Annotated in this window: 48 protein-coding genes, 2 pseudogenes and 1 riboswitch; of the genes and pseudogenes, 38 read left to right on the plus strand and 12 right to left on the minus strand. The window is 71.9% G+C overall.

Annotation, left to right across the window (positions count from 1 at the left end; all coding sequences use genetic code 11):
* From AQJ58_RS41855 to gcvT, 3 genes and pseudogenes are all read right to left on the minus strand, one after another.
* Window positions 1–138 (minus strand): annotated as a pseudogene (locus tag AQJ58_RS41855) (serine hydroxymethyltransferase); the annotation flags it as partial.
* Between the two features lie 14 nt (window positions 139–152).
* Window positions 153–530 carry a glycine cleavage system protein GcvH gene (gcvH, locus tag AQJ58_RS33965; protein WP_067257171.1) on the minus strand — a complete coding sequence of 126 codons (378 nt, stop codon included), beginning with the start codon at window positions 528–530 and terminating at the stop codon, window positions 153–155.
* 109 nt (window positions 531–639) lie between these two features.
* Window positions 640–1,758, minus strand: coding sequence for a glycine cleavage system aminomethyltransferase GcvT (gene gcvT, locus AQJ58_RS33970; RefSeq protein ID WP_067257174.1), 1,119 nt, complete (start codon window positions 1,756–1,758; stop codon window positions 640–642).
* A 161-nt stretch (window positions 1,759–1,919) separates the two neighbouring features.
* Window positions 1,920–2,020: riboswitch (glycine riboswitch) on the minus strand.
* A gap of 186 nt (window positions 2,021–2,206) precedes the next feature.
* Between gcvT and AQJ58_RS33975 the strand changes: the two genes are divergently transcribed.
* From AQJ58_RS33975 to AQJ58_RS34020, 10 genes and pseudogenes are all read left to right on the plus strand, one after another.
* Window positions 2,207–2,878 carry an AAA family ATPase gene (locus AQJ58_RS33975; protein WP_067257684.1) on the plus strand — a complete coding sequence of 224 codons (672 nt, stop codon included), beginning with the start codon at window positions 2,207–2,209 and terminating at the stop codon, window positions 2,876–2,878.
* A gap of 90 nt (window positions 2,879–2,968) precedes the next feature.
* Entirely contained in the window at window positions 2,969–3,769 is an 801-nt protein-coding gene (locus tag AQJ58_RS33980; protein WP_067257177.1) for an enhanced serine sensitivity protein SseB, read from the plus strand.
* 156 nt (window positions 3,770–3,925) lie between these two features.
* The gene (locus AQJ58_RS33985) at window positions 3,926–4,720 is read left to right on the plus strand and encodes an enhanced serine sensitivity protein SseB C-terminal domain-containing protein (protein WP_067257180.1); all 795 of its coding nucleotides are present in this window, start codon (window positions 3,926–3,928) and stop codon (window positions 4,718–4,720) included.
* A gap of 321 nt (window positions 4,721–5,041) precedes the next feature.
* Entirely contained in the window at window positions 5,042–6,049 is a 1,008-nt protein-coding gene (locus AQJ58_RS33990; RefSeq protein WP_067257182.1) for an ABC transporter permease, read from the plus strand.
* Window positions 6,050–6,170: 121 nt separating this feature from the next.
* Complete coding sequence (locus tag AQJ58_RS33995; RefSeq protein WP_067257185.1) at window positions 6,171–7,973, plus strand: ABC transporter substrate-binding protein; 1,803 nt, start codon at window positions 6,171–6,173, stop codon at window positions 7,971–7,973.
* 108 nt (window positions 7,974–8,081) lie between these two features.
* Window positions 8,082–9,080, plus strand: a complete 999-nt coding sequence (locus AQJ58_RS34000) for an ABC transporter permease (protein ID WP_067257188.1) — start codon at window positions 8,082–8,084, stop codon at window positions 9,078–9,080.
* Window positions 9,077–10,174 (plus strand): ABC transporter ATP-binding protein, encoded by a 1,098-nt coding sequence (locus AQJ58_RS34005; protein WP_067257191.1) that lies wholly within the window; start codon window positions 9,077–9,079, stop codon window positions 10,172–10,174. The genes AQJ58_RS34000 and AQJ58_RS34005 overlap by 4 nt, the downstream gene beginning before the upstream one ends.
* Window positions 10,175–10,188: 14 nt before the next feature.
* Window positions 10,189–11,340, plus strand: a pseudogene (locus AQJ58_RS34010) (ABC transporter ATP-binding protein); the annotation flags it as partial.
* Between the two features lie 714 nt (window positions 11,341–12,054).
* Window positions 12,055–13,446, plus strand: coding sequence for a M1 family metallopeptidase (locus AQJ58_RS34015; RefSeq protein WP_067257193.1), 1,392 nt, complete (start codon window positions 12,055–12,057; stop codon window positions 13,444–13,446).
* Window positions 13,447–13,502: 56 nt separating this feature from the next.
* Window positions 13,503–14,159 carry a trimeric intracellular cation channel family protein gene (locus tag AQJ58_RS34020; RefSeq protein WP_067257196.1) on the plus strand — a complete coding sequence of 219 codons (657 nt, stop codon included), beginning with the start codon at window positions 13,503–13,505 and terminating at the stop codon, window positions 14,157–14,159.
* On the opposite strand, the gene AQJ58_RS34025 is transcribed toward AQJ58_RS34020, so the two are convergent.
* Window positions 14,068–15,327, minus strand: a complete 1,260-nt coding sequence (locus AQJ58_RS34025) for an alpha/beta hydrolase (protein WP_067257198.1) — start codon at window positions 15,325–15,327, stop codon at window positions 14,068–14,070. The genes AQJ58_RS34020 and AQJ58_RS34025 overlap by 92 nt on opposite strands.
* 126 nt (window positions 15,328–15,453) lie before the next feature.
* Between AQJ58_RS34025 and AQJ58_RS34030 the strand changes: the two genes are divergently transcribed.
* Window positions 15,454–16,314 carry a thioesterase family protein gene (locus AQJ58_RS34030; RefSeq protein ID WP_067257200.1) on the plus strand — a complete coding sequence of 287 codons (861 nt, stop codon included), beginning with the start codon at window positions 15,454–15,456 and terminating at the stop codon, window positions 16,312–16,314.
* Window positions 16,315–16,456: 142 nt separating this feature from the next.
* Here the strand turns inward: AQJ58_RS34030 and AQJ58_RS34035 are convergent, their stop codons facing one another.
* Entirely contained in the window at window positions 16,457–17,038 is a 582-nt protein-coding gene (locus tag AQJ58_RS34035) for a TIGR03086 family metal-binding protein (protein WP_067257202.1), read from the minus strand.
* A gap of 114 nt (window positions 17,039–17,152) precedes the next feature.
* Here AQJ58_RS34035 and AQJ58_RS34040 point away from each other — a divergent pair, with 114 nt between their 5' ends.
* Window positions 17,153–18,160, plus strand: coding sequence for a helix-turn-helix transcriptional regulator (locus AQJ58_RS34040; protein ID WP_067257204.1), 1,008 nt, complete (start codon window positions 17,153–17,155; stop codon window positions 18,158–18,160).
* Between the two features lie 116 nt (window positions 18,161–18,276).
* Window positions 18,277–18,609, plus strand: a complete 333-nt coding sequence (locus AQJ58_RS34045) for a hypothetical protein (RefSeq protein WP_067257207.1) — start codon at window positions 18,277–18,279, stop codon at window positions 18,607–18,609.
* Window positions 18,610–18,674: 65 nt separating this feature from the next.
* Here the strand turns inward: AQJ58_RS34045 and AQJ58_RS34050 are convergent, their stop codons facing one another.
* On the minus strand, window positions 18,675–19,301 hold the full coding sequence (locus tag AQJ58_RS34050) for a TetR family transcriptional regulator (RefSeq protein ID WP_067257210.1): 627 nt from the start codon (window positions 19,299–19,301) through the stop codon (window positions 18,675–18,677).
* Between the two features lie 133 nt (window positions 19,302–19,434).
* Here AQJ58_RS34050 and AQJ58_RS44020 point away from each other — a divergent pair, with 133 nt between their 5' ends.
* From AQJ58_RS44020 to AQJ58_RS34060, 3 genes are all read left to right on the plus strand, one after another.
* A complete protein-coding gene (locus AQJ58_RS44020) occupies window positions 19,435–19,599 on the plus strand; it encodes a hypothetical protein (RefSeq protein WP_199844754.1) in 165 nt (54 codons plus the stop codon).
* A gap of 31 nt (window positions 19,600–19,630) precedes the next feature.
* Window positions 19,631–19,909: a DUF4190 domain-containing protein gene (locus AQJ58_RS34055; protein ID WP_067257213.1), complete on the plus strand. Its 279-nt coding sequence runs from the start codon at window positions 19,631–19,633 to the stop codon at window positions 19,907–19,909.
* 79 nt (window positions 19,910–19,988) lie between these two features.
* Window positions 19,989–21,158 (plus strand): cysteine desulfurase family protein, encoded by a 1,170-nt coding sequence (locus AQJ58_RS34060; RefSeq protein ID WP_067257685.1) that lies wholly within the window; start codon window positions 19,989–19,991, stop codon window positions 21,156–21,158.
* Between the two features lie 63 nt (window positions 21,159–21,221).
* On the opposite strand, the gene AQJ58_RS34065 is transcribed toward AQJ58_RS34060, so the two are convergent.
* A complete protein-coding gene (locus tag AQJ58_RS34065; RefSeq protein WP_067257216.1) occupies window positions 21,222–21,881 on the minus strand; it encodes an N-acetylmuramoyl-L-alanine amidase in 660 nt (219 codons plus the stop codon).
* Between the two features lie 82 nt (window positions 21,882–21,963).
* On the opposite strand from AQJ58_RS34065, the gene mnmA reads away from it, so the two are divergent.
* Window positions 21,964–23,097: a tRNA 2-thiouridine(34) synthase MnmA gene (gene mnmA, locus AQJ58_RS34070; RefSeq protein ID WP_067257219.1), complete on the plus strand. Its 1,134-nt coding sequence runs from the start codon at window positions 21,964–21,966 to the stop codon at window positions 23,095–23,097.
* Window positions 23,098–23,117: 20 nt separating this feature from the next.
* On the opposite strand, the gene AQJ58_RS34075 is transcribed toward mnmA, so the two are convergent.
* Both AQJ58_RS34075 and AQJ58_RS34080 read right to left on the minus strand, forming a co-directional pair.
* Complete coding sequence (locus tag AQJ58_RS34075; protein ID WP_067257222.1) at window positions 23,118–23,897, minus strand: alpha/beta fold hydrolase; 780 nt, start codon at window positions 23,895–23,897, stop codon at window positions 23,118–23,120.
* A gap of 38 nt (window positions 23,898–23,935) precedes the next feature.
* Window positions 23,936–24,259: a DUF427 domain-containing protein gene (locus tag AQJ58_RS34080; protein ID WP_067257225.1), complete on the minus strand. Its 324-nt coding sequence runs from the start codon at window positions 24,257–24,259 to the stop codon at window positions 23,936–23,938.
* 50 nt (window positions 24,260–24,309) lie between these two features.
* Between AQJ58_RS34080 and AQJ58_RS34085 the strand changes: the two genes are divergently transcribed.
* The 15 genes from AQJ58_RS34085 to AQJ58_RS34155 all read left to right on the plus strand — a co-directional run bounded on the left by AQJ58_RS34085 (window position 24,310) and on the right by AQJ58_RS34155 (window position 43,578).
* Window positions 24,310–24,849 carry an LOG family protein gene (locus AQJ58_RS34085; protein ID WP_055636686.1) on the plus strand — a complete coding sequence of 180 codons (540 nt, stop codon included), beginning with the start codon at window positions 24,310–24,312 and terminating at the stop codon, window positions 24,847–24,849.
* A gap of 17 nt (window positions 24,850–24,866) precedes the next feature.
* On the plus strand, window positions 24,867–25,565 hold the full coding sequence (locus AQJ58_RS34090) for an SDR family oxidoreductase (RefSeq protein ID WP_079079404.1): 699 nt from the start codon (window positions 24,867–24,869) through the stop codon (window positions 25,563–25,565).
* Window positions 25,566–25,585: 20 nt separating this feature from the next.
* Window positions 25,586–26,587, plus strand: a complete 1,002-nt coding sequence (locus AQJ58_RS34095) for a methionine synthase (RefSeq protein WP_067257231.1) — start codon at window positions 25,586–25,588, stop codon at window positions 26,585–26,587.
* 15 nt (window positions 26,588–26,602) lie between these two features.
* The gene (ligA, locus tag AQJ58_RS34100) at window positions 26,603–28,807 is read left to right on the plus strand and encodes an NAD-dependent DNA ligase LigA (RefSeq protein ID WP_067257233.1); all 2,205 of its coding nucleotides are present in this window, start codon (window positions 26,603–26,605) and stop codon (window positions 28,805–28,807) included.
* 269 nt (window positions 28,808–29,076) lie between these two features.
* Complete coding sequence (locus AQJ58_RS34105; RefSeq protein WP_067257236.1) at window positions 29,077–31,506, plus strand: putative bifunctional diguanylate cyclase/phosphodiesterase; 2,430 nt, start codon at window positions 29,077–29,079, stop codon at window positions 31,504–31,506.
* A gap of 712 nt (window positions 31,507–32,218) precedes the next feature.
* Window positions 32,219–32,515 carry an Asp-tRNA(Asn)/Glu-tRNA(Gln) amidotransferase subunit GatC gene (gene gatC / locus AQJ58_RS34110; protein ID WP_018531282.1) on the plus strand — a complete coding sequence of 99 codons (297 nt, stop codon included), beginning with the start codon at window positions 32,219–32,221 and terminating at the stop codon, window positions 32,513–32,515.
* Window positions 32,516–32,520: 5 nt separating this feature from the next.
* Window positions 32,521–34,023: an Asp-tRNA(Asn)/Glu-tRNA(Gln) amidotransferase subunit GatA gene (gene gatA / locus AQJ58_RS34115; protein ID WP_067257239.1), complete on the plus strand. Its 1,503-nt coding sequence runs from the start codon at window positions 32,521–32,523 to the stop codon at window positions 34,021–34,023.
* A complete protein-coding gene (locus AQJ58_RS34120) occupies window positions 34,020–34,259 on the plus strand; it encodes a hypothetical protein (protein WP_067008367.1) in 240 nt (79 codons plus the stop codon). Before gatA ends, AQJ58_RS34120 begins: the two co-directional genes overlap by 4 nt.
* Before the next feature lie 15 nt (window positions 34,260–34,274).
* On the plus strand, window positions 34,275–35,789 hold the full coding sequence (gene gatB / locus AQJ58_RS34125) for an Asp-tRNA(Asn)/Glu-tRNA(Gln) amidotransferase subunit GatB (RefSeq protein ID WP_067257242.1): 1,515 nt from the start codon (window positions 34,275–34,277) through the stop codon (window positions 35,787–35,789).
* An 85-nt stretch (window positions 35,790–35,874) separates the two neighbouring features.
* Window positions 35,875–36,417, plus strand: coding sequence for a hypothetical protein (locus tag AQJ58_RS34130; RefSeq protein ID WP_420712201.1), 543 nt, complete (start codon window positions 35,875–35,877; stop codon window positions 36,415–36,417).
* 176 nt (window positions 36,418–36,593) lie between these two features.
* Window positions 36,594–38,858, plus strand: coding sequence for an MMPL family transporter (locus tag AQJ58_RS34135; protein ID WP_067257245.1), 2,265 nt, complete (start codon window positions 36,594–36,596; stop codon window positions 38,856–38,858).
* On the plus strand, window positions 38,836–39,411 hold the full coding sequence (locus tag AQJ58_RS34140) for a GNAT family N-acetyltransferase (RefSeq protein ID WP_067257248.1): 576 nt from the start codon (window positions 38,836–38,838) through the stop codon (window positions 39,409–39,411). Before AQJ58_RS34135 ends, AQJ58_RS34140 begins: the two co-directional genes overlap by 23 nt.
* A 36-nt stretch (window positions 39,412–39,447) precedes the next feature.
* Window positions 39,448–40,005, plus strand: coding sequence for a hypothetical protein (locus AQJ58_RS34145; RefSeq protein ID WP_067257251.1), 558 nt, complete (start codon window positions 39,448–39,450; stop codon window positions 40,003–40,005).
* A 199-nt stretch (window positions 40,006–40,204) separates the two neighbouring features.
* Window positions 40,205–40,459 (plus strand): hypothetical protein, encoded by a 255-nt coding sequence (locus tag AQJ58_RS34150; protein ID WP_067257254.1) that lies wholly within the window; start codon window positions 40,205–40,207, stop codon window positions 40,457–40,459.
* 122 nt (window positions 40,460–40,581) lie between these two features.
* Window positions 40,582–43,578, plus strand: coding sequence for a helix-turn-helix transcriptional regulator (locus AQJ58_RS34155; protein WP_067257691.1), 2,997 nt, complete (start codon window positions 40,582–40,584; stop codon window positions 43,576–43,578).
* Window positions 43,579–43,597: 19 nt separating this feature from the next.
* Here the strand turns inward: AQJ58_RS34155 and AQJ58_RS34160 are convergent, their stop codons facing one another.
* Both AQJ58_RS34160 and AQJ58_RS34165 read right to left on the minus strand, forming a co-directional pair.
* Window positions 43,598–44,758: a PQQ-dependent sugar dehydrogenase gene (locus tag AQJ58_RS34160; protein ID WP_234360381.1), complete on the minus strand. Its 1,161-nt coding sequence runs from the start codon at window positions 44,756–44,758 to the stop codon at window positions 43,598–43,600.
* A gap of 126 nt (window positions 44,759–44,884) precedes the next feature.
* On the minus strand, window positions 44,885–45,883 hold the full coding sequence (locus AQJ58_RS34165) for an aldo/keto reductase (RefSeq protein WP_199844755.1): 999 nt from the start codon (window positions 45,881–45,883) through the stop codon (window positions 44,885–44,887).
* 75 nt (window positions 45,884–45,958) lie between these two features.
* Here AQJ58_RS34165 and AQJ58_RS34170 point away from each other — a divergent pair, with 75 nt between their 5' ends.
* The 6 genes from AQJ58_RS34170 (at window position 45,959) to serA (ending at window position 55,916) form a co-directional block, all read left to right on the plus strand.
* Window positions 45,959–46,933 carry a 2-hydroxyacid dehydrogenase gene (locus tag AQJ58_RS34170; RefSeq protein WP_067257261.1) on the plus strand — a complete coding sequence of 325 codons (975 nt, stop codon included), beginning with the start codon at window positions 45,959–45,961 and terminating at the stop codon, window positions 46,931–46,933.
* 365 nt (window positions 46,934–47,298) lie between these two features.
* Entirely contained in the window at window positions 47,299–50,355 is a 3,057-nt protein-coding gene (locus tag AQJ58_RS34175; protein WP_067257264.1) for a putative bifunctional diguanylate cyclase/phosphodiesterase, read from the plus strand.
* Window positions 50,356–50,576: 221 nt separating this feature from the next.
* Window positions 50,577–52,421, plus strand: a complete 1,845-nt coding sequence (locus AQJ58_RS34180) for an acetolactate synthase large subunit (RefSeq protein WP_199844756.1) — start codon at window positions 50,577–50,579, stop codon at window positions 52,419–52,421.
* A gap of 32 nt (window positions 52,422–52,453) precedes the next feature.
* Window positions 52,454–52,978, plus strand: coding sequence for an acetolactate synthase small subunit (gene ilvN, locus AQJ58_RS34185; RefSeq protein ID WP_055635625.1), 525 nt, complete (start codon window positions 52,454–52,456; stop codon window positions 52,976–52,978).
* Between the two features lie 118 nt (window positions 52,979–53,096).
* A complete protein-coding gene (gene ilvC, locus AQJ58_RS34190) occupies window positions 53,097–54,095 on the plus strand; it encodes a ketol-acid reductoisomerase (protein ID WP_067257268.1) in 999 nt (332 codons plus the stop codon).
* A 231-nt stretch (window positions 54,096–54,326) separates the two neighbouring features.
* Window positions 54,327–55,916, plus strand: a complete 1,590-nt coding sequence (gene serA, locus AQJ58_RS34195) for a phosphoglycerate dehydrogenase (RefSeq protein WP_067257271.1) — start codon at window positions 54,327–54,329, stop codon at window positions 55,914–55,916.
* 154 nt (window positions 55,917–56,070) lie between these two features.
* On the opposite strand, the gene AQJ58_RS34200 is transcribed toward serA, so the two are convergent.
* On the minus strand, window positions 56,071–57,579 hold the full coding sequence (locus AQJ58_RS34200) for an MFS transporter (protein WP_067257272.1): 1,509 nt from the start codon (window positions 57,577–57,579) through the stop codon (window positions 56,071–56,073).
* Window positions 57,580–57,671 lie beyond the last annotated feature (92 nt).

A 57,671-nucleotide genomic window follows, 5' to 3' on the forward strand; every position in this document is an offset into this window, starting at 1 on the left:
TGCCTCCATGACCGCGAGCGGAGCGAAGTTCTCCGACGCGATCATCTCGAGCGTGGACTGCTGACGGTGCAGCTCGGCGTCGACCGCGGCCGCGATCTCCGGGTCGAGCTCGTGCAGGGGGGTGTTCAGAACAGTCATCTGGACGGTCATCCTCAGCCGGCGGTGTAGGCGGTGTACTCGTCGGCGGACAGCAGCTCCTCCTGCTCACCCGCGACGCGTACCTTGAACAGCCACCCGCCCTCGAAGGGGGCGGAGTTCACCAGCGACGGGTCGTCGACGACGTCCTGGTTGACCTCGACGATCTCGCCGTCGACCGGCGAGTACAGCTCGCTGACCGACTTGGTCGACTCCAGCTCACCGCAGGACTCGCCCGCGGTCACCGTGGCCCCGACCTCCGGGAGCTGCACGAAGACGACATCGCCGAGCGCGTTGGCCGCGTGCTCGGTGATGCCCACCGTCGAGACGCCGTCCTCGGCGGCCGACAGCCACTCGTGCTCCTTGCTGTAGCGCAGCTGCTGGGGGTTGCTCATGGCCTGAATTCTCCTGTACGCGAGGGGGTGCTGATGAATGGGGGACCGCTCAGAGCGGGCGTGAGCTGCGCGCATGTGCGCAGGGTCACGTGCCGGGCGGGGTCGGTGGTTACTTCTGGCGCTTGTAGAAGGGCAGGGCCACGACCTCGTACGGCTCGTGGCTGCCCCGGATGTCCACACCGACGCCCTCGGTGCCGGGCGCGGCGTGCGCGGCGTCGACGTAGGCCATCGCGATGGGCTTGCCCAGGGTGGGGGAGGGGGCGCCGGAGGTGACCTCGCCGATCACCTCGCCGCCGGAGACGACGGGGTACCCGGCGCGCGGGATCCGCCGGCCCTCGGCGACCAGGCCGACCAGGACCCGCGGAGGGGCCGACGCCGCACGTTCGGCCGCCGCCTCCAGGGCCGTACGCCCCACGAAGTCGCCCTCCTTCGCGAACTTCACGACCCGGCCGAGTCCGGCGTCGAACGGCGTCAGCGACGTGCTCAGCTCATGCCCGTACAGCGGCATGCCCGCCTCCAGGCGCAGGGTGTCCCGGCAGGACAGACCGCAGGGGACCAGCCCGACGTCCCGGCCGGCCTCGGTCAGCGCCTGCCACAGCCCGACCGCGTGCTCCGGCCGCACGAACAGCTCGAAGCCGTCCTCGCCGGTGTACCCGGTGCGCGCGATCAGCGCGGGGACCCCGGCGACGGTGCCGGGCAGGCCCGCGTAGTACTTCAGGCCGTCGAGGTCGGCGTCGGTGAGCGACTTCAGGATGCCCGGCGACTCCGGTCCCTGGACGGCGATCAGCGCGTAGGCGTCCCGGTCGTCGCGCACCTCGGCGTCGAACCCGGCGGACCGCTCCACCAGCGCGTCCAGCACCACCTGGGCGTTGGAGGCGTTGGCGACGACCAGGTACTCGGTCCCGGCGAGCCGGTACACGATCAGGTCGTCGAGGATGCCGCCGTCCTCCCGGCAGATCATGGTGTAGCGGGCGCGGCCCACGCCGACGGAGGCGATGTCGCCCACCAGCGCGTGGTTCAGCAACTCGGCGGCCTGCGGCCCGGTCACCGCGATCTCGCCCATGTGCGAGAGGTCGAAGAGTCCGGCCCTGGTCCGCACGGCCAGGTGCTCGTCGCGCTCGGAGCCGTAGCGCAGCGGCATGTCCCAGCCGGCGAAGTCGGTCATGGTCGCGCCGAGCGAACGGTGCAGGGCATCGAGCGCGGTACGACGGGGTGGGTTACTGCTCATCGGACGGTCGTCTCCCAAGGCATGACGGGCGAGGTCGTTCCTGCCCGTTCCTCCCCATCTGTCATCGGAACCTGAGAGGTTCGCCATGACCCGCGGACGGGGGCACGGCTTGCACCTTGGGTGGGACCACCGGAACACGGCGGCCCGCTTTTCAGATGTGCCTCGCCCGCGCGGTAACGGGGCCTGAGAGATTCAAGGGAGGGACTTGCTCCTTCGGCGCCCCGGTGAGCACAGCTGCCGGGGACTCTCCCGCGCGGATTCAAACGGCCGGTATGCAGTTGGCGCGCACATCATTGCACGCCCGCACCCGATCGCGGCAGGCCGCATCTGTAACCGGCTTGTTGCTGTACGCGCACGAAATGAGGAGACCTCGCGCATTACCTTCTCTTTACGCTCGATGGGGAGGAGGGACTTACCCGAACCCCAGGGGAGGACGATCACGGTGGACATGACCACGGCGAGGACCACGGCACTCGCGACCACCTCGGCGCTCACGCTGCCCGCACAGCCCACGGGCCGGGCCCGGGAGGCCTGCGGCCCGCGGACCGTCCCCGTCGTCCGCGATCTGCGCGAGCGCGCCGGCCACAGCCCGCACGGACTGCTCTTCGGCCCCCGCGACCTGGTCGTCGTCACCGGACTCCCCGGCAGCGGCAAGTCCACGCTGATGCGGCGCGCCGTGCGGGGCGCGGCGATCGACTCCCAGGACACCCGCGACCGCTGGGACGCCCGCGCCCCCCTCCTGCCCTACGCCGTGTACCGCCCGCTGGTCCGCCTCGCCCACTTCGCCGGACTGCGCCGCGCCCTGCGCTCCGGCGAGGGCGTCGTCGTGCACGACTGCGGGACCCAGACCTGGGTGCGCGACTGGCTGGCCCGGGAGGCCCGCCGCCGCGGCGGCACCCTGCACCTGCTTCTCCTCGACGTCACCCCGGACACCGCGATCGAGGGCCAGCGCGAGCGCGGCCGCGGTGTCTCGCGGTACGCCTTCCTGCGGCACCGCAGAGCCGCCGCCCGCCTGGTCCGCGCCGTGGAGCGGGGCCGGCTGCCCGCCGGGGTCGGCTCGGCGGTGCTGCTCGACCGGGACTCGGCGGACGCCCTGCAGCGGATCGGGTTCGCCGCATGAGCGCCCCGGACCGTCCGCGGACGGGGGAAAGTCCCCTCGTACCCGCTAGCCTTTCAGCCACGACAGCGGTTCCCAGCAGGCGGTAGGCAGATGGACTTCCCCCCGGCCGACTTCCCGGTCTCCCCGGGCTTCCCGGCGCAGGCGCACCCCCATCCGCACGGCGGATGGCCCGGCAACGAACTGGAGGAGGTGCTCTCCGTCTCCCTCGGCGTGCCCGGCGCGGGTGCGCGGATCGTGGAGGTGCTCGGGCGCAGCTTCCTCTGGGTGCCCCTGCCCAACGGCGGCGGCCCGCACAGCGGCCCCCTCGACCTGCCCACACTGGAGCTGGAGGGCCAGGTCTACGTGCCGGTGTTCAGCTCCGAGGAGCAGTTCCACCAGGCCGCCGGTTCGCACATGTCGTACACGATCGCCCCGGCGGTCGAGTTCGCCCGCGGACTGCCCCCGCAGGCCGGGCTGCTCATCAACCCGGACGGCACGGTCGGCGTCCCGCTGCCCCCGGCGGCCGTGGCAGAGCTGTGCCGCGGCGGCCGCACGGTGCTGGACGGACCCGCGAGCGGCGGCCGGGTCCGCCTCTTCGAGCCCGACTGGCAGGAGGACCCGATGGAGTTCCTCGCGAAGGCGTCCGCCGAGTTCGAGGCCACCGGCGTGGTCCTCACGGCCCGCCGCTGCCTCGCCGCCGTCGAGACGGCCGACCCGGTCATGTTCGTGGGCGTCGAACTCGCCCACCTGGACCCCGAGGTCCGCGAGGTCCCGCTGGACGCCCTGGGGCGCGCGATGGGCGCGGCCCCGGTGACATGGCCGGTCAACCTGATCCTCCTGGACGTGGCCCAGGACCCGGTGGCCGACTGGATGCGCGAGCGCATACGGCCGTTCTACACGCGGGGCCACTGAGCCGACCGGCGCGGGGCCGTACCGGTGCACGGCTTTGCCGCGGGCCGCGAGGAGCGACCACGCGCCCGTACTCGCCCACGCACCACGGGCCCGGGGGCGGCGGGCGCTTAAGCTGTTCACAGACGCGGGGAAACAAAGAAGAAGGGGCGGTAAACGGTGAGCGCCAGCGGCATCGCGACCGGACAGGTCGAGCACATGCTGCGCCAGGTCACGCCCGGGCGCTACGACGCCTACGAGGCCCTCCTGCGCGCGCTCGCGACCCCCGCCTCCGGCCAGGTGTGGATGCTCCTGTGGCACGGCCAGGCCGGCTCCCCGGACGCCCAGTACGGGAACATGGAGGTCGACGGCCACGGCTACGCCCCCTGTGTCACCTCCGCCCAGGAGCTCTCGGCGAGCGGCTGGAACCGCGGCTACGAGGTGGTCGACGTGGTCGACGTGGCCCGCACCCTCTACCCCGACCACTACGGCCTCTGGCTGAACCCGCACGCGCCGGGCGGCGGCGTCGGCCTCCCCTGGCTGGACCTGCGCCGGATCGCCACCGGACTGGACCGCCAGCCCGCCGGCCCCCTGCGGCTGTCCGAACCCGGCATCGAGATCCCCCAGTTCTACGCCCTCCTCGCGCAGAACGCCCACCGCACCCCCGCGGTCCGCGCGCTGCGCCGCGCCTGGGTGCAGCCGGCGCTGGGCGCCCCCTACCTGGCCATCGGGCTCGACGTGTACGACACCTCCCCGCCGGCCGTGGACGCCGTACGGGCGATGATGCAGCAGTCGATCGGGGCCGTACCGGACGGGCTGCCGGTGTCGACGGTCGCCATGACCGACGAGCACGACCCGGTGGTGATGTGGATGCGAGCCGGGGCACGCCCGTTCTACGACCGTGAGGCCCACGTTCCGGCCGCCCCCGCGCAGGCTCCCGCGGGCGGTTACGGCTACCCGCCCGCCCGGTACTGAGAAGTGTGGTGAACCCTGTGTGTTCCTGTGGACGGACGGCCGTTGATCTTCGCGCGTAGATGGCGGCGATTCACCCCGCTTATGTCCGGTGTGACCCACTAAGTCGACGTCCGGCCCCCGTTACCCAGCGTCCGGATAACGGAACCTCCATGGTCGCATCACGTTTACGCATCCTTTCGCCGCCAACTCTGGCTACAGATCGCCAAAGCGTTGAAGACTCCCGGTCCAGGGGACTTCGTCCCTGTGTACGACGGACTGAATGTGCCGCTACAAGCGGCAAGTGCGCGCCGGTCACCGCCGGTTGAGAGGGGTCCCTGCCAGATGACGGCACCATTGCACGAGCCGACCGCGGAAGCGGCCCCGAGCGCGGCTGAAGAAGCGGCGGTCGCCACCGGCGGCGCCAAGGCCGTACAGGGCCGTTCCCTGGGGCGGATCGCCTGGGAGCGCCTGAAGCGGGACAAACTCGCCCTGACCGGTGGCATCGTGGTGCTTCTGCTCGTCGTGGTCTCGCTGCTCGCCCCGGTCATCACCGGCCTGCTCGACCAGGACCCGAACGAGTATCACGAGAACCTCATCGACCCGCTGTTCGGCACCCCGACCGGGTCCCTCGGCGGCATCAGCGGCGAGCACCTGCTCGGCGTCGAGCCGGTCAACGGCCGTGACATCTTCGCCCGCATCCTCTTCGGCGCCCGGATCTCGCTCCTGGTCGGCTTCGCCTCCGCGGTCGTCGCCGTCGTCCTCGGCACGGTCCTCGGCATCCTCGCCGGCTTCTTCGGCGGCTGGATCGACTCCGTCATCAGCCGTGTGATGGACGGTCTGCTCGCCTTCCCCCAACTGCTGTTCATCATCGCGCTGGTCTCCGTCATGCCCAACGACCTGCTGGGCCTGACCGGTTCCAGCGTGCGTGTGTTCGTGATGATCCTGGTCATCGGATTCTTCGGCTGGCCGTACATCGGACGTGTGGTCCGCGGTCAGACACTCTCCCTGCGCGAGCGCGAGTACGTCGAGGCGGCCCGGTCCCTGGGCGCCGGGCGGCTGTACATCCTGTTCAAGGAGCTGCTGCCCAACCTCGTCGCGCCCATCGTCGTCTACACGACGATGATGATCCCCACCAACATCCTCACCGAGGCGGCCCTGAGCTTCCTGGGCGTCGGCGTCAAGCCGCCCACCGCCTCCTGGGGACAGATGCTCTCGAGCGCGATCGACTACTACGAGTCGGACCCCATGTACATGGTGGTCCCGGGTGTGGCGATCTTCATCACCGTGCTGGCCTTCAACCTCTTCGGCGACGGCGTCCGGGACGCGCTGGACCCGAAGGCGTCCCGCTGAACCGCACATCCCCCCGAACCGCCGCAGTACAGCTCGCAGCACAGCCCGCACGACTGCCGCACCCCCAAACGTCCCGTGGCACCGACACGGGGTCTCTCATCAATCCGGAGGATCCGAGATCGTGACTACCCAACGCACCTCAGGGCGGCGGAAGCAGGCGTTTGCCGCTGCCGCCGCGGTCGCCGCGCTGCTGACCACGGCGGCGTGCGGCGGTGGCGGAAGCGACGACAGCGGCAAGGGTTCGAGCACCGGTGCCGCCGGCTTCGACGCCGCGAACAACAAGGTCGCCCAGGCCTCCCTGGCCAAGAAGGGCGGCACGCTGAAGTTCGGTGGCGCCCAGGACGCCGACTCGTGGGACACCACGCGCGGTTACTACGGCTTCATGTGGAACTTCGCGCGCTACTACAGCCGTCAGCTGGTCACGGGCAAGACGGAGCCGGGCAAGGCGGGCGCCACCCTCACCCCGGACCTGGCCACCGGCCTGGCCAAGGTCACGGACGGCGGCAAGACCTACACGTACACCCTGCGTGACGGCGTCACGTGGGAGGACGGCAAGCCGATCACGTCCAAGGACGTGAAGTACGGCATCGAGCGCGTGTGGGCCCAGGACGTGCTGTCCGGCGGTCCCGTGTACCTGAAGGACGTCCTCGACCCCAAGGGCGCGTACAAGGGCCCCTACAAGGACACCTCCAAGGACAAGCTCGGTCTGAAGGCGATCGACACGCCGGACGACAAGACCATCGTCTTCCACCTGCCCGAGGCCAACTCGGACTTCGAGGAGATCCTGGGCCTGGTCTCGGCGTCCCCGGTCCGCCAGGACATGGACACCAAGTCCAAGTACGGTCTCCACCCGTTCTCCTCCGGCCCGTACAAGTTCGCCTCGTACAGCCCGGGCAAGGAACTGACGCTGGTCCGCAACGACAAGTGGAACCAGGCCTCGGACCCGATCCGCAAGGCCAACCCGGACAAGATCACCGTCACGTTCTTCTCGGACGCCAACCAGCTCGACCAGCGTCTGCTCAACGGTGACCTCGACCTGGACATCAACCAGACCGGCATGTCCCCGCAGGGCCGCACCACCGCCCTGAAGGAGCACAAGGCCAACCTGGACAACCCGGTCTCCGGCTACATCCGTTACGCGGTCTTCCCGCAGAGCGTGAAGCCGTTCGACAACATCGAGTGCCGCAAGGCCGTCATCTACGGCGCCGACCACGTGTCGCTGCAGACCGCGCGCGGTGGCCCGGTGGCCGGTGGCGACATCGGCACCAACATGCTCCCGCCGTCCGTCCCGGGCGCCGAGGGCCAGAAGTACGACCCGTACGAGATCGCCGGTGCCAACAAGAGCGGCAACGAGGCCAAGGCCAAGGAGGCCCTGAAGGCCTGCGGTCAGCCGAACGGCTTCAAGACCACCATCGCGGTCCGCAACAACAAGCCGGTCGAGGTGGCCACCGCCCAGTCGCTCCAGGCGTCGCTGAAGAAGATCGGCATCGACGCGCAGATCGACCAGTACGACGGTTCGCAGACCACCGGCATCATCGGCAGCCCCGCCAACGTGGCGAAGAAGGGCTACGGCATCATCATCATGGGCTGGGGTCCGGACTTCCCGACCGTCCAGGGCTTCGGTCTGCCCCTGTGGGACAGCAAGTACATCCTCGACAGCGGTAACTCCAACTACGCGCTGATCAAGGACAAGACGATCGACGGTCTCTTCGACTCCTACGTCACCACGCTCGACAACGCGGGCAAGGAGAAGATCGCCACGGAGATCAACCACAAGGTCATGGAGGGCGCGTACTACCTGCCCTTCGTCTTCGAGAAGTTCATCAACTGGCGCTCGGACAACCTCGCGAACGTCTACACGACCGACAACTACAGCGGTATGTACGACTTCGTGAACCTCGGTCTGAAGAACCCCAAGAAGTAACCCGGCCACCCGCCGAACGGCACGAAAGGCAGGTGAAGGCCGGCGCGGCGTGATCGCGGGCCACCGGACGACCTCCGGTGGCCCGCGGTCCGCGGCGGGCCGAGAGCTGTGCTCGCTTACCTCATCAGGCGGCTGTTCGCCGCCGCAGTGATGCTCGTGGTCATCATCATGGTGGTCTTCGGCATCTTCTTCCTCGTCCCCAAGTGGGCGGGCGTGGACATCGCCACGAGCTTCGTGGGCAAGCAGGCCGACCCGGCCGCCGTCGAGGGCGTGCGGCAGAAGCTGGGCCTGGACACCCCGATCTACGCGCAGGTCTGGGAGTTCTTCAAGGGCATCTTCGTCGGCCGGACCTACTCGGGCGGCGGGGACACCATTCACTGCGCCGCGCCGTGCTTCGGCTACTCCTTCCGCAGCGAGCAGGCCGTCTGGCCGGTGCTCACCGACCGCTTCCCGGTGACCCTGGGGCTGGCGCTCGGTGCCGCCGTCCTGTGGCTGGTCTTCGGTGTCGCCGCGGGTGTGCTCTCCGCGCTCAAGCGGGGCACCCTGTGGGACCGCGGCGCGATGGTCGTCGCCCTCGCGGGCGTCTCCCTGCCCATCTACTTCACCGGCATGCTGAGCCTCGCGATCTTCGCGTTCGGGCTGCACTGGATCGACGCCCAGTACGTGCCGCTGGAGGACAGCTTCACCGGCTGGCTCGGCGCCATGATCCTGCCCTGGATCACCCTCGCGTTCCTGTACGCGGCGATGTACGCCCGGATCACCCGCGCCACCATGCTGGAGATCCTCGGTGAGGACTACATCCGCACCGCCCGCGCGAAGGGTCTCAAGGAGCAGACCGTCATCGGCAAGCACGCCATGCGCTCGACGATGACCCCGATCCTCACCATGCTCGGCATGGACCTCGGCGCCCTCATCGGCGGCGCGATCCTCACCGAGTCCACGTTCAACCTGCCCGGTCTCGGCCGGGCCGTGCTCGATGCCATCCGCAACCAGGACCTGCCCATCATCGTGGGCGTCACCCTGATCACCTCGCTGGCGGTCCTCTTCGCCAACCTGGTGGTGGACATCCTGTACGCCGTGATCGACCCCCGAGTGAGGCTCACGTGACCGAACTCAGCAAGAGCGCAGCGGCCGTGAACGAGCCCACCTCGGCCTCCCCGGCCCCCTCCGCCTTCCTCGAAGTACGCGACCTGAAGGTGCACTTCCCCACCGACGACGGCCTGGTCAAGTCCGTCGACGGGCTCAGCTTCCAGCTGGAGAAGGGCAAGACCCTCGGGATCGTCGGCGAGTCCGGTTCCGGCAAGTCCGTGACCTCGCTCGGGATCATGGGCCTGCACACCGCCGGCCAGTACGGCAAGCGCAAGGCGCAGATCTCCGGGGAGATCTGGCTCAACGGCACCGAACTGCTCGGCGCCGACCCGGACCACGTCCGCAAGCTGCGCGGCCGCGAGATGGCGATGATCTTCCAGGATCCGCTGTCCGCGCTCCACCCGTACTACACGATCGGCCAGCAGATCGTGGAGGCGTACCGGATCCACCACGACGTCGACAAGAAGACCGCGCGCCGTCGTGCGATCGAGATGCTCGACCGGGTCGGCATCCCGCAGCCCGACAAGCGCGTCGACAACTACCCGCACGAGTTCTCCGGCGGTATGCGCCAGCGCGCGATGATCGCGATGTCGCTGGTCAACAACCCCGAGCTGCTCATCGCGGACGAGCCGACGACCGCCCTGGACGTGACCGTCCAGGCGCAGATCCTGGACCTCATCCGGGACCTGCAGAAGGAGTTCGGCTCCGCGGTCATCGTCATCACCCACGACCTGGGCGTCGTCGCGGAACTCGCCGACGACCTGCTGGTGATGTACGGCGGCCGCTGCGTCGAGCGCGGACCGGCCGAAGAGGTGTTCTACCAGCCCCGCCACCCCTACACCTGGGGTCTGCTGGGCTCGATGCCGCGGCTGGACCGCGACCAGCAGGAGCGCCTGATCCCGGTCAAGGGCTCCCCGCCCTCCCTGATCAACGTCCCGTCCGGCTGCGCCTTCAACCCGCGCTGCCCGTACGCGGACCTCCCGAAGGACAACGTCACCCGCACCGTCCGGCCCGAGCTCGCCGAGGTCGGCAGCCGGCACTGGGCGGCCTGCCACCTGGGCAAGGAGCAGCGGGAGCGGATCTGGACCGAAGAGATTGCGCCGAAGCTGTGAGTGACGAGAAAGCGGTGAAGATTCCCGCGCAGGCCGGCGAGAGCCGTCGTACCGACGGCGAGGTGCTGCTGAAGGTCACCGGGCTGCAGAAGCACTTCCCGATCAAGAAGGGCCTGCTCCAGAGGCAGGTCGGGGCGGTGCACGCGGTCGACGGCCTGGACTTCGAGGTCCGCTCCGGCGAAACCCTCGGTGTGGTCGGCGAGTCCGGCTGCGGCAAGTCGACGATGGGCCGGCTGATCACCCGGCTCCTCGAACCGACCGGCGGCAAGGTCGAGTTCGAGGGCAAGGACATCACACACCTCGGCGTGGGCGGGATGCGTCCGCTGCGCCGCGACGTGCAGATGATCTTCCAGGACCCGTACTCCTCGCTGAACCCGCGCCACACCATCGGCACGATCGTCGGCGCTCCCTTCAAGCTCCAGGGCGTGACGCCCGAGGGCGGCATCAAGAAGGAAGTGCAGCGGCTGCTGTCGGTCGTGGGTCTCAACCCCGAGCACTACAACCGGTACCCGCACGAGTTCTCCGGCGGCCAGCGCCAGCGCATCGGCATCGCGCGGGCGCTCGCCCTGAACCCGAAGCTGGTCGTAGCCGACGAGCCGGTGTCCGCGCTGGACGTCTCCATCCAGGCGCAGGTGGTGAACCTGCTGGACGACCTCCAGCAGGAGCTGGGCCTCACGTACGTGATCATCGCGCACGACCTGTCGGTCGTCCGGCACGTCTCGGACCGGATCGCGGTGATGTACCTCGGCAAGATCGTGGAGCTGGCCGACCGCGACCTGCTCTACAAGACGCCGATGCACCCGTACACCAAGGCGCTGATGTCGGCGGTGCCGATCCCGGACCCCCGGCGCAGGAACGCCAAGAGCGAGCGGATCCTGCTCAAGGGCGACGTGCCCTCGCCGATCTCGCCGCCGAGCGGCTGCCGCTTCCACACGCGGTGCTGGAAGGCGACGCAGATCTGCAAGACCACCGAGCCGCCGCTGCTGGAGCTGCGCCCCGGTCAGCAGGTCGCCTGCCACCACCCGGAGAACTTCGCCGACCAGGCGCCGCAGGACACCGTTCTGCTGACGGTCGCGAAGGAGGCGGCGGAGCTGGTGGCCGACGAGGTTCTCGCCGAGTCGGCGGAGACCTCGGCAGCGGTGGCGGCGGAGGTGGCCGAGGCCGCGGCGACCGAGGCTGCTGAGGTTTCTAAGGCGGCTGAGGCTGCTGAGGCCCCCGAGGCTGGCAAGGCGGATGAGGCTGCTGAGGCGCCCGACGGTGCCGCTGAGGCGGCTGAGATCGCCGAGTCTCCCGAGGGCTCTGGGACCCCTGAGGTCGCCGAGGCCACCGAGGCGCCGGACCTCTCCAAGGCCACCGAGGCTCCCGAGATCCCCCGGATCCCTGAGGGCATCGAGACGGCGGAAGCGGTGGAGACGGCTGAGGCCAGCGAGCCTGCCGAGGCCGGCGAGACCGCTGAGGCTGTCGAGGTATCCGCGGCTGTGGAGGCCTCCGAGACCTCTGAGGCCGGCGAGCCTGCCGAGGCCGGTGAGACCGCTGAGGCTGTCGAGGCACCTGCGGCAGCCGAGGCCTCCGAAGCCTCGGAGACCTCTGAGGTCTCCGAGACCCCTGCGGCTACCGAGGTCTCCGAGACCGCGCAGACCGCGGAGGCCGCCGAGACCGCGGAGGCCCCCGGGGCCAGTGACACCCCCGCGACCCCCGCGCCCCCCGCGGAGCTGGCGACCCCCGCTGACTCCCCGGCCCCTCGGGTCACCGAAACCGAGAGCCAGGAGTCAACCGACAAGTAGCGCATGACGAGTTGGCAAAGTCATGCACATGCCTGAACGGGAGAGGCCAGAGTCCTCCGTGTCCGACTGATCGGCACACGCTCGAAGGGACGACCCATGGCACTCTCCCGTTCGGCACGTTTAGGGGCCCTCGCGACCGCGGCGGCCTCTTTTCTCGTCATCGCGGCCTCCTCCGCCCCCGCCCCGGGCGCCGACGGCATCGGCGACAGCTACTTCCCGCAGCTCGGCAACGGCGGCTTCGACGCCCGCCACTACGACCTCTCCGTCGCCTACGATCCCGCCACCGACCGCCTCGACGGCCGTACGACGATCACCGCCCGCGCCACCCGGAACCTCTCCTCCTTCGACCTGGACCTCCAGCGGCTGGAGGTCACCCGGGTCGAGGTGAACGGCAGACGGGCGCAGTTCACCCGCGACGGCGACGAGATCCGGATCACCCCGCGCGGACCCCTCCGCAAGGGCGGCACGTTCGAGGTCACCGTCACCTACGGCGGCGTCCCCGAACCGCTCGGCGGCCCCATCGTGTTCGGCTCGGACTACGGCTGGATGAAGACCGACGACGGTGTGTTCGTCGCGTGTGAGCCCAACGCCGCCTCCACCTGGTTCCCGTCCAGCGACCACCCCTCGGACAAGGCCACCTACGACATCCGGATCAAGGCGCCCAAGGGCCTGACCGGCGTCTCCAACGGCCGGCTGGTCTCGACGTACGACAAGGGCACCTCGACGTACACCCACTGGCGCGAGACCAGGCCCATGGCGACCTATCTCGCGACCGCCACGATCGGGAAGTTCGACGTGCGGACCGGGACGACCCCCGGGGGCACCCCGATCTACGTCGCCATCGACCCGGTGCTGGCGAACAGCAACAACGTCGACGTGTACGCCGTGACGGCCGCGGCCACCGACTACTGGTCGCAGGTCTTCGGGCCGTACCCGTTCGAGGAGACCGGCGCGATCGTGGACGACATGCCGCAGGCCGGGTTCTCCCTGGAGGTGCAGTCGAAGCCGGTGTACTCGGCGGTGCGCAGCGAGTCGACGATCGTGCACGAGCTCGCCCACCAGTGGTTCGGCGACTCGGTGTCGGTGGCGCACTGGAAGGACATCTGGCTGAACGAGGGCTTCGCCACCTACGCCCAGTGGCTGTGGGCCGAGCACTTGGGCACCCGCTCGGCGCACGACTCCTTCCTCGCCGGATACAACGCCCGCCCCGCCGACTCCTCCTTCTGGCGGATCACCGTCGGCGACCCGCAGCGCGACACGATGTTCGCCTCGGCCGTGTACCAGCGCGGCGCGATGACCCTCCAGGTCCTGCGCGAGCGCATCGGCGACACCGCGTTCTTCCGGCTGCTCCCCGCCTGGACGGAACTGCACCGGTACGGCAACGCGGACACCGGCGACTTCGTCCGCCTCGCCGAGAAGATCTCCGGGCAGCAGCTGGACGACCTCTTCCAGACCTGGCTGTTCACCACAGGAAAACCCGCCCTCTGATGCCGTACTGCCTGGCTTTGTAAGGTCCACCCCGTGGCTCGGGTGACAATGTAAAGGTGTTCCAGCAAATATTCAGCCCCTCCGTCCAGCACACGCTCGATCTGGCCGGCATCTTCGTGTTCGCCATCTCCGGCGCGCTGCTGGCCGTGCGCAAGAACTTCGACGTGTTCGGCATCGCCGTGCTCGCCGAGGCCACCGCGCTGGGCGGAGGGCTGATCCGGGACGTGATCATCGGCGCGGTGCCCCCGGCCGCCTTCACGGACCTGGGGTACTTCCTGACCCCGCTCTTCGCCGCCCTGCTGGTGATCTTCCTCCACCCGCAGGTGGAGCGGATCCAGTCGGCCGTGAACGTCTTCGACGCGGCGGGCCTCGGCCTGTTCTGCGTCACCGGCACGACGAAGGCGTACGACCACGGCCTCGGTCTGACCGCGTCCGCCGCCCTCGGCCTCACCACGGCCGTCGGCGGCGGTGTGCTGCGGGACGTGCTGGCCAACGAGGTGCCGTCGCTGCTGCGCTGGGACCGGGACCTGTACGCGGTCCCGGCGATCGTCGGCGCCACCCTGGTGGTGATCTGCATCCGCTACGCCGCGCTCACCCCGCTGGCCAGCGGCTTCGCGGCCGCTACCGCTTTCGTCCTGAGGCTGCTCGCGATGCGGTTCCACTGGCGAGCGCCTCGCGCGTGGAACCGCCGGTCGACCGTACGGGAGGAGTAGACCCCGTGTCCCCCGTGCCCGTCCTGGCCTGCCGGGCGCTGATCCGGTGCTGGTCGAGCTGGGTGCTCAGCCAGCGGAACGCCGGCACCACCTGCGGCCGCCACAGCGCCATGGTGTGCCCGCCCGCGCTCCGCGGGATGTACACCACGTGCACGGCCGTCGGGGCCTTCGCCTCCTTCTGGAGCGCGAGCGCGGCCTCGTAGCCGTCGCCCGGCTGCCCGGAGAGGTAGAGCGCCACGGCCGGCGGGGCGGCCGCGCGGGCGAGCATCAGATAGGGGTTGGTGGCGCGGCGCAGGGCCGGGTCCTGGGCGGTCAGGGAGTCCCGCTCCCCGATCGGGTCGTTGTAGCCGGACAGGCTCACCGCCGCCCGGTAGCGGTCGGGGTGGGCGACGGCCAGCTTGACGGCGCAGTGCGCCCCGGCCGAGTACCCGGCGACCGCCCAGCCCGTGGGCGCGGGCTGGGCCCGGAAGTTGTCCATGACCATGCGGGGCACGTCGATGCTCAGCCAGGTGTCGGCGTTCACCGTGCCGGGCACGTTGGCGCAGCCGGTGTCCACGCCGGGCAGCAGGGTGGTGCGCGGCGCCACCAGGATGAACGGCGCGACCTTGCCCTGGCGCATCAGCGGTTCCAGCTGGGCGGTGGCGCGCAGCGAACCGAACCAGGACTTCGGGGAGCCGGGGTAGCCCGGCAGCAGCTCCACGACGGGGAACCGGTGGTGGGCGTAGGCGGCCTCGTGGTACTGCGGGGGCAACCAGACGTAGACCTCGGCGTCGACCCCGGAGACCCGGCCCCGGAGCTGGGTGACGCTGACGCCGCCGGCCTGGTGCATCCCGGGCCCCTGGGCCTGGGTGAACCGCTGTCTGACCCTCGGCAGCCGCTTCAGCGAGATGCCGCCCGTGCCGTCGGCGCCGAGGTCGGCGGCCTGCTGCACATGGTTGCTCGTGCCGAGCAGGTCGGACCAGTTGTCGTAGAGGTTGTTGGCGTTGTTGACCAGGACGAAGACCAGTGCCACGGCCGTCCCCTGCGCGAACACCAGCATCAGCATCCGTGCCGCGCCCCGCAGGAATCTCGGTCCGCCGATCCGCGACCACAGGAGGAGGGGGAGCGCGACGGCGACGACGGCCAGCACGATCAGGGTGTAGAGGAACGCAGTACCGGTGAGGCTCATGTCCCCATAGAGCGGATGCCGGGGCCCGGGGTTGATGGAGGAGTACGGACACTTACCGAGAAATTGCCCGGGTCTCACTTTCCCAAAAAGCTACTGCTTAGTAATTACCTGTTGTACGGTTCGCTCATGCGAGAAGCAGTTACCGCGGCGGCCGAGCGGGCGACCATCGGCGACAGCGAGTTCGACCGCGACACCGCGCTGACCCGGCGCGCCCCGGGCGTCTACGACATCGACCTCTCCGCCGGCTGGACGATCATCAACGCCGTCAACGGCGGATACCTGCTCGCCGTCCTCGGCCGTGCCCTCGCGGACGCCCTGCCGCACCGCGACCCGTTCACCATCTCGGCCCACTACCTCACCGCCTCCCGGCCGGGCCCGGCGGTCGTCCGCACGGAGGTGGTCCGCACCGGCCGCACCCTGTCGACCGGCCAGGCCTCGCTCGTGCAGTACGACGAGACCGGCACCGAGGTCGAGCGGATCCGCGTCCTCGCCTCCTACGGCGACCTGGACTCCCTGCCGGACGACGTCCGTACGACGGCCGAGCCGCCGGTGTTCCCGCCGCTCGACCAGTGCTTCGGCCCCGAGGACGGACCGGCCCCCGTGGACGGCGGCTCCGCGATCACCGAGCGCCTGATGCTCAAGCTCGACCCCTCCACCCTGGGGTGGGCCCTCGGGGCGCCCTCCGGCAAGGGCGAGATGCGGGCCTGGTTCGGCCTCAAGGACGGCCGCGACCCGGACCCGCTCTCCCTCCTCCTCGCCGTCGACGCCCTCCCGCCGACCGCCTTCGAGATCGGTCTGAGCGGCTGGGTCCCCACGGTCGAACTCACCGTCCACGTCCGCAGCCGCCCGGCTCCCGGCCCGCTGCGCGTCTCCCTCACCACCCGCAACCTCGCGGGCGGCTTCCTGGAGGAGGACGCGGAGGTCTGGGACAGCACCGACCGCCTGGTGGCCCAGTCCCGCCAACTGGCCCGCGCCCGACTGGCCTGACGGCGCCGAGGGGCCTGATGGCGCCGACGGGCCTGACGGCGCCGAGGGGCCTGATGGCGCCGACGGGCTTGACGGCGCCGAGGGGCTCGATGTCGCCGAAGGACTCGACGACGTCGCCGAAGGGCTGGCCGGCGTCGAAGATCTAGCCGAGCGGCTTTCGGCCCAGCCAGGCCGCCAGACGGGTGTAGGCGTCCGCCCCCTCGGGGACCGGGCGGGCCGAGCCGAAGGGGGTGCGGCTGTCGCGCTCGGGGTCGGGCAGGTTGAGGTGGCCGGCCGCGAGGGCGAACTCGGCGAGCTCCGGGTCGAGGGCGACGGGGTGGCCGAGGGACTCGCCTAGGTCCCAGGTGTGGGTCACGATCTCCATGACGTACCCGGCCAGGGCCGCATGGCCGGGGACCTCGCCCCACGGCACCCGCACCGGCGCCGCCATCCGGTCCTCGCTCTCCCAGGCCTTGACGGCCCGGGACCCGACCGCGTCGTAGGCTTCCGCCCAGCCGTCGTCCGCGACGCCCTCGGCGAACGACGGCTCGGCGAGGCCGTCGCCGCCCTCGCCGACGATCGCGATCCGCCGGGTGCCGCCGACGATGTGGCTCAGCAGCGTCCGTACGTCGAACTCGGCGCACGGGGTCGGCCCGTCGAGTTGCTCGGGCCGCACCGTCCGGATCAGCGCGGCGGCCTGCTCGGTCGCGCGGCTGTAGACGGGGCGCGGGTCGGTCGGGTTCATGGGTACGAGCCTTTCCTTCGGTTCCGGGGTGGACACGGCACGCATGCTGGCCCCATAACCTGACATCCGCCGTCAGCATTTGTCCGGCCGCCCCGCACGGGGGAACCTGGGGCCGTGAAGTCCGACCGTCTCCTGTCGATCCTGCTGCTCCTGCAGACCCGCGGCCGGGTCCCCGCCCCCGAACTCGCCGAACGCCTCGAGGTGTCGGTGCGCACGATCTACCGGGACATCGAGGCCCTGTCCGCCTCCGGCGTCCCCGTCTACGCCGAACGCGGCCGCCACGGCGGCATCGCACTGCTCCCCGGGTTCCGCACGGACGTCACCGGCCTGACCGCCGACGAGTCCCGGGCCCTGTTCATCCTGGCCGCCGAGGGCGCGCACGCCGCCCTCGGCCTGGACGCGGCCCTCGGCTCCGCGCTGCGCAAGGTCATGGCCGCGCTGCCCGCCCCGCACCGCCCCGCCGCCGAGGTGACCAGCCGCCGCATCCTGGTCGACGCCACCCGCTGGAAGGGCGGCCCCCAGCCGGCCGTCGACCTCGACACCCTCCAGGACGCCGTCTTCACCGACCGGCGACTGCGGCTGCGCTACCGCCACAGCGGCGACCCGGAGCCCACCACTCACACCGTCGACCCCTACGGCCTCGTCGCCAAGGCGGGCGTCTGGTACCTCGTCGCCGACCGGCGCGGCAGACCCCGGCTGTTCCGTGCCGACCGGGTGCGCTCGGCGACCGTGCTCGACGACCCCGTACGGCGGCGGCCGGGCGTCGAACTCGCCGAGGCCTGGGAGGTGTTGCGCCGTCAGGTGGAGGAGCGCCCCGTCGGCGTCGACGTCACCGTCCGGGTCCGGCGCGACCGGCTCGACATGTTCCTGCGCATGAACGCCCCGGCACTCGTCGAACTCCCCGAGGGCGACAGCCGCGGCGGCGACTGGGTGACCGCGCGGCTGTCGTACCCGTCCGTCCCCGCGGCCCGCCAACTCCTCGCGTTCGCCGACCGGGTGGAGGTTCTCGCGCCACCCCAGGTGCGGGAGGAACTGCGTGCGGCCGCGGCTTCTGTCACGGAGCTGTACCGGCCCACTGAGGGGACACCCCCGGTGAACACGCAGGTCGGCACGGCGTCTTGAGGTCCGCTTGACCTCATTGACAGGCAGCGGACAGAGCGAGCCCAAGGAAGCCTCAGCCGCCGTTGGTTGAGTGCCCGCATCTCAGGACTCCCTCATCGTGCTTGGAGCTGTCTCTCATGAAGCGTGTGCGTCTCGTCCCGGCGGTGGCCCTGTTGGCGCTCTCGCCCCTCGCGCTGGTCGCCTGCGGCTCCGGCGACTCCTCGTCCTCAAGCGGCGGTTCCGGCCGGAGCCGGAACTGCCAGGCCCCGTCCGGGGCCGCTCCGGGCGGCGCTCCCTCGGGTGCCCCGTCCGGCGCCCCCTCCGGAGGGCCCACGGGCACCCCGACCGGTACGCCCACCGGTGTCCCCTCCGGGATGCCGAGCGGCGCGCCCGGCGGCGGTCAGGGCGGCGGCTGCGGCGGCCCCGGCGGCGGTCGGCAGGGCGGCGGGCAGGGTCAGCAGCAGGGCTGACGTGCGACAGCGGCGGCGCACCCCGGTGTCCCTGGTGCGCCGCCGCTGCCGTACGTCCGCGGGGCTCAGTCGAGCCAGTGGTGGCGGCCGATGCCGATGAGCCGCATCTGCCGGGTCGCGCGCAGGGCGACCTGCTCCCGTTCCTCCGGTTCCGCCTCCAGGGCCTCCAGGAAGAGCGAGGCGGTGATGAGCATCTGGTCGACGTAGAGGTGCGACAGCATCAGCAGGTCCTCGTCGCTCCAGCCCTTCGCCCCGGGGTCCTTGGCCAGCTCGTCCCGCACCTCCTCGACGAACCGGCCCAGTTGCTCCCGGATCGCCTTGCGCACCGGCTGGACTCCGCCGTGGCGCTCCCGGGCGATGAAGCGGACGTGGGCCGGGTACGCGGTCACATGACTCTCTATCAGCTCCACGGCGCGGGTGATGCGCTCGTCGCTCGACTCCGCGCCCGCCACGGTCCGGCGGATCATCGGGTGCAGACTGCCCAGCGCCTCCTCGACCAGGGCGACGCCGAGATCCGCGGTGGAGCGGAAGTGCCGGTAGAACGCGGTGGGGGCGACCCCGACGGCACGGGTGACCTCGCGCAGGCCCAGGCTGCTCAGGCTCTGCTCCTCCAGCAGCGCGAGCGCCGCGTCCAGGAGCGCCTGCCGGGTCTTCTGCTTCTGGGCCTGCCGGATGCCGAGGGTGTGACTCATGTCATCCAGTTAACAACTGTTCTCCGGAATTGAAAAGCCGCGGGGCGCGCTAGACTCAAAGTCAGTGAACAAGTGTAACCACAACTGTTCACCGAAAAGTTCACCCGGACTTCACGGAGGGGGATCCGATCCCATGCTGTTCCTCGTGGCCGCCCTGCTGCTGCTCGGTGTCGTCATGGGCACCGTGGCCCACGCGCCGCTCGACTTCTCGCTCGCCGTCGCCGCCGTGATCGCCGTCTGGCTCGGCGTCTTCGCACTGCGCGAGCGGCACGCCCGCCGCCGCGCCTCGACCCGCTGACCCGGCACCGTCCCCCAGGAGCTGAACCGACATGCGCCTCACCGCACCGGCCCCCGCCCGCGCCACCCGTGGCGCCGGCGTCCGCGACACCGACGGCATGGCCGTCGCCTCCTTCGTCCTCGGTCTGCTGGGCCTGCTGGTCCTGAACCTCTTCCTCGGCCCGCTCGCCATCGTCCTCGCCTCGGTGGCCCTGGTCCGCGGCACCGCCCGCCCCGGCCGGGCCTGGCTGGGCCTCACGCTCGGCGTCGCCGACCTGCTGCTCCTGCTCGCGTTCATGCAGGCGGACGCGTCGGTGTCCTGGGGCTTCTAGCGCCGCCTCCGCTCGGCCGGACCCTCGGCCGACCTGGGCACGAGGTCCGTCCACGGCGCCCCGTAGAATCGTGGCCACCATGGCATACCTCGACCACGCCGCGACCACCCCGATGCTCCCCGAGGCGGTCGAGGCACTCAGCGCGCACCTGAGCATGACCGGCAATGCCTCCTCCCTCCACGCATCCGGCCGTCGGGCGAGACGGACGGTCGAGGAGGCCCGCGAGACCCTCGCGGAGGCGCTCGGCGCCCGCCCCAGCGAGGTCGTGTTCACCTCCGGCGGCACCGAGGCCGACAACCTCGCCGTCAAGGGCCTGTACTGGTCCCGCCGCGACGCCGACCCGGCCCGCACCCGGGTGCTGGCCAGTCCCGTCGAGCACCACGCGGTCCTCGACGCCGTGCACTGGCTCGGCGAGCACGAGGGCGCCCGGATCGAGTACCTCCCCGTCGACACCTACGGCCGGGTCCACCCCGACGCCCTGCGCGAGGCCATCGCCCGCGACCCCGACGACGTCGCCCTCGCCACCGTGATGTGGGCGAACAACGAGATCGGCACGGTCATGCCGGTCCGTGAACTCGCCGACGCGGCCGCCGAGTTCGGTGTCCCGCTGCACGCCGACGCCGTCCAGGCCCTCGGCCAGGTGCCGGTCGACTTCGCCGCCTCCGGCCTCGCCGCGATGACGGTCTCCGGCCACAAGATCGGCGGCCCGTACGGCATCGGCGCCCTGCTCCTCGGCCGTGAGCACACCCCCGTCCCCGTCCTGCACGGCGGGGGCCAGGAGCGGCATGTGCGCTCCGGCACCCTCGACGTCCCCGCCGTCGCCTCCTTCGCCGTCGCCGGCCGCCTCGCCGCCGAACAGCGCGAGTGGTTCGCCCGTGAGATCGGTGCCCTGCGCGACTCCCTGGTCGCCGCGGTCCGTACGGCCGTGCCGGACGCGATCCTCGGCGGCGACCCGGCGCCGGACGGCCGGCTGCCGGCCAACGCGCACTTCACCTTCCCGGGCTGCGAGGGCGACTCCCTGCTCCTGCTGCTCGACGCCCAGGGCATCGAGTGCTCCACCGGCTCCGCCTGCACGGCCGGCGTCGCCCAGCCCAGCCATGTGCTCCTCGCCACCGGCACCGACCCCGACCTGGCCCGCGGCACCCTGCGGTTCTCCCTCGGGCACACCAGCACCGAGGCGGACGTGGAGGCGCTCGCCAAGGCCATCGGCCCGGTGGTGGAACGGGCCCGGGCGGCGGGGCTGACGTAACCCGTCCGGCGCGGTCCGGTGCCGACACCCGGGGTCGACGCGTTCCCAGGGCCGGGCCCGGCGTCAGAGGGAAGCGGTGCGCGCCGTTCGGACGAGCTTCAGGTACCGGTCCCAGTCCCAGTGCTCACCGGGGTCGGTGTGGTCCGTCCCCGGCACCTCCACATGCCCGATGATGTGCTCCCGGTCGACGGGGATGCCGTACCGTGCGCAGATCCGGGCGGTCAGCCGCGCGGACGCCTCGTACATCGCGTCGGTGAAGTCCTCCGGCCGGTCCACGAACCCCTCGTGCTCGATGCCGACACTGCGCTCGTTGTACGCGCGGTTGCCCGCGTGGTACGCCACGTCCAGCTCCCGGATCATCTGGGTGACGCTGCCGTCCTTACCCACGATGTAGTGCGCCGCCGCCCGGTGCCCCGGGTCCTCGAACGCCTGCACCGCGCTCGCCAGATCGCCCTGTGTGACATGGACGACGACCATGTCGACCCGGTAGTCGTCCGGCCGGTCCGCCCAGCGGAAGTTGGCCTCCGAGGCCTGCACCCAGCGCGCGCCCCCGAAGTCCACCGCACCCTCCACCCGCGGCTTGCGCACCCCCGGCAGCCGCCAGTACAGCTCCGTCAGCTCCTCGCGCGCCAGCACCGCCGACCCCACGGCGGCCACCGCCCCGCCGATCAGCAGCGCCCGCCGCCCGATCCGCCGGTCGGTGTCGCTCCCTCTCACTCCCATCGTCCGCCCTTTCTCGCCCGTCGTGATCGTCAACGGATATGCGCGGGCCCCGGTTCCCGTCGCCCCGTACCCTGGAGTGGTTATGACTGAGACCTCGCAGCGCCCCCGCCCCCTCCGCGTACTCGCCGCCATGTCCGGCGGGGTGGACTCCGCCGTCGCCGCCGCCCGCGCCGCGGAAGCCGGCCACGACGTCACCGGTGTCCACCTCGCGCTCTCGGCGAACCCGCAGTCCTTCCGCACGGGCGCGCGCGGCTGCTGCACCATCGAGGACTCCCGCGACGCCCGCCGCGCCGCCGACGTCATCGGCATCCCGTTCTACGTCTGGGACCTCGCCGACCGCTTCCGCGAGGACGTCGTCGAGGACTTCGTCGCCGAGTACGAGGCCGGCCGCACCCCCAACCCCTGCCTGCGCTGCAACGAGAAGATCAAGTTCGCGGCGCTCCTCGACAAGGCGCTCGCCCTCGGCTTCGACGCCGTCTGCACCGGCCACTACGCGAAGGTGATCGAGCGGGAGGACGGCACCCGCGAACTGCACCGCGCCTCCGACATGGCCAAGGACCAGTCGTACGTCCTCGGCGTCCTGGACGACAGGCAGCTCGCCCACGCGCTGTTCCCGCTCGGCGACACCCTCACCACCAAGGACGAGATCCGCGCGGAGGCCGAGCGCCGGGGCCTCGCGGTCGCCAAGAAGCCCGACTCCCACGACATCTGCTTCATCGCCGACGGCGACACCCAGGGCTTCCTCGCGAACCGCCTCGGCCGCTCCGAGGGCGACATCGTCGACGAGTCGGGCACGAAGATCGGCACCCACGAAGGCGCCTACGGCTTCACCATCGGCCAGCGCAAGGGACTGCGCATCGGCACCCCCGCCCCCGACGGCAAGCCCCGCTACGTCCTCGACATCTCCCCGGTGAACAACACCGTGACGGTCGGCCCGGCCGCCGCCCTCGACGTGAGCGGCCTGACGGCGATCAGGCCGCGCTGGTGCGGTGCGGCCCCCACCGGCCCCGGCACCTACACCGCCCAGCTGCGGGCCCACGGCGGCGAGACCGAGGTGAGCGCGGAGTGCGTGGACGGCGAGCTGCGGGTGACGTTCGCCGAGCCGGTCCGCGGGGTGGCACCCGGCCAGGCGATCGTCCTCTACGACGGCACGCGCGTGGTGGGCTCGGCGACGATCGCGACGACGGTCCGGGCGACCACGGCCGGGGTGGTCTGACCGGCCCGCGCCGGCCGCCCCTACGCGGCGAAGAACTCCGCCAGCACCGGCGCCAGCACGTTCGGGTCCACCACGTGCGTCTGCCCCTCCAGCAGGCGGTACGTCCCGTGCGGCGCCGCCTCCGCCACCGCGCGCGTGGCCTCCCGCAGCCAGAGCGGGCTGTCGCCGCCGGCCACCGCGAGCACCGGCGCACCGAGGGCGGCCAGCAGAGCCTCCGGGACCCGGCCGCCGGCCATCACCGCGTCGTCGTAGGCGAGGGTCGGCGCGATCGCCTCCATGCCGGCCCACATGGGCGACTGGCGGGCCCGCTGGATCATCTCCTCGGCCAGCCCCGTCAGCCGCAGGAACAGCTCCACCGCGTCCCCGCGCCGCCCCCGGTCGAGGGCCTCGGTGAGCCGCTCGGTGTACGTGGCGCGTCCGCGTACCGCCTCCTCGTCGACGGCGTACGGCGTCTCGTAGACGGCCACCCGCGGCACCGGCAGCCCGCTCGCCGCCGCCCGCAGCGCCAGCGCCCCGCCCGAGGAGGCGCCGTACAGACAGGCCTCGCCGCCCGCCACCTCGATCAGCGCCGCCAGGTCCTCCACCTCGCGTTCCACCGCGTAGGGCGCCGTGTCACCGCTGGCGCCGCGCCCCCGCCGGTCATACGTCAGGACCGTGCAGCGGCCCGCGAGCAGCCCGCCCAGGGGCGCCACGGTGCCGCCCGTGGACATCGCCCCGCTCACCAGGATGACCGCGGGACCCTGTCCGGCCCGGGTGTACGCGAGTTCGGTTCCGTCGCGCGAAATGGTCTTCTTGTCCATGCCAGAGCAGACTGCCGCACGACGGGGCGGTCATCGGCCTACGACACCTCGACTTCGTAGAAGCACAGGTGGTTCGCGATCTCGGCGACGTCGGGCTTCGGGTCGGGGTACGCCCACACCAGGTCGGACGCGTCCGGCAGGGACCAGTACGACGCCGTGCCCTTGAAGGGGCAGTAGGTGTGGGTCTCGGACGGCGTCAGCAGGTCCATGCGCACATCGGCCTCGGGGATGTAGTACCGCACCGGACAGCCCGTCTCGCGCAGGGCGAGGGCCCGGTCGGTCTCGGCGAGCACCCGGCCGTCGTGGACCGCCCTGATGCGCCGGGTGTCTCGCTCGATCGTGATCGTGTGTCCTTGGGTCATGTGGGAGAAGCGCTCGCGGGCCCCCGGTTCTTCCCGCGTACGGTGATCGCATGCGTATCTGTGTCTTCCTCTCCGCCGCCGATCTCGACGACCGGTACACCCGACCCGCGCGCGAGTTCGCGGAACTGCTGGGCAAGGGCGGGCACACCCTCGTGTGGGGCGGGTCCGACTCGGGTCTGATGAAGGTCGTCGCCGACGGGGTGCAGGAGAGCGGCGGACGGCTGTGCGGGGTGTCGGTGACCTTCCTCGCCGCCAAGGCCCGGCCCGGCGCCGACGAGATGGTGATCGCGAAGGACCTGGCCGAGCGCAAGAGGCTGCTGCTGGAGAAGGCCGACGCGGTGGTGGTGATGGTCGGTGGCACGGGGACGCTCGACGAGGCCACCGAGATCCTCGAGCTGAAGAAGCACGGCCACACCGACAAGCCGGTCGTGCTGCTGAACACCGCGGGCTTCTACGACGGACTCAAGACCCAGTTCCGGCGCATGGACGACGAGGGATTCCTGCCGCGCCCCCTGACCGACCTGGTGTTCTTCGCGGAGGAGCCCGTCGGGGCGCTCGCCTACCTGGAGGAGAGCCAGGGCATCTCCTGACGGCGCGTGATGCGAGCATGGCGGGCATGGCTACTCATGTGATCACCGGAGCGGGCTCCGGTATCGGCGCGGCCGTCGCCCGCCGGCTGCACGCGCGCGGGGACGACCTCGTGCTCCACGCGCGTGACGCGGGCCGCGCGAAGGAACTCGCCGCACGGTTCCCCGGCGCCCGCACCCTCGTCGGCGACCTCGCCGACCCCGACCGGCTGAGCTGGGCCTTCTCCCACCAGTCGCTCCCGGACCGGGTCGACTCGCTGCTGCACATCGCCGGCGTGGTCGACCTCGGCCCCGTCGGCGAGCTCACCCCCAAGACCTGGCGCCACCAGCTCACCGTCAACCTGATCGCCCCCGCCGAACTCACCCGCCACTTCCTGCCCCCGCTGCGGGCCGCGCGCGGCCACGTGCTGTTCGTGAACTCCGGAGCGGGCCTGCGGGCGAGCGCCGACTGGTCCGCGTACGCCGCCTCCAAGCACGGCCTCAAGGCCCTCGCCGACTCCCTCCGGAGCGAGGAGCACGGCAACGGCGTCCGCGTCACCTCCGTCTACCCCGGCCGCACCGCCAGCCCCATGCAGGCCAAGGTGCACCAGCAGGAGGGCAAGGAGTACGACCCCGCCGAGTGGATCGACCCCGAGTCGGTGGCGACGACGATCCTCATGGCGCTCGACCTGCCGCGGGACGCCGAGGTCAACGACCTGACGGTACGGCCGGGCCGCTGACCTTCCGTAGGCTTCCCCACGTGAACGCAACTTCGCCCTACGGCCCCGCCACCGGCGTCGGCTCGCTCCCCGGCGGCGACGCCCGGGAGGCGGCCAGAACCGCCACCGGCTCCTTCGAGGACTTCCCCTTCCTGCCCGAACTGCCGGCCCGCGGCCCCGGCGCCGACATGATCGGCCGGACGGCGGGGATGCTCGTCGAGCTGTACGCGCGCGTGGAACCCAGCGGCTGGCGGCTCGGCGACCACCCGGGCCGCGACACCAAGCGGGCCCGCTCCTGGCTGGGCGAGGACCTCGACGCCCTCGAGGAGTTCACCCAGGACTACGAGGGCCCGCTCAAGGTGCAGGCCGTCGGCCCCTGGACCCTCGCCGCCGCGCTGGAGCTCAGGAACGGCGAGGCCGCCCTCTCCGACCCGGGCGCCTGCCGCGACCTGGCCGCCTCCCTCGCGGAGGGGCTGCGGCTGCACCTCGCCGAACTGCGCCGGCGCATCCCCGGCGCCCGCCTCGTCCTCCAGCTCGACGAACCGTCCCTCACCTCCGTCCTGACCGGCCGGGTGCGGACCGCCAGCGGCTACCGCACCCACCGCGCCGTGGACCGCCAGCTCGTGGAGGCCACCCTGCGGGACGTGGCCGGGGTGCACGGGGACGGCCCCGTCGTGGTCCACTCGTGCGCCCCGGACGTGCCCTTCGCCCTGCTGCGCCGGGCCGGGGTCGACGGGATCTCCTTCGACTTCTCGCTGCTCACCGAGCGTGACGAGGAGGCGATCGGGGAGGCGGTGGAGGGCGGCACCCGGCTCTTCGCCGGTGTCGTGCCGGGCACGGACGCCGCATTGTCGGACCCTGCTAGTAGCGTCATGGGTGTACGGACGCTGTGGCGCAGGCTGGGGTTGCAACCGGGGCTTCTCACGGAGGCGGTCACCCTCACACCGGCCTGCGGACTCGCGGGAGCCTCTCCCGCGTACGCCCGCCGGGCCCTCGCCCACTGCGTCCGGGCGGCGAGATCCCTCGCGGACAACCCAGAGTAACGGGAGGACCACACGGTGGCCGGCGACAAGCAAGCGGAGACGACGGTGCCCGCCGAGGCACGGGAGCAGCACGCGCAGCTCGCTGAGCAGATCGAGGAGCACCGCTTCCGGTACTACGTGAAGGACGCTCCCGTCATCAGCGACGCGGAGTTCGACCGCCTGCTGCGCGCCCTGGAGGCGCTGGAGCAGGAGTACTCCGAGCTGCGCACGCCCGACTCGCCGACCCAGAAGGTGGCGGGGGCCTACGAGACCGACTTCACCGCCGTCCAGCACCGGGAGCGCATGCTCTCCCTGGACAACGCCTTCGACGACCTGGAACTGGCCGCCTGGGCCGAGCGCGTCCACAAGGACGTCGGCGCCTCCGCGTACCACTTCCTGTGCGAGCTCAAGGTCGACGGCCTCGCCGTCAACCTCACGTATGAGAACGGCCGCCTCACGCGCGCGGCGACCCGCGGCGACGGCCGCACCGGCGAGGACATCACGCCCAACGTGCGCACCATCGCGGAGATCCCCGACCGGCTGGCGGGCGACGGAGTGCCCACGCTCGTGGAGATCCGCGGCGAGGTCTACTTCCCGATGGAGGGCTTCGAGGAGCTCAACGCCCGGCTGGTCGCGGCCGGCGACAAGCCCTTCGCCAACCCGCGCAACGCGGCGGCCGGTTCACTGCGCCAGAAGGACCCGCGCGTCACCGCCACCCGCCCGCTGCACATGGTCGTCCACGGCATCGGCGCCCTGGAGGGCTACGAGGGCATGGACCGCCTCTCCGAGGCCTATGACCTCCTCAAGGGCTGGGGCCTGCCCACCTCCACCCACAACCGGGTCGTCGACGACCTCGACGGCGTACGGCAGTTCATCGCGTACTACGGCGAGAACCGCCACTCCGTGGAGCACGAGATCGACGGGGTCGTCGTCAAGCTCGACGAGATCCGGTTGCAGGGCCGGCTCGGCTCCACGGCCCGCGCCCCGCGCTGGGCCATCGCGTACAAGTACGCGCCGGAGGAGGTCAACACCAAGCTCGTCAACATCCGCGTGGGCGTGGGCCGTACGGGCCGGGTGACGCCGTACGCGCAGGTCGAGCCGGTGACGGTGGCGGGCTCCGAGGTCGAGTTCGCGACCCTGCACAACCAGGAGGTCGTCAAGGCCAAGGGCGTCCTCATCGGGGACACCGTGGTGCTGCGCAAGGCCGGTGACGTCATCCCCGAGATCCTCGGCCCCGTCGCCGACCTGCGGGACGGCACCGAGCGGGAGTTCGTCATGCCCGCCGAGTGCCCGGAGTGCGGTACGCCGCTCAGGCCGATGAAGGAGGGCGACATCGACCTGCGCTGCCCCAACGCCCGCACCTGCCCGGCCCAGTTGCGCGAGCGGCTGTTCTACCTCGCGGGCCGCAAGGCGCTCGACATCGAGCAGTTCGGGTACGTGGCGGCGGCCGCCCTCACCAAGCCGCTCGAACCCGCCGACCCGCCGCTGGCCGACGAGGGCGACCTGTTCGACCTCACCATCGAGCAGCTGCTGCCCATCAAGGCGTACGTCCTCGACCAGGACAGCGGGCTGCCCAAGCGCGACCCGAAGACCGGCGAGGAGAAGATCGCCACCGTCTTCGCCAACCAGCAGGGCGAGGCCAGGAAGAACGCGCTGGCGATGCTGGAGAACATCGCCGCCGCCAAGGACCGCCCGCTCGCCCGCGTCCTCACCGGGCTGTCGATCCGTCATGTGGGCCCGGTCGCCGCCGAGGCGCTCGCGCGCGAGTTCCGCTCCATCGACCGCATCGAGCAGGCGAGCGAGGAGGAGCTGGCGGCCACCGACGGCGTGGGCTCGATCATCGCGGCCTCGCTCAAGGAGTGGTTCGCCGAGGACTGGCACCAGGAGATCATCCGCAAGTGGAAGGCCGCCGGTGTCCGTATGGAGGACGAGCGCTCCGGCGAGGACGAGGGCCCCCGTCCCCTCGAAGGCCTCACGGTCGTCGTCACCGGCACCCTCGAACACTTCACCCGCGACGGCGCCAAGGACGCGCTCCAGAGCCGGGGCGCGAAGGTCACCGGTTCGGTCTCCAAGAAGACCTCGTTCGTCGTCGTGGGCGACAACCCCGGGTCCAAGTACGACAAGGCGATGCAGCTGAAGGTGCCCGTGCTGGACGAGGACGGCTTCACCGTCCTGCTCGACCAGGGCCCCGACGCCGCCGCCGAAGTGGCCCTCGCGGCTCCGGAGTCGGCCGAGGAGTAGCCCGAACCGGCGGTTGAAGGCCACCCGATCGGCGCATACCAGATGCATACGGGTGGCCGGGGCGCATTCGGGCAACCGTCGACGTCCGCTGCCCGTGGACGCCTTCCGCGGCCTACTGTTGAGGTGTGCGCCTGCCGTGCCCAGCTGCGGTCGGCGCACCTCCTCGCTCCCGAAGGGCGTGGGAAGGGTTTTCCGACGCGGTGCCGCCCCCGGGTTGTCGGGCAGCGGGCCGCGTGGCGTGGGCACCGCCGGTTGTGAGAGGGACGGGAATGGAACCGACCGAGAGCGCCGCCCCGGACTCCCGGCTGCGCCGGCTCCGAAGCGCCGGCGTCAGGTGGGGGAGCCGCTGGGTGGGGCGCTCCGGGCGACATCCGGGCGCACCGGCACACCCCCCGCGCACCGCTTTCGACCTCCGCGCCCCCACCGGACCTCCCGCCGGGCCCGCCCCCGGACCGCCGTCGCAGCCGGCCGCCGGGATGCCCGGACCCGCCGTCCCGGCCCGGCAGGCGGCGCCGCCCGGCGGGTCCGGCCCGACGGGATCTCCCGGCCCGGCCGGGGCCCTGGCCCTCCCCGCGGCCTCCGTCTACTCCGGGACGTCCGCCCTGCCCGGCCCCTCGGCACTGTCGGCGAGTTCCGGACTGCCCGGGGCCGAGCCGGACCGGCAGCCGTCCTGGCCCACGCTGCCCGCCGCGGTCGTCGGCGCGGCCGCCTTCGCCCTCGGCGCCGGCTTCTACCGCGCCTTCACCGACAGCCACGCCCTCTTCCCGTCCGGTACGACCGGCTGGGCGCTGGCCCTGCTGACCGGCGTCATCGTCGGCCACCTCGTCATGCTGGGCCGGGCCCGCTGGTGGGGCGGCACCGGCTCCGGCGCCGCCCTCACCCTCGCCGTCCTGCTGCTGTACGGCTGGGTGTCCGCCGGCCTGGTCAGCCTCACCGTCGTCGTCCTGGTCGGCATAGCCAGGCGCCACCGCTGGCGGCAGGGCGTCCTGCACGGCGCGGTGGACATCCTCGGCATCGGCGCAGGCGCCCTGCTGCTGGCCGCGTGCGGACGGGTGCCGTCCGTGGAACACCCCTGGTACCCGGACGGCTGGACCGTCTACACCGGCCCCCAGGTGGCCCTGGTCGCCGTGGCCTATCTCTCCGTCACCCGCGTCCTGCTCTGGTACCTGCACGCCCCGCGCTTCGGCGGACTGCCCACGGTCGCCCGCACCGCCCTCGTCAGACAGGGCCTGGTCGCGGTGGCGCTGCTCGGCATCGCACCACTGGTCTGCGTGGTCGCCATCGCCAAACCGATCCTGCTGCCGCTGTTCGCGATACCGCTCGTCGCCCTCGACTCCACGCTCTGGATCGCCCGGGCCCGCGCCGAGGAACAGCTGCGCGACCCGCTGACCGGACTGCCCAACCGGCAGTGGCTGCTGGAACGCATCTGGACCGCCCTGGACGACGCCGAGCGCATCGGCGCCCGGTCCGCCCTGATGCTGATCGACCTCGACCGCTTCCGTTCTGTCAACGACACCCTCGGGCACCTCGCCGGTGACCGGCTCCTCCTCCAGACGGCCGAACGGCTGCGGGTGGCCCTTCCGCGCGGGGCCGAGGTGGCGCGGCTCGGCGGGGACGAGTTCGCCGTCCTGCTCCCCGTCGCCGACTCCACGACCTCCGCGACCCGCGTCGCCCGCGCGCTGGTCGCGGCCCTCAGCTCGCCGCTCGACCTCGACGGGCTCACCCTCGTGCTGGAGGCCAGCGCGGGCGTCGCCGTCTTCCCCGACCACGCCCTCGACGCGGAGGGCATGCTGCGCCGCGCCGACGTGGCGATGTACCAGGCCAAGCGGGACCGTACGGGCGTAGAGGTGTACGAGTCCAAGCGGGACTCCAACACCCCCGACCGGCTCGGGCTGCTGGGCGATCTGCGGCGGGCCCTGGACGCGCACGAGGTGCAGCTGCACTACCAGCCGAAGGTCCGCTTCGACGGTCAGGTGGCGGGGCTGGAGGCGCTGGTGCGGTGGGTGCACCCGGAGCGGGGGAAGGTACCGCCGGACGAGTTCATAGCGATCGCCGAGTCCTCCGGGCTGATGCCGCACCTCACGGAGTACGTGCTGGAGACGGCGCTGGGACAGGTCGCCCGGTGGCGGGCGCAGGGGCTGTTCGTGCCGGTCGCGGTGAACGTCTCCCCGCGCGACGTCCACACGCCCGGGTTCGCCGGGTCCGTCGCCGCGCGTCTCGCCCGGCACGGAGTGCCCGCGGGAGCGCTCCAACTGGAGATAACGGAGCACGTCCTGCTGGAGGACCCGCAGCGGGCGGCGGACACGCTGAACGGGCTGACCGGGCACGGCGTGAAGATGTCCCTGGACGACTTCGGGACCGGGTACTCCTCGCTGGTGCACCTACGGCGGCTGCCGGTCAGCGAGCTGAAGATCGACCGTTCCTTCGTGGCGCGGCTGGCGGTGGACACCGAGGACGCGGAGATCGTGCGCTGCACGGTCGATCTCGCGCATTCCCTCGGGCTGCTGGTGGTGGCGGAGGGCGTCGAGGACGACGAGACCTGGGAACGGCTGCGGGACCTGGGCTGCGACGCGGTGCAGGGGTGGCTGGTGGCCGCGGCGATGCCTCCCGAGGAGACGACGGCGTGGCTGCGGGCGCGGGGGTCCCGGGGATGGCAGCGACCGGCGGCGGCGCTGCCGGCCGCGGCGGCGGAGGACTGAGGAGCCCCTGCCCTTTCCCGCCCACCCGCCCGTGCGGGGGCTGGAGGGCCGGCGTTTGCCGTGGGGCGGCGGCGGTCGTCGGCGGCCTCGGGTCACTGCCTTCCCCACCCACCCGCCCGTGCGGGGGGACGGAGGGGTTGGCGTTTGCGGTGGGGGGTGGCGGTCGTCGGTGGCCTCGGGGCACTGGCTTTACCGCCGCCTGTCCGTGCGGGGGGCATGGGGGGGCTGGTGTTTGCGGTGGGGTGACGGTTGTCGGCGGCCTCGGGTCACTGCCTTCCCCGCCCGTCCGTCTGTGTGGGGGCCTGGGAGGGTTGGTGTTTGCGGTGGGGTGACGGTTGTCGGTGGCCTCGGGGCACTGCCTTCCCCGCCCGTCCGTCTGTGTGGGGGCCCGGGAGTGGTGGTGTTTGCGGTGGGTGGCGGTTGTGGGCGGTCTCGGGGCACTGGCTTTACGGCCGCCCGTCCGCGCAGGGGGACTGGAGGGCCGGCGTTCGCCCTGGACCGCGTGGGGGACGGGAGGCCGGCCTTGGGGCGGGGTTTGTCGTGGGGCGGGGCCGTCGTTCGCCGTCCTCCGTCACCGCCGCCGTCGCGCGGCGCGTGGCTTTGGTGTTGTCGTGGGAACCGGGGCCGTCCGGCAAACCGTTTCACGGCCACGGGCCGCCGCCCCCTAGGATTGGCCCCACATCACATTTCACTCACCCCAGAGGAACGCTGCATGCCTGGCATCACGCGCGAGGAGGTCGCCCACCTCGCCCGGCTGGCGCGTCTGGAGCTGAAGCCCGAAGAGCTCGACCACTTCGCGGGACAGCTGGACGACATCATCGGCGCGGTCGCCCGCGTCAGCGAGGTCGCCGACCAAGACGTACCGCCGACCTCGCACCCGCTCCCGCTGACCAATGTCATGCGCGCGGACGAGGTCCGTCCGTCGCTCACCCCCGAGCAGGCGCTCTCCGGCGCCCCGGCCCAGGAGCAGCAGCGTTTCAAGGTGCCGCAGATCCTGGGGGAGGACTGATCACCATGACGGACAACGTCACCATCATCAAGCTCACCGCCGCCGAGACGGCCGCGAAGATCGCCTCCGGCGAGCTCACCGCCGTCCAGGTCGCCGAGGCGCACCTGGCCCGCATCGAGGCCGTCGACGAGAAGGTCCACGCCTTCCTGTACGTCGACCGCGAGGGCGCCCTCGCCCAGGCCCGTGCCGTGGACGAGAAGCGCGAGCGCGGCGAGAAGCTCGGCCCGCTCGCCGGTGTCCCGCTCGCGCTCAAGGACATCTTCACCACCGAGGGCGTTCCCACGACCGTCGGTTCGAAGATCCTCGAGGGGTGGATCCCGCCCTACGACGCGACCCTCACCAAGAAGCTGAAGGCCGCCGACGTCGTCATCCTCGGCAAGACCAACATGGACGAGTTCGCCATGGGGTCCTCCACCGAGAACAGCGCCTACGGGCCGACCGGCAACCCCTGGGACCTCACCCGGATCCCCGGTGGCTCCGGCGGCGGTTCCTCCGCCGCGCTTGCCTCCTTCCAGGCGCCCCTCGCCATCGGCACCGACACCGGCGGCTCCATCCGCCAGCCCGCCGCCGTCACCGGCACGGTCGGCGTGAAGCCGACGTACGGGGCCGTCTCGCGCTACGGCATGGTCGCCTTCTCCTCCTCCCTCGACCAGGGCGGCCCCTGCGCCCGTACGGTCCTGGACGCGGCGCTGCTGCACGAGGTGATCGCCGGGCACGACCCGCTCGACTCCACCTCGATCGACACCCCGGTCCCGCCGGTCGTCGAGGCCGCCCGCAACGGCAGCGTCGAGGGCATGCGCGTCGGCGTCGTCAAGCAGTTCCGCGGCGAGGGCTACCAGGCCGGTGTCATCCAGCGGTTCGACGAGTCCGTCGCGCTGCTGAAGGACCTGGGCGCCGAGATCGTCGAGCTGGACTGCCCGTCCTTCGACCTCGCCCTGTCGGCGTACTACCTGATCGCCCCGTCCGAGTGCTCCAGCAACCTCGCCCGCTTCGACGGGCTGCGCTACGGGCTCCGTACGGGCGACGACGGCACCCACTCGGCAGAGGAGGTCACCTCCCTCACCCGGGCGGAGGGCTTCGGGCCCGAGGTCAAGCGCCGGATCATGCTCGGCACGTACGCGCTCAGCTCCGGCTACTACGACGCGTACTACGGCTCCGCCCAGAAGGTCCGCACGCTCATCACGCGCGACTTCGAGAAGGCCTTCGAGCAGGTCGACGTGATCGTCTCGCCGACCACCCCGACCACCGCCTTCCCGATCGGCGAGCGCGCCGACGACCCGATGGCGATGTACCTGGCCGACCTGTGCACCATCCCGACCAACCTCGCGGGCAACGCGGCCATGTCGCTGCCGTGCGGTCTGGCCCCGGAGGACAACCTCCCGGTCGGTCTCCAGATCATCGCCCCGGCGCTGAAGGACGACCGGCTGTACAAGGTCGGCGCCGCCGTCGAGGCCGCCTTCGTGGAACAGTGGGGTCACCCGCTCCTGGAGGAGGCTCCGTCGCTGTGAGTGCACTGAACAAGGCCAAGGGCTTCAAGAAGTCCAAGTCCGGCACCTACCTGTCGATGGCCGGCACGGCCTTCGGCGCCATCGGTGTGGCCAAGCAGATCAAGAAGGCCCGCGCCGAGCACGACACGCTGCGGCTCATCGACGCGACCGTCTCCGCGGTGGCGATCGTCACCGGCCTCGCCATCCTGTACCGCGAGCTGAAGCGGCTGGGCGACGACGACGTCCTGCTGGGCTGAGAGGGAAGTTTCACCGTGACCACCACGACCGACCTGGTGTCGTACGAGGACGCGCTGGCGTCGTACGACCCCGTCATGGGCCTCGAGGTCCATGTCGAACTCGGCACCAAGACCAAGATGTTCTGCGGCTGTTCGACCGAACTCGGTCAGGACGCCAACACGCAGACCTGTCCCACCTGCCTCGGCCTGCCGGGCTCTCTCCCGGTCGTCAACGCGACCGGCGTCGAGTCCGCGATCAGGATCGGTCTCGCGCTGAACTGCGAGATCGCCGAGTGGTGCCGCTTCGCCCGGAAGAACTACTTCTATCCGGACATGCCGAAGAACTTCCAGACCTCCCAGTACGACGAGCCGATCGCCTTCAACGGCTACCTCGACGTCCAGCTGGAGGACGGCGAGATCTTCCGTGTGGAGATCGAGCGCGCCCACATGGAGGAGGACACCGGCAAGTCGACCCACGTGGGCGGCGCGACCGGCCGGATCCACGGCGCCTCGCACTCGCTGCTCGACTACAACCGCGCCGGCATCCCGCTGATCGAGATCGTCACCAAGCCGATCGTCGGCGCCGGCGAGCGCGCCCCCGAGGTCGCCCGGGCCTACGTCCGTGAGCTGCGCGAGGTCATCAAGGCGCTCGGCGTGTCGGAAGCCCGCATGGAGATGGGGCAGATGCGCTGTGACGTGAACCTCTCGCTGATGCCCAAGGGCAGTGAGAAGTTCGGCACGCGCTCCGAGACGAAGAACGTGAACTCGCTGCGTTCCGTGGAGCGCGCGGCCCGCTTCGAGATCCAGCGGCACGCGGCCGTCCTCGGCGGCGGCGGGACGATCGTCCAGGAGACCCGCCACTTCCACGAGGACACGGGGTCGACGACCTCGGGCCGGGTGAAGGAGGAGGCCGAGGACTACCGGTACTTCCCCGAGCCGGACCTGGTGCCGGTGGCCCCCTCGCGCGAGTGGGTCGAGGAGATCCGGGCGGACCTCCCCGAGCTGCCGCTGGTCCGCCGTACCCGGCTGCTCGCCGAGTGGGGCATCTCCGCCACCGACATGCAGGCGATCCTCAACGCCGGCGCCCTGGAGCCGATCGTCGCCACGATCGACGCCGGTGCCGACGCGGCCTCCGCCCGCAAGTGGTGGATGGGCGAACTGGCGCGCAGCGCCAACGAGTCGGGCACGTCCCTGGACGAGATGGCCATCACGCCGGAGCAGGTCGCCCGGGTCACCGAGCTGGTCTCCAAGGGTGACCTGAACGACAAGCTGGCCCGTCAGGTCATCGAGGGCGTCCTCGCGGGCGAGGGCACCCCGGACGAGGTCGTCGACAAGCGCGGGCTGAAGGTCGTCTCCGACGAGGGCGCGCTGACCACCGCCGTCGAGGAGGCCATCGCCGGCAACCCCGGCATCGCCGACAAGATCCGCGGTGGCAAGGTGGCCGCGGCCGGTGCCCTGGTCGGCGCCGTGATGAAGGCCACGCGCGGGCAGGCCGACGCGGCCCGCGTCAAGGAGCTGATCCTGGAGAAGCTGGGGGTCAGCGAGGGCTGACCTCGGGTGATCCCGGAGAGGGGGTGCGTCCGCTCGGGCGCACCCCCTCTCGCGCTCTCAGCCTGAAGCGCTACGCTCGCGCGCCATGAGTGCACGAACCGACTCAGGGCCACAGGGCGACATAGACGCCGCGGCTGCCACGGACGACACGGGTGACGCGGACGGCGCCGGTGACGCGGACGGGGCGGACGACGCGCCCGGCTCCGACGTTCCCGACCGGGCGGCCGACGCCGACGCCTCGGATGCCTCCGACGCCCCCGTGGCCGCAGCCGACGACCTCGACGACTCCGACGACTCCGAAGACTCCGAAGACGCCGAAGACTCCGAAGACGCCGACGACTCCGACGACGAGTACGACGAGTACGACGAGTACGGCTACTACGAGGACGCCCGGCGGGCCCGCTGGACGGCGACCGCGACCGGGGCCCTGCTCACCCTCGCCGGTCTCGCCGCGTCGCTCATGCGCCTGAGCGGCACCGCCCCGGCCTTCGTCCCGGCCGCCTACGCCCTCGGCGCGGTCGTCTGCGCCGTGGCGGGCCTCCTGGGCGCCCGGGGCCGTACCCGCCGCGCCCTGTGGCTGCTGATCGCCGGCGTGATGGTGATGGCGTTCGGCGACCAGGCCGACTGACGTGCGCCGACACCGACGCCGTTATTGTCCTGTGATCTGCCTCCCACTCTTGTGAAAAGACACACGAACGCATCAAAGGATCTTCACCGCCTGCGAGAGTGGCAGCGCATTGCTCATGCGTTCTTTGCGGGCTGTTTCCCGGTCAAAGATCCACAATTCACCCCGGGAGCACGTCAGTGGCAGCCCTCGCACGTTGGTGTGTACGCAACCGCCTCGTCACGGTGGTGCTCTGGCTTCTCGCTCTCGTCGGCACGGCCACCGCCGCCGTCGCCACCGGCTCCGCCTACTCCAACGACTACGAGGTCCCCGGCACCGAGTCCGGCCGCGCCACCCAGTTGCTCGCCGAGGGGTTCCCCACCCTGGGGGGCGACAGCGACACCGTCGTCTGGCACACCGCCTCGGGCACCGTCCGCGCCGCCGACGTCGAACAGAGCATGACCCGGGCCCTGGACAGGATCGCCGACCTGCCCGGGGTCGCCTCCGTGACCGGCCCCTACGGCGAGCGGGGCGCCGCGCAGATCAGCGAGGACGGGCACACGGCGTACGCCACCGTCACCTTCGCCGACCGCGCCGAGGACATCGACGCGTCCGAGGCACAGGCCGTCGTCAAGGCCGCCAAGGCCGCCGAGAGCGACGGACTCCAGGTCGAGCTGGGCGGCAGCGCGATCGCCCTCACCGAGTCCTCCGGCGGACACCTCGCCGAGATCGTCGGTGTGGCCGTGGCCGCCGTCGTGCTCTTCCTCGCCTTCGGCTCGCTCGCCGCCTCGCTGCTGCCCATCGCCACCGCCCTGGTCGGCGTCGGCACCGCCTACGCCGGCATCCAGCTCCTCGGGCACGCCATGACCGTCGCCGACTTCGCGCCGATGCTCGGCATGCTGGTCGGTCTCGGCGTCGGCATCGACTACGCGCTGTTCATCGTGACCCGCCACCGGCGGGGCCTGAAGCGGGGCCTCACGGTCACCGAGGCCGCCACCAACGCCGTGGCGACGACCGGACGCGCCGTCGTCTTCGCGGGCGCCACGGTCTGCATAGCCCTGCTGGGCATGCTGATCCTGCGCCTGAACTTCCTGAACGGCGTCGCGATAGCCGCCTCCCTGACCGTCGTCCTCACGGTCGCCGCCTCCATCACCCTGCTGCCCGCCCTGCTGGCCTGGATCGGCCCGCGCGCCCTCAGCCGCCGCGAACGCCGCCGGCTCGCCGAGCACGGGCCCGAACCGGAGCTGCCCACCGGGTTCGCCGCCCGCTGGTCGGCGTTCGTCGAGCGCCACCCCAAACTCCTCGGCTCGCTCGCGGTCGTCGTCATCGCCGTCCTCGCCCTGCCGACGTTCTCCCTGCGCCTGGGCACCTCCGACCAGGGCAACGACCCGAGGACGACCACCACCCGCCAGGCCTACGACCTCCTGGCCGGGGGCACCTCCCGCTCGAGCGCAGCCGAGAGCGGGGGAGGATTCGGCCCGGGCGTGAACGGCCCGCTGACCCTGGTGACCCGTCTCGACGGCGCCGAGGACCGGCTCGCCCTCGACAACCTCGACACCACCCTGCGCGCCACCGAGGGCGTCGCCTCGGTGACCCCGGTGACCTACGACTCCGGCGGACACCTCGCGTACCTCACCGTCGTACCGGACTCAGCCCCGCAGTCGAAGAGCACCAGTGAGCTGGTCGACCGGCTGCGCGAGGAGGTGCTGCCCCGGGCCGAGACCGGGACCACCCTCGACGTCCAGGTGGGTGGGGTCACGGCGGGCTACGACGACTTCGCCGGGGTCATCGTCGGCAAACTGCCGCTCTTCGTCGGTGTCGTCATCGGCCTCGGCTGTCTGCTGCTCCTGCTCGCCTTCCGCTCCGTCGGCATCCCGCTCAAGGCCGCCGTGATGAACGTGTCCGCCGTCGCCGCGGCCTTCGGGGTCGTCGTCGCGATCTTCCAGTGGGGCTGGGGGAGCGAACTGCTCGGGCTGGGCCGGGCCGGCCCGATCGAGCCCTTCCTCCCGGTCATCATGGTGTCCGTCCTCTTCGGCCTCTCCATGGACTACCAGGTGTTCCTGGTCAGCCGGATGTACGAGGAGTGGCTGGAGACCGGCGACAACCGGCGTGCCGTACGGGTCGGCCTCGCCGAGACCAGCCGCGTGATCAACTCGGCGGCGGTCATCATGATCTCGGTGTTCCTCGCCTTCGTCCTCAGTGGCGACCGGGTGATCGCCATGTTCGGCATCGCGCTCGCCGCGGCCGTCGCCCTGGACGCCTTCGTCCTGCGCACCCTGCTGGTGCCCGCGCTGATGCATCTGCTCGGCGGCGCCAACTGGTGGCTGCCGCGTCGCCTCGACCGCCACCTGCCCCGGATCAGCATCGAACCGCCCGAGTGCCGTGCCGCCCATGAGAGGCTCACCGAGGTGGTCGAGGCGCTGGAGAAGGAGCGGGAACCGGATGTACGCGATATCGCTGGGTGACGACGGGGCCGAACTGCGGCCGCTGGAAACCTGGCACGCCGAGGAGTTCCTGGCGCACCTGGAGCGCGGCCGCGACTTCATCAACGCGTACATCCCCTTCGGCTCCCAGGCCACCGACACCGCCGGCGCGCGCGAGGTGCTCCAGCGGTACGCCGACCAGCGCGCCGCCGACACCGGTTCCCTGCACGGACTCTGGCTGGAGGGGCGGCTCGTCGGCGGGGTGCTGTTCCTGAACTTCGACGCGGAGAGCGGCAACTGCGAGGTGGGCTGCTGGCTGGAGCCCGCCGCCACCGGGCGCGGCCTGGTCACCCGGGCCATGCGGACCCTGATCGACTTCGCCGTCGAGCGGCGCGGGATCCAGCGCGTCGAGTGGGTCGCCTCGGCCGGCAACACCGACAGCCTGAACGTGGCCCGGCGGCTCGGGTTCACCCGCGACGGCGTCCGCCGGGAGGCCTACCCCTATCGTGGGGTGCGGCACGACCTCGAAGTGTGGTCCGTGCTGGCCCGGGAGTGGCGTGCCGCACACGGGCGCGCCGCTCACAACGATCATTAAGGGACCTCTCAGAGAGCGTCCGTACGGTGCGAGGTTATGGGAACCAAGACTGTTGACGAGGCCGCCGACGAGCAGACGGCGGACCTCACCAAGACCGACGCGTCCGACGACGTGACCGAGACCGACCTGGACGCCGACCCGGACGACGACCTGGACGCCGGGCCGGACGCCGATCAGGGCGACGCCGTCGCCAAGGAGGGCACCCCCGGCGTCGGCCAGGGCGCCGGCGCCGTCGTCGCCGCCGTGCTGGGCTTCGTGTCGCTCAGTGGCAGCTGGATCGGCACGGTCGCGGGCGCCCGCCAGACCCTCGTGGGCCAGCTCCAGACCTCGTCGACCGCGGGCGTCGCCAAGCAGGTCCAGGCCCTCTACGGCGACGCCTGGCACGCCACCGCCCTGTGGGCCGGACTGTTCGCGCTGACCGCCCTGGTCGTCGGTGTCGTCGTGCTGGCGCGTCCCGCGTTCGGCAACCCCGGCCCGCAGGCCCCCTGGATCAAGTCGGTCTCGTGGGCCGGCGTGGTGCTCGGTGTGATCGGCCTGCTGCTGGCCGTCCTCAAGTACACCGATGCCCTGCTCGGCCTGCCCTCCGCGAGCTGAGGACCGCGCACGTCACGAGGGGCCTCAGGGCCGCCGTAAGCACCTTACGGCGGCCCTGAGGCCCCTCACGCGCGTCTAAGGCCCCCGCCCCCGGCCGAAGATGCGGCACTCTCCCGATGTGACGGAACCCCCTCGGGGACGAGGGTGGGGACAACACGGCAGGCGCCACGCCGGCCGGCCGTCCCGAGGGGGAAGCACCATGTACGCGTACGAGATCCAGCAGGCCCGTGCCGCCGAACTGCTGCGCCGGGCCGCGCACGAGCGGCTGGCCCGCGAGGCCGTCCGCGGCCGCCGCGCCGCCCGTCTCGAGGCCGCCGAGCGCGCCGAGCGCGTCGCGCGTGCCGCCCGCGCCGGTCGTGCCGGCCGGGAGGGCGAGTCCGACGGCGACGGCGGCGCGTCCGCGTCCCGTCGCGCCCGGCCCCGCGGACCCCGCCGGTCCGCCCGCCCGGCATGACCGCCGCGGGCGGGCCGGGGGGCGGCCGCACAGGGGTCGGCCGCCCCCCGGCACCGGCAAAGGCGCCGTCGGCCACAGGCGGGGTGGCGATATCGAGTGGGCCGGTGCCGGCCTCGCGTGCGATGCTCGCCCCCGTGGAGAACAGGTCCGTCAGTCCCGTCTTCGTCGGCCGCCGCGACGAGCTCGACCTCCTGGAGGACGCTCTTGCCCGCGCCGCCGCCGGAGAGCCGCAGGCGTTTCTGATCGGCGGCGAGGCCGGGGTCGGCAAGACCCGCCTCGTCGAGGAGTACACGGCCGTGGCCGCCCGCCGGGGCGCCGTCGTCGCGCTCGGCGGCTGTGTGGAGATCGGTGCCGACGGACTGCCCTTCGCCCCGTTCTCCACCGCCCTGCGCGCCCTGCGCCGCGCCCTGCCGGACGAACTGACCGCGGCCGCGGCCGGCCAGGAGGCCGAACTCGCCCGGCTGCTGCCCGAGATGGGGGAGACCCGGCCGGGGCGGCACGACGAGGAGGGCATGGCCCGCCTCTTCGAGCTCACCGCACGCCTCCTGGAACGCGTCACGGCCGACCGCACGGTCGTCCTCGCCCTGGAGGACCTGCACTGGGCCGACGCCTCCACCCGCCACCTGCTCTCCTACCTGCTGCGCACCCTGCGCACCGGCCGCCTCGTCGTCCTCGCCACCTACCGCGCCGACGACATCCACCGCCGTCACCCGCTGCGCCCCCTGCTCGCCGAACTCGACCGGCTGCGCACCCTGCGCCGCCTCGAACTCGGCCGCCTCACCCGTGAGGAGACGGGCCGTCAGATCGCGGGCATCCTCGCCCAGGAACCCGACCCGGCCCAGGTCGACGACATCTTCGAACGCTCCGACGGCAACGCCTTCTTCGTCGAGGAGCTCGCCGTAGCCGCCCACGAGGGCTGCTGCACCGGCCTCACCGACTCCCTGCGCGATCTGCTCCTGGTCCGGGTCGAGGCGCTGCCCGAGACCGCCCAGCGCGTCACACGGATCGTCGCCGAGGGCGGCGCCACCGTCGAGTACCGGCTGCTGGAGGCCGTCGCCCGGCTCGGCGAGGACGAGCTGATCACCGCGCTGCGGGCCGCCGTGGACGCCAACCTGCTGCTCGCCACCCCCGAGGGCGACGGCTACCGCTTCCGCCACTCCCTCGTCCGCGAGGCCGTCGGCGACGACCTGCTCCCCGGCGAGCGCTCCCGCCTCCACCGCCGCTACGCCGAGGCCCTCGAAGCCCATCCGGCGCTCGTCCCCGCCGAAGAGCGCGTGATGCGGCTGGCCAGCCACTGGTACCACGCGCATGAACCGGCCAAGGCCCTGCCCGCCGTCCTGGCCGCCTCGGTCGAGGCCCGCTCCCGCAGCGCCTACAGCGAGCAACTGCGGCTGCTGGAGAGGGCGATGGAGCTGTGGGACACGGCCCCTGAGGACGTGCGGTCCCGGCTGCGCCCCGTCGACCACACCGAGGCCTACCCGCCCTGCGGCTGCGACCCCGCCTCCACCCCGCTGCGCTACCTCGACCTGATGGCCGAGGCCGCGGTCGCCGGCCGCTTCTGCGGGGACCGCGAACGCGCCCTCAAGATCACCAAGCGGGCGCTGCGGCTCCTCGCCGACGAGGACGACCCGTTGCGCTCCGCCTGGTTCTGGGTCCAGCGCTCCCGGCTGGTGCGCTCGCTGGGCCGGGGCAGCGGCCGCGAGGAACTTGCCCGTGCCCAGGACCTGGTCCGCGGCCTGCCGCCCAGCGAGGTGCACGCCCAGGTCCTCGTCCGCGCCGCCAACTGGTCCATGATCCACTCGCCGGGTCCGGAGGCGTACGACGACGCCGAGCGCGCGGTCGCGTACGCCAGGATGGTCGGCGCCCGCGAGACCGAGCTCGACGCCCGCCAGGTGCTCGGCGCCCTCAAGGTCGACGCGGGCGCCATCGAGGCCGGACTGGCCGAGATGTACGAGGTGAAGGAGCGGGCCCTCGCCGAGGACATCACCTCCGTCGCGCTCAGTGTCTACATCAACCTCCCCTCCGAACTGGAGGCGGTCGGCCGCTCCCGGGACGCCGTGACCCTCCTGGAGGAGGGCGTCGCCTTCGCCGAGCGGCACGGCCTGAACGACACCAAGGCCTGGGTGTGCGGAAACCTCGCCGAGTCCCTGTTCTCGCTGGGCCGTTGGCAGGAGTCGGAGGCCGCCTCCGCCGCGGTCGCCGACCGGGTCGGGCAGGGCGTGGCGGCCCAGGGCATCCACGCCACCCGCCGCGCGGAACTCTCGCTGGCACGAGGCGACTTCGGCGAGGTTCAACGCCAACTCACCCTCGCACAGAGCCTTTTCGGCGCCCATGAGCGCGCCGCCCAGCACCACCTCCCGCTCACCCGGATCGCCGTCGCCCTGGCCGTCGCCGAGGGCCGCCCCGCCGACGCCCGCGCCCACCTCGAACGGGCCCTGGAGCCCGGTTTCCCGCCCGGCGCCCAGCGCTACGCCTGGCCGCTGCTGATCACGGCCGCCGAGGCCGGACCCGACGTCCTGGACGCGCTCCGCAAGGCCGCCCGGTCGGTCGCGGCCCCCGCCCCGGTCTGGCAGGCGCACGCGAGCTGGCTCCGCGCCGAACTGCTGCGCGCCGAGGGCCGCGCCGGCCCGGACGACTGGTGCGAGGTGGTCACCGCCTTCGAGCGGCTGGAGCGCCCCTACGACCTCGCCCGCACCCGGCACCGCCTCGCCGAGGCCCTGCTGGCGGCGGGCGACGAGGACCGCGACCGCGCGACCGAGCTTCTGCGCCTCGCCCACGCCGTCGCCGGGCACCTCGGGGCCCGCCCGCTGACCGACACCGTGACGTCCCTGGCCCAGCGGGCCCGCATCGCCCTCACCCCGAAGACCTCCGCCGACCCCGCCGACCCCGCCGACACCCTCGGCCTGACCAGCCGGGAACGCGACGTCCTGCGCCTGGTCTGCGCCGGCCGCACCAACCGCCAGATCGCCGCCGCGCTCTTCATCTCCCCGAAGACGGCCAGCGTCCACGTCTCGAACATCCTCGCCAAACTGGGCGTCGCGGGCCGCGGGGAGGCGGCCGCCCTGGCCCACCGGCTGGGGGTCTTCCCGCCGGAGCGGGGAGAGCGCGCGCTCGCCTGAGGACCCGGGCCCCGCCCGTTCAGCTCACCTTGAGTTCCAGGATCCGGTCGTCGCCCTTCTTCGGGGTGCCGCGGCCGTCCGTGTTGCTGGTGGTGACCCAGAGCCTGTCGCCGCCCGCCGCGACCACCGTGCGCAGTCGGCCGTGATCGCCCTGGAGGAAGGGCTGGGGGGCGGCCGAGGCCGCGGTGCCCTTGAGGGGGATGCGCCACAGGCGCTGTCCCTTCAGGCCGGCCATCCAGATCGAGCCCTCGGCGTAGGCGATGCCGCTGGGGGAGGCGTCGTCGGTGTGCCACTCGGCTATCGGGTTCACGTACGCCCCGTCGTCCGACGTGCCCTCCGCAGCCGGCCAGCCGTAGTCGCCGCCCGGCTTGATCGCGTTCAGTTCGTCCCAGGTGTTCTGGCCGAACTCCGAGGCGAACAGCCGCTGGTCGGAGTCCCAGGCCAGCCCCTGTACGTTCCGGTGGCCGTACGAGTACACCGCCGAGTCGGGGAAGGGGTTGCCCGGAGCCGGTTCGCCCTCGGGGGTCAGCCGCAGGATCTTGCCGCCCAGGGACTTCCTGTCCTGGGCCAGGCCGCGGTCGCCGCTCTCGCCCGTCCCGGCGTACAGCATCCCGTCGGGTCCGAAGGCGATCCGGCCGCCGTTGTGGATCATGCCCTTGGGGATGCCCTTGAAGACCGTGTCCGGCGCGCCCAGCTGATCGCCGGCGGGCCGCTTCGGGTCGTAGATCATCCGGACGATCCGGTTGTCCGAGACGGAGGTGAGGTACGCGTAGACCATGTGGTCCGAGGCGTAGTCGGGGGAGAGGGCGAGGCCGAGCAGTCCGCCCTCGCCGGCCGCGGAGACCCCCGGGACCTCGCCGACCTCGGTCTTCCTGCCGCTCGACTCCTGTACATGGGTGATCGTGCCCTCGTCGCGCGAGCCCACCAGGAGTCCGCCCTCGGGGAGCGGGGCCAGCCCCCACGGCGAGTTCAGGCCCTCGGCGACCGTGCGCACGACCTCGACCGTGCCCTTCGCGGGCGGGGTCGCCTCGGCGCTCGGGGAGGACGAGCCCCGGACCGCCGTACGGCTCGCGGACGCGCTCGGGCCCGCCCCGGACGACCCCCCGTGACCCGACGAGCAGCCCGCCGCGAACAGCAGCGCACCCGCGGCCAGCCCGGCCGTCACCACTCGACCTCGCACGATCGCGCTCCCTTCGACACGGGGATCCCGCGGCAGCCTCCACCCGTGACTACGCGGGACCCGCCCTCCAGGTTCCCGATCCGGGCCGGTCCCACCCGAAAGCGGCACCGGAAGACCGCACGGCGCTCACTCCCACGATCCCTGGGCGGCGGGCAGCTCCGCCACCTCGGCCAGATCCCGGGACGTCAGCCGCAGCCCGGCCGCACCGGCGTTCTCCACCACCCACCGTTCCTGCTTGGCGCCCGGCACCGGGACCACGTGCCGCCCCTGCGCCAGCACCCAGGCCAGCGCCACCTGGGCGGCCGTCACCCCCTCGCCGTGCCGCGCCGCCACCCGGCGCAGACCGGCGACCACGGACTGGTTCGCGGCCATCATCTCGGCCGTGAAACGGGGGTGGCGGGCCCGCATGTCGTCCGGCTCGAAGCCCTCGCCCGGGGTCAGCGTGCCGGTGAGGAAACCATTCCCCAGCGGCATCGCCGCCAGAAACCCCACCCCGCGCTCCGCGCACCACGGCAGCAGCGCGTCCAGGGCCTCCGGCGACCACACCGACAGCTCCGCCTCCACCGCGCTCACGGGGAACACCTGCTGCAGCCGGCGCAGCTGCGCGATCGTCGGGTCGTGCAGTCGCCCACCGGAGCGCCGGCCGCCCCGCGCTCCCACCGCGCACAGCCCCAACGCCCGTACCTTGCCCGCCCGTACGAGCTCCGCCATCGCGCCCCAGGTCTCCTCGACCGGGACCTCGGGGTCGGCGCGGTGCAGCTGGTACAGGTCGATGACCTCCGTCTGGAGCCGCCGCAGCGACGCGTCACAGGCGCGTCTCACGTACGCGGGGCGGCCGTTGGCCACGATGTGCTGCTCGCCCACGAGCAGGCCGACCTTCGTCGACACGAACGCGTCCTCGCGCCGCTCCTTCAACACCCGCCCCAGTAAGAGCTCGTTGGTGAACGGGCCGTACATGTCGGCCGTGTCCAGCAGGGTCGAACCCAGGTCCAGTGCCCGGTGCACCGCCCTCACCGATTCCTCGCCCCGCCGCCGCGACCCGCTGTATCCCCAGCTCATCGGCATGCACCCGAGTCCGACGGCCCCCACCGAGAGCGCCCCCACACCGATCGTCCTGCGCTCCACCTGCCCGCGACCCTCCCTGTTACGACCCCCCAACCTAACCTCTGCACACGCGCGTACCTCAATTAGCCTCTCGGCATGAGCATCGACCCACCCCGTGACGTATGGCTGCCCATCCCCCCGCAGGAGATCGAGGGTCTCCCCGAAGGGTTCGACTACCTCTTCTGGGACGGAGGAGAGGACGGCGACCAGCCGTACCCCGGTGACCCCGCCGACTGCGTGGTGTACGTCGTGCCGTACATGAAGGCGCAGCGGGTGCGGGTGGCGCCGCTGGCCGAGATGCGGCGGGTGCGGGTCGTGCAGACGCTCACCGCCGGGGTGGACGACGTCACCGCACGGCTGGCGGACCTGCCGCCCGGTGTGCGGCTCTGCAACGCGCGCGGGGTGCACGAGGCCAGCACCGCCGAACTGGCGCTCACCCTGACGCTCGCCGCGCTGCGGGGGATCCCGCAGTTCGTGCGGGCCCAGGACCGGGGGCACTGGGAGGGCGGCTTCCATCCGGCGCTCGCCGACAAGAACGTGCTGGTCGTCGGGTACGGGGCCATCGGCGCCGCCATCGAGGACCGGCTCGTTCCGTTCGAGGTGGCGCGTGTGGCGCGCGTCGCGCGCTCCCAGCGCACGACGGCGCGCGGGCTTGTGCACCCCTTCACCGAACTGCCCGCCCTGCTGCCCGACGCGGACGTGGTCATCCTCTCCACCCCGCTCACCGAGACCACCCGCGGCCTGGTCGACGCCGAGTTCCTGGCCCGGATGAAGGACGGCGCGCTCCTGGTCAACGTGGCCCGCGGCCCGGTCGTCGACACCAAGGCGCTGCTCGCCGAACTGGAGACGGGCCGCCTCACCGCCGCCCTGGACGTCACCGACCCCGAACCCCTGCCCCCCGCGCACCCGTTGTGGCGCGCGCCCGGTGTGCTGATCAGCCCCCACGTCGGCGGCCCCACCTCCGCCTTCCTGCCGCGCGCCAAGCGGCTGCTGGTGGACCAGTTGGGACGGTTCGTGAACCGGGAACCGCTGCGCCACGTGATCCTGACGACGGGTGCGGCAGCCGTGTAGTCCGGTTCCGGCACCCTCCGCAGTCCCCCGGGCGCGGTGCGTACGCATATGCCGATGATCGTCACAGAGCGTAGAGAACCTATGTCCCTGAGTGACGAGACTGGTGTATCGTCCCGACAGGGGCTGCGCCGCGACCTTTCGGCGCCTGGGACGGACATTTCAGACTTGTGAGGGGGGCGACGGGCGATGCACGGCCTATGGACGAACGATCCGACGCGGCGGAGCCGCCGGCGGCGGCCCTGGCGCACGGCCGCGAGCAGACACGGTCACGACACCCACCCCGGCCGTCACCGCCACCGGCACGGCCGCCGGATTCAGGCGCACCGGGACCCGAGGGACCCGGCGCCGCGGACGTGGGGGACCCGGTGAGTACGCCGACGACCTCCACGACCCTCCTCGACGGAGTCGACCCGGCCCCGCGCGACCGGTCCCCGGCCAAGAGGCCGCCGACCGGGCGCCCGGCCTTCGGCGCCGGCAAGAACGTGGTGCACCAACTGGTGCTGGCCCTCCTCTGCGCGGGATACGCCGTCGGTTCCGCACTCGGCTGGGGCTCCGACGAACTCGCACTGATCATGGGCGACTTCGGACTGACCGCCGCGGCGGGCGCCGCCGCCGTCTCCTGCTTCCTCTACGCGCGCACCCGGCGCGTCCGCTTTCGACCCGCCTGGCTGCTCTTCGCCCTCTCCTCGGCCATGGCCGCCCTCGGCAACCTCGTCTGGGGGTGGTACGAGGTCGTCCTCGGACGTCCCGTGCCCAGCCCCAGCTACGCCGACCTGTTCTTCCTGTGCTTCGCGCCCCCCGCGATCGTGGGGCTGCTGGTGCTGGCGGCCCGGCCCGTCACCAAGGCCGGCTGGGTCTGCCTGGTGCTCGACGCCTGGCTGATCGCCGGCTCGCTGCTCACCCTCTCCTGGAGCCTCGCCCTCGCGCAGGCCGCGAAGTTCGACGGACCGAGCGTGGCGCACGCGGCCCTGTCGCTGGCGTACCCGCTGCTCGACATCGCCCTGGTGAGCATGGTCCTCGTCCTGCACTTCCGAAGGGCCTACGTGAACCGCACGGCCGTCAACACGGCCGTCGGCGCGCTCGCGCTGACCGTGATGTGCGACGCCCTGTTCACCTCGCCGCTCATGCACAACAACTACCACTCCGGCCAGCTCCTCGACGCGGGCTGGTTCGCGGGCTCCCTGCTCCTGGCCTACGCCCCCTGGGCCGCCACCCGGCAGCAGGGGGCCGCCGACGAGGGACACACGCGCGTGGTCCACGAGCACGTACCGGGACAGCACCCCGGCGGACACCCGCACGCGGCCCCGCACCCCTCCGCGGGCGCCCACCCACCCGCGCAGTCGCCCCCGCAGGGCGGCGACCACGGCCGCTATCCGGCCAACCGGCCCATCACCGGCTCCCTCGCCGCCCTCACCCCCTACCTCGCCGCCGCCGTCTGCACCCTGGGGATCCTCTACAACGTCCTCAACGGCCGCAGCGTCGACCGCGTGGTGCTGCTCACCGGCGGCGCGGTCGTGCTCGCCCTCGTGGTGCGCCAGGGGATCATGCTGCTGGACAACATCACCCTCACCCAGGAACTGGCCCAGAAGGAGAACCACTTCCGCTCCCTGGTGCAGGGCTCCAGCGACGTCATCATGATCGCCGCCCCCAGCGGCATCCTGCGGTACGTCTCCCCGGCCGCCGCCGGGGTCTACGGACGGCCCGCCGAAGCGCTCGTGGGCACCGAGCTGGCCGACCTCATCCACCCCGAGGACCTCGGCTGCGTGGTGCACGAGGTGCGCCGCTTCCTCGCCGCCAACCCCCAGGACGAGCCCACCACCCGCATCGAGTGCCGATTCCGCTCCGGCGAGGCCGACAGCGGGGGCGGCTGGCTCAACGTCGAGTCCACGGTCAACCGCCACCACGGCGGCCTGATCTTCAACAGCCGGGACGTCACCGAACGGGTGCGCCTCCAGGCCCAGCTCCAGCACAACGCCGAGCACGACCCCCTCACCGACCTGCCCAACCGCGCGCTGTTCACCCGGCGCGTCCAGCAGGCCCTGTCCGGCCGCCGCAGCTCCGACCGGGGCACCGCCCTGCGCAACACCGCTGTCCTCTTCATCGACCTCGACGGCTTCAAGGCGGTCAACGACACCATCGGCCACCAGGCCGGGGACGCCCTCCTCGTCCAGGCCGCCCGCCGGCTCCAGGACGCCGTCCGCAAGGGCGACACCGCGTCCCGGCTCGGCGGCGACGAGTTCGCCGCCCTGATCGTCGGCGACACCACCCGCGACCGGGCCGCACGGGAGCGGCACATCCTGGAGCTCGCCGACCGCCTCAGGGTCACCCTCTCCCAGCCCTACCCGATCGACGGCAACGACGTCAGGGTCGCCGCCTCCATCGGGGTCGCCTTCGCCGAACCCGGCCTCGGCGCGGGCGAGATCCTGCGCAACGCCGACCTCGCGATGTACCGCGCCAAGGCGGGCGGCAAGGGCCGGGTCGAGCTGTACAAGCCGCAGATGCAGCAGGACGTCGTACGCAAGGCGGAACTCGCCACGCGGCTGCGGGCCGCCCTGCACGACGGCGAGTTCGCCCTGCTGCACCAGCCCGTGGTCCGGCTGGACGACGGCCGGATCTCGTCGGTCGCCGCCCAGGCGCGCTGGCGCTCCTCCCAAGGGGTCCTGTTCACCCCCGCCGAGTTCCTGCGGGTCGCGGAGGACGGCGACCGGACCGCCGAACTGGGTCGCTGGATCCTGGAGGAGGCCGTCGAACAGGCCGCCGACCGGATCGCGAGCGGACTCACCGTCCCCGTGGCGGTCCGCACCAGCGCCCGCCGGCTGCTGGACCGGTCGACGCCGCTGGGCTCCGTGGAGGCCCTCCTCACCCGGCACGGACTGCCCTCCGGCTCCCTGCTGATCGAACTGGCGGACCTCGACCACAAGGTGGCCCTGGACGAGCTGGAGCGCCGCCTGGGGGCGCTGCGCCGCCTCGGCGTCCGGATCGCCCTCGACGGCTTCGGCGGCGGCTACGGCGCCCTCACCGCGCTGCGCCGGCTCCCCGTCGACGTCCTCAAGCTCGACCGCTCACTGGTCGAGGGGGTCGTCGAGTCCGCGCGGCTGCACAAGATCACCAGCGGGCTGCTGCGGATCGCCTGCGACCTCGGGCTCCCGTCCGTGGCCGAGGGCGTGGACCTGCCCGAACAGGTCGTGGCCCTGCGCGCGATGGGCTGCACCCACGGCCAGGGCATGGCGTTCTCCGGGCCGCTCGACGAGTACCGGCTGCGGCGGGCGCTCGCCACCGGCCGCTACTCGGTGCCGCACGGTCCGGTGGAACCCGCGTTCGCGGGCGGCGCCCCGGGGGTGTACACCAGTGGGGTGACGGCCGTCCTGGGGAGCGGAAGTGGACTGCGCTCACATACTGAGACTCCTGTCCCACCCACTTGACAGTCGGTGCGCGCCAGGGGGAGGGTCAATGCCATGCGCACCCGAATTCTCGTACTTGGAAAGCGCGTCGGCTGAAGCTGGTGACGCCCGGGAAACCCCGGACTCCCAGCGACCCACACCCGGCGCGCTCCCCTCGCTTGCCTTTCGGCACGAGGGGTTTTTTGTTGCACAAAACGCAGTGAACCCGCAGTAAAACCCTCAGCATCGAGAAGAGAATGCCGATGACCGAGCAGGCCACCGGGGCCCATCCGCAGCCCCGGCCCCGATCCGGAGGACACTCCGCCACCGTCGAGCACGTCACGGGCGCGCAGTCCCTCATCCGCTCCCTCGAGGAGGTCGGCGCCGAGACGGTCTTCGGCATTCCCGGCGGTGCGATCCTTCCCGCCTACGACCCGATGATGGACTCCACCCGGGTCCGCCACGTCCTGGTCCGGCACGAGCAGGGCGCCGGCCACGCGGCCACCGGCTACGCGCAGGCCACCGGCAAGGTCGGCGTCTGTATGGCGACTTCCGGCCCCGGCGCGACCAACCTGGTCACCCCGATCGCCGACGCGCACATGGACTCGGTGCCGCTCGTGGCGATCACCGGGCAGGTCGCGTCGAAGGCGATCGGCACGGACGCCTTCCAGGAGGCGGACATCGTCGGCATCACCATGCCGATCACCAAGCACAACTTCCTGGTCACCAAGGCCGAGGACATCCCGCGGGTGATCGCCCAGGCCTTCCACATCGCCTCCACCGGCCGCCCCGGCCCGGTCCTGGTCGACATCGCCAAGGACGCCCTCCAGGCGAAGACCACCTTCTCCTGGCCGCCCACCATGGACCTGCCCGGCTACCGCCCGGTGACCAAGCCGCACGCCAAGCAGATCCGCGAGGCCGCCAAGCTGATCACCGCCGCCAAGCGGCCGGTCCTGTACGTCGGCGGCGGCGTGATCAAGGCCGGCGCCACCGCCGAGCTGAAGGTCCTCGCCGAGCTGACCGGCGCGCCCGTCACCACCACCCTGATGGCGCTGGGCGCGTTCCCCGACAGCCACCCGCAGCACCTGGGCATGCCCGGCATGCACGGCTCCGTCGCCGCGGTCACCGGTCTGCAGAAGGCCGACCTGATCGTCGCCCTCGGCGCCCGCTTCGACGACCGCGTCACCGGCAAGCTGGACAGCTTCGCGCCGTACGCCAAGATCGTCCACGCGGACATCGACCCGGCCGAGATCGGCAAGAACCGCGCCGCCGACGTGCCCATCGTGGGCGACGCCCGCGAGGTCATCGCCGATCTGATCCAGGCGGTGCAGAAGGAGCACAGCGAGGGCCAGCAGGGCGACTACACCGCCTGGTGGAAGGACCTCAGCCGCTGGCGCGAGACCTACCCGCTCGGCTACGACCAGCCCGCCGACGGCTCGCTCTCCCCGCAGCAGGTCATCGAGCGCATCGGCCGGCTCGCCCCCGAGGGCACGATCTTCGCGGCGGGCGTCGGCCAGCACCAGATGTGGGCCGCCCACTTCATCCAGTACGACAAGCCCGCCACCTGGCTGAACTCCGGCGGCGCGGGCACCATGGGCTACGCCGTCCCGGCCGCGATGGGTGCCAAGGCCGGAGCGCCGGCGAAGACCGTCTGGGCGATCGACGGCGACGGCTGCTTCCAGATGACCAACCAGGAACTCACCACCTGCGCCCTGAACAACATCCCGATCAAGGTCGCCATCATCAACAACGGCGCCCTCGGGATGGTCCGCCAGTGGCAGACCCTGTTCTACAACCAGCGGTACTCCAACACCGTGCTGCACTCCGGGCCGAACGACGTCAACCCGGACGCCCGCGGCACCCGGGTCCCCGACTTCGTGAAGCTGTCGGAGGCCATGGGCTGCCACGCGATCCGCTGCGAGTCCCCGGACGAGCTGGACAAGGTCATCGAGGAGGCGAACTCGATCAACGACCGCCCGGTCGTCATCGACTTCATCGTCCACGAGGACGCGATGGTCTGGCCGATGGTCGCCGCCGGCACCTCCAACGACGAGATCATGGCCGCCCGGGACGTCCGCCCCGACTTCGGCGACAGCGAAGACGACTGAGCCGCGAAGACGCAGAGAGAGACGCAACGAACATGTCCAAGCACACGCTCTCCGTCCTGGTGGAGAACAAGCCGGGCATCCTGGCCCGGATCGCCGCCCTGTTCTCCCGCCGAGGCTTCAACATCGACTCGCTCGCCGTCGGTGTCACCGAGCACGCCGACATCTCCCGCATCACCATCGTGGTGAGCGTCGAGGCCCTGCCGCTGGAACAGGTCACCAAGCAGCTCAACAAGCTCGTCGAGGTGCTGAAGATCGTCGAGCTGGAGCCGGCCCAGGCCGTCCACCGCGAACTCGTTCTGGTGAAGGTGCGCGCCGACAACGAGACGCGCTCCCAGATCGTCGAGATCGTCCAGCTGTTCCGCGCCAAGACCGTGGACGTCTCCCCGGAGGCCGTGACCATCGAGGCCACCGGCAGCAGCGACAAGCTGTCCGCCATGCTCAAGATGCTGGAGCCGTACGGCATCAAGGAACTGGTCCAGTCGGGCACGATCGCGATCGGCCGCGGCGCCCGGTCGATCACGGACCGCTCGCTGCGCGCGCTCGACCGATCCGCGTAAGGCTGGACACGGGCGGTCGGGTGACTCCGGCCGCCCGTATACCGAGACCCCGAGACTTCCCTTCCGCCCGCCGTCATACGGTGGGACGCAACACCTGCACTCAAGGAGAGAACCCAAAGTGGCCGAGCTGTTCTACGACGCCGACGCCGACCTGTCCATCATCCAGGGCCGCAAGGTCGCGGTCATCGGGTACGGCAGCCAGGGCCACGCCCACGCGCTGTCGCTCCGTGACTCGGGTGTCGACGTCCGCGTCGGTCTGCACGAGGGCTCCACGTCCAAGGCCAAGGCCGAGGAGCAGGGCCTGCGCGTGGTGACCCCCGCCGAGGCCGCCGCCGAGGCCGACGTCATCATGATCCTCATCCCGGACCCGATCCAGGCCCAGGTCTACGAGGAGTCCATCGCCCCGAACCTGAACGACGGCGACGCCCTGTTCTTCGCGCACGGCTTCAACGTCCGCTTCGGCTTCATCAAGGCCCCGGCCGGCGTCGACGTCGCCCTGGTCGCCCCGAAGGGCCCGGGCCACCTGGTCCGCCGCCAGTACGAGGAGGGTCGCGGCGTCCCCGCGATCGCCGCCGTCGAGCAGGACGCCACGGGTGGCGCCTTCGCGCTGGCCCTGTCGTACGCCAAGGCCATCGGCGGCACCCGCGCCGGTGTCATCAAGACCACCTTCACCGAGGAGACCGAGACCGACCTCTTCGGTGAGCAGGCCGTCCTCTGCGGTGGCACCGCGGCGCTGGTCAAGGCGGGCTTCGAGACCCTGGTCGAGGCCGGCTACCAGCCGGAGATCGCCTACTTCGAGTGCCTGCACGAGCTGAAGCTGATCGTCGACCTCATGTACGAGGGCGGCCTGGAGAAGATGCGCTGGTCCGTCTCCGAGACCGCCGAGTGGGGCGACTACGTCACCGGCCCGCGCATCATCACCGACGCCACCAAGGCCGAGATGAAGCAGGTCCTCGCCGAGATCCAGGACGGCACCTTCGCCCAGAACTGGATGGACGAGTACCACGGCGGTCTGAAGAAGTACAACGAGTACAAGACGGCCGACTCCGAGCACCTGCTGGAGACGACCGGCAAGCAGCTCCGCAAGCTGATGAGCTGGGTGAACGAGGAGGCGTAAGCCTCGCGCGAGAGGGCCGGGGCCGTCGCCCCGGCCCTCTCGTCCATCCCGTCCGGCCCCGGACGGGTGATCCTTGCGCGGAGGCGTGAGGCGACCTCCGTCGCAGCACTACACTGCTGCCTATATACGCGTTCAGGCCCACAGCGTCGTGCGTCTCACACGCGACTAGCCTTCCTCCGCCTGCGGCCGTCGGGACGGCCGTCCGCATGCTTTGGACTTGTGAGGACTCACGTGAGCTCGAAACCCGTCGTACTCATCGCTGAAGAGCTGTCGCCCGCCACCGTGGACGCGCTTGGCCCGGACTTCGAGATCCGGCACTGCAACGGAGCGGACCGAGCCGAGCTGCTCCCCGCCATCGCCGACGTCGACGCGATCCTGATCCGCTCGGCCACCAAGGTCGACGCCGAGGCGATCGCCGCCGCGCACAAGCTGAAGGTCGTCGCACGAGCCGGCGTCGGCCTCGACAACGTCGACGTCTCCGCCGCCACCAAGGCCGGCGTGATGGTCGTCAACGCCCCCACCTCCAACATCGTGACCGCCGCCGAACTGGCCTGCGGTCTCCTCCTCGCCACCGCCCGCCACATCCCGCAGGCCAACGCCGCGCTGAAGAACGGCGAGTGGAAGCGCAGCAAGTACACCGGCGTGGAGCTGGCCGAGAAGACCCTCGGTGTCGTCGGCCTCGGCCGCATCGGCGCGCTCGTCGCGCAGCGGATGTCCGCCTTCGGCATGAAGGTCGTCGCGTACGACCCCTACATCCAGCCCGCCCGTGCCGCCCAGATGGGCGTCAAGGTGCTGTCGCTGGACGACCTGCTGGAAGTCTCCGACTTCATCACCGTCCACCTGCCGAAGACCCCCGAGACGGTCGGTCTGATCGGCGACGAGGCGCTGCGCAAGGTCAAGCCGACCGTGCGGATCGTCAACGCCGCGCGCGGCGGGATCGTCGACGAGCAGGCCCTGTACTCCGCCCTCAAGGAGGGCCGGGTCGCCGGTGCCGGTCTCGACGTCTACGCCAAGGAGCCCTGCACGGACTCCCCGCTGTTCGAGTTCGACCAGGTCGTCTCCACCCCGCACCTCGGCGCCTCCACCGACGAGGCCCAGGAGAAGGCCGGTATCGCCGTCGCCCGCTCGGTGCGCCTCGCCCTCGCCGGTGAGCTGGTACCGGACGCGGTGAACGTCCAGGGCGGGGTCATCGCCGAGGACGTCAAGCCGGGTCTGCCGCTCGCCGAGCGCCTCGGCCGGATCTTCACCGCGCTCGCCGGTGAGGTCGCGGCCCGCCTCGACGTCGAGGTCTACGGCGAGATCACCCAGCACGATGTGAAGGTGCTGGAGCTGTCCGCCCTCAAGGGCGTCTTCGAGGACGTCGTCGACGAGACGGTCTCCTACGTCAACGCCCCGCTGTTCGCCCAGGAGCGCGGTGTCGAGGTGCGCCTCACCACCAGCTCCGAGTCGGCCGACCACCGCAACGTGGTCACCGTGCGCGGCACGCTCGCGGACGGCGAGGAGGTGTCGGTCTCCGGCACGCTGGCCGGCCCCAAGCACCTCCAGAAGATCGTCGCGGTCGGCGACTACGACGTCGACCTGGCCCTCGCCGACCACATGGTCGTCCTCAAGTACGAGGACCGTCCCGGTGTCGTCGGCACCGTCGGCCGGATCTTCGGCGAGGCGGGCATCAACATCGCCGGTATGCAGGTCGCCCGTGCGGCGGCGGGCGGCGAGGCGCTGGCCGTCCTGACCGTGGACGACACGGTCCCGGCCGCCGTCCTGACCGAGGTGGCCACGGAGATCGGCGCTACGTCGGCCCGTGCGGTGAACCTGGCCTGAGGTTCTGGGGGCTGCCGCCCCCGGGCCCCCGCTTCGCCCCTGAACGGGCCCCGGGCCCCGGGCCCCGGGCCCCGGGCCCCGGGCCCCGGGCCTCTTCCTCAAACGCCGGACGGGCTGAATTGATCAGCCCGTCCGGCGTTTGCCTGTCCGTCCGTCACTTCACGCGGATCCGCCGCAAGGTCGCCGCGGCCGCCACCGACGCCCCCGCCAGCAGCACCGCCCCGGCGATCGCCGCGCCCTGCATCCCGCTGGTGAACGCCTCCCGGGCCGCCGCCGCCAGTCCGGGGACCCGGTCGGCGACCGCCAGCGCACCGCCCAGGGTCTCCCGGGCCGCAGCGGGCGCCGAGGACGGCATCTCGTGGCGGTAGACCGCCGTGCCGATGGAGCCGAGGACGGCCATGCCGAGGGCGCCGCCGAACTCGGCGCCCGTCTCCAGCAGGGAGGAGGCGGACCCGGCCCGCTCGGCCGGGGCCGCGCCCATCGCCAGGTCCGTCATCTGGGAGATGACCATGACGATCCCGGAGGCGAGGACCCCGCAGGCGGTCAGCACGAGCCACATCGAGTCCGTGCCGGCGAGGGCGAGCAGGCCGTAGCCGGCCGCGGCGGTCGCGAAGCCCGCCGCCACGACGTAGGCCCGGTCGACGCCCCTCTGGACCAGGGCGGTCGCCAGCGGGGCGGCCATCCCGATCGGCACCGACGGCACCAGCGCCCACAGGGCCGCCTCCAGCGCGCTCTTGCCGAGCACCGACTGCAGGTACTGCGTGGTGAAGAAGGCCGAGCCCATCATCCCGAACGAGGAGACCAGGTTCAGGACGACCGCGGGGCCGAAGCCGGGTCCGCGGAACAGGGCGGGGGAGATCATCGGGTCGGCGGCGGTGCGCTGACGGTGGACGAAGAGGGCGGCGAAGAGCAGACCGACGGTGATCGAGACGACGTACGACGCGTGCCAGCCCTCGGAGGGGATCTCCTTCAGGCCGTAGACGACGGGGAGCACGGCGGCCATCGACAGCGGGACGCTCGGCCAGTCGAAGCGGCCGGGGTGCGGGTCCTTCGACTCGGGCAGCAGGGCCGGGCCGAGGACCAGCAGCAGGGCCATCGCGGGCAGGTTGACCAGGAAGACCGAGCCCCACCAGAAGTACTCGACGAGGATCCCGCTCATCACCGAGCCGAGCGCCACACCGGCCGTCATGACACCCGACCACAGGCCGATCGCCTTCGCGCGCTGCGCCGGATCGGTGAACATGGTGCGGATCAGGGCCATCGTCGACGGCATCAGAGTCGCCCCGCCGACCCCGAGGAGCGCGCGGGCCGCGATCAGGGTCTCGGCGCTGTCCGCGTAGGCCGCGAGCAGGGAGGCCGCGCCGAAGGCGGTGGCGCCCGCGAGCAGGAGCCGGCGGCGGCCGATGCGGTCGCCGAGCGAGCCCATCGTCATCAGCAGGCCGGCCAGGACGAACGCGTAGATGTCGAAGATCCACAGCTGCTGGGTGCCGCTCGGCTCCAGGTCGGCGTTGATCGCCGGGATCGCGAAGTAGAGGACCGAGACGTCCATCGAGACCAGCAGCAGCGGAAGCATCAGCACGCCGAGCGCGGTCCATTCACGGCGGCCGGCCCGCCGGCCGGCCGGGTTCACGGTGGTGCACGTCGAGTTCGTCGAGTTCGTCATGACGAGGAATGTACGCGCGTCTTAAACGCTTGTCTAGAACGTTCGTGTAGAACGGATGTGTAATTCGAGCGTATAAGTCGGCCGTATAGGAC

The organism is Streptomyces sp. DSM 15324 (assembly GCF_001514285.1).
Lineage (GTDB): Bacteria > Actinomycetota > Actinomycetes > Streptomycetales > Streptomycetaceae > Streptomyces.

Bases quoted from the DNA above. Each gene is read 5' to 3' on its own strand.
- AQJ58_RS34140 (WP_067257248.1), top strand. From the start codon at position 38,836: ATGTACGCGATATCGCTGGGTGACGACGGGGCCGAACTGCGGCCGCTG.
- AQJ58_RS34025 (WP_067257198.1), bottom strand. From the start codon at position 15,327: ATGAGCCTCACCGGTACTGCGTTCCTCTACACCCTGATCGTGCTGGCC.
- AQJ58_RS34055 (WP_067257213.1), top strand. From the start codon at position 19,631: ATGCGCCTCACCGCACCGGCCCCCGCCCGCGCCACCCGTGGCGCCGGC.
- AQJ58_RS33990 (WP_067257182.1), top strand. From the start codon at position 5,042: ATGACGGCACCATTGCACGAGCCGACCGCGGAAGCGGCCCCGAGCGCG.
- AQJ58_RS34035 (WP_067257202.1), bottom strand. From the start codon at position 17,038: ATGAACCCGACCGACCCGCGCCCCGTCTACAGCCGCGCGACCGAGCAG.
- AQJ58_RS34090 (WP_079079404.1), top strand. From the start codon at position 24,867: ATGGCGGGCATGGCTACTCATGTGATCACCGGAGCGGGCTCCGGTATC.
- AQJ58_RS33975 (WP_067257684.1), top strand. From the start codon at position 2,207: ATGACCACGGCGAGGACCACGGCACTCGCGACCACCTCGGCGCTCACG.
- AQJ58_RS34045 (WP_067257207.1), top strand. From the start codon at position 18,277: ATGAAGCGTGTGCGTCTCGTCCCGGCGGTGGCCCTGTTGGCGCTCTCG.
- AQJ58_RS34200 (WP_067257272.1), bottom strand. From the start codon at position 57,579: ATGACGAACTCGACGAACTCGACGTGCACCACCGTGAACCCGGCCGGC.
- AQJ58_RS34105 (WP_067257236.1), top strand. From the start codon at position 29,077: ATGGAACCGACCGAGAGCGCCGCCCCGGACTCCCGGCTGCGCCGGCTC.
- AQJ58_RS34085 (WP_055636686.1), top strand. From the start codon at position 24,310: ATGCGTATCTGTGTCTTCCTCTCCGCCGCCGATCTCGACGACCGGTAC.
- AQJ58_RS34060 (WP_067257685.1), top strand. From the start codon at position 19,989: ATGGCATACCTCGACCACGCCGCGACCACCCCGATGCTCCCCGAGGCG.
- AQJ58_RS34015 (WP_067257193.1), top strand. From the start codon at position 12,055: ATGGCACTCTCCCGTTCGGCACGTTTAGGGGCCCTCGCGACCGCGGCG.
- AQJ58_RS34180 (WP_199844756.1), top strand. From the start codon at position 50,577: ATGACCGAGCAGGCCACCGGGGCCCATCCGCAGCCCCGGCCCCGATCC.
- AQJ58_RS34050 (WP_067257210.1), bottom strand. From the start codon at position 19,301: ATGAGTCACACCCTCGGCATCCGGCAGGCCCAGAAGCAGAAGACCCGG.
- mnmA (WP_067257219.1), top strand. From the start codon at position 21,964: ATGACTGAGACCTCGCAGCGCCCCCGCCCCCTCCGCGTACTCGCCGCC.
- AQJ58_RS34145 (WP_067257251.1), top strand. From the start codon at position 39,448: ATGGGAACCAAGACTGTTGACGAGGCCGCCGACGAGCAGACGGCGGAC.
- gcvH (WP_067257171.1), bottom strand. From the start codon at position 530: ATGAGCAACCCCCAGCAGCTGCGCTACAGCAAGGAGCACGAGTGGCTG.
- AQJ58_RS34080 (WP_067257225.1), bottom strand. From the start codon at position 24,259: ATGACCCAAGGACACACGATCACGATCGAGCGAGACACCCGGCGCATC.
- AQJ58_RS34170 (WP_067257261.1), top strand. From the start codon at position 45,959: ATGAGCATCGACCCACCCCGTGACGTATGGCTGCCCATCCCCCCGCAG.
- ilvN (WP_055635625.1), top strand. From the start codon at position 52,454: ATGTCCAAGCACACGCTCTCCGTCCTGGTGGAGAACAAGCCGGGCATC.
- AQJ58_RS33980 (WP_067257177.1), top strand. From the start codon at position 2,969: ATGGACTTCCCCCCGGCCGACTTCCCGGTCTCCCCGGGCTTCCCGGCG.
- gatA (WP_067257239.1), top strand. From the start codon at position 32,521: ATGACGGACAACGTCACCATCATCAAGCTCACCGCCGCCGAGACGGCC.
- AQJ58_RS34030 (WP_067257200.1), top strand. From the start codon at position 15,454: ATGCGAGAAGCAGTTACCGCGGCGGCCGAGCGGGCGACCATCGGCGAC.
- AQJ58_RS34130 (WP_420712201.1), top strand. From the start codon at position 35,875: ATGAGTGCACGAACCGACTCAGGGCCACAGGGCGACATAGACGCCGCG.
- gcvT (WP_067257174.1), bottom strand. From the start codon at position 1,758: ATGAGCAGTAACCCACCCCGTCGTACCGCGCTCGATGCCCTGCACCGT.
- AQJ58_RS34155 (WP_067257691.1), top strand. From the start codon at position 40,582: ATGCTCGCCCCCGTGGAGAACAGGTCCGTCAGTCCCGTCTTCGTCGGC.
- AQJ58_RS34150 (WP_067257254.1), top strand. From the start codon at position 40,205: ATGTACGCGTACGAGATCCAGCAGGCCCGTGCCGCCGAACTGCTGCGC.
- AQJ58_RS34075 (WP_067257222.1), bottom strand. From the start codon at position 23,897: ATGGACAAGAAGACCATTTCGCGCGACGGAACCGAACTCGCGTACACC.
- AQJ58_RS44020 (WP_199844754.1), top strand. From the start codon at position 19,435: ATGCTGTTCCTCGTGGCCGCCCTGCTGCTGCTCGGTGTCGTCATGGGC.
- gatC (WP_018531282.1), top strand. From the start codon at position 32,219: ATGCCTGGCATCACGCGCGAGGAGGTCGCCCACCTCGCCCGGCTGGCG.
- AQJ58_RS34065 (WP_067257216.1), bottom strand. From the start codon at position 21,881: ATGGGAGTGAGAGGGAGCGACACCGACCGGCGGATCGGGCGGCGGGCG.